The sequence below is a fragment of the Kribbella sp. NPDC048837 genome, assembly GCF_055586945.1.
The window spans coordinates 55,978-113,648 of the sequence record NZ_JBVJHF010000003.1 but is presented as its reverse complement, the minus strand read 5'-3'; the positions used below and the strand labels follow the sequence as shown (position 1 = coordinate 113,648).

Annotated in this window: 44 protein-coding genes (2 of these 44 only partly in view); 23 read left to right on the top strand and 21 right to left on the bottom strand. The window is 68.9% G+C overall.

What is annotated here, in order from left to right; all coding sequences use genetic code 11:
* Both ACZ6O0_RS16170 and ACZ6O0_RS16165 read right to left on the bottom strand, forming a co-directional pair.
* A protein-coding gene (locus tag ACZ6O0_RS16170) for a DUF4132 domain-containing protein (RefSeq protein WP_465765701.1) crosses the window boundary here: on the bottom strand, positions 1–880 show its start. 1,346 nt of this gene lie to the left of the window's left edge; only the first 880 of its 2,226 coding nucleotides appear in the window; its start codon is at positions 878–880; its stop codon lies off the left edge, out of view.
* Positions 881–1,110: 230 nt separating this feature from the next.
* Positions 1,111–1,557, bottom strand: coding sequence for a hypothetical protein (locus ACZ6O0_RS16165; RefSeq protein ID WP_465765700.1), 447 nt, complete (start codon positions 1,555–1,557; stop codon positions 1,111–1,113).
* 163 nt (positions 1,558–1,720) lie between these two features.
* Between ACZ6O0_RS16165 and ACZ6O0_RS16160 the strand changes: the two genes are divergently transcribed.
* Positions 1,721–4,246 (top strand): CehA/McbA family metallohydrolase, encoded by a 2,526-nt coding sequence (locus ACZ6O0_RS16160; RefSeq protein ID WP_465765699.1) that lies wholly within the window; start codon positions 1,721–1,723, stop codon positions 4,244–4,246.
* 168 nt (positions 4,247–4,414) lie between these two features.
* Complete coding sequence (locus ACZ6O0_RS16155; protein ID WP_465765698.1) at positions 4,415–4,912, top strand: DUF2461 family protein; 498 nt, start codon at positions 4,415–4,417, stop codon at positions 4,910–4,912.
* A gap of 9 nt (positions 4,913–4,921) precedes the next feature.
* On the opposite strand, the gene ACZ6O0_RS16150 is transcribed toward ACZ6O0_RS16155, so the two are convergent.
* The 9 genes from ACZ6O0_RS16150 to ACZ6O0_RS16110 form a co-directional block, all read right to left on the bottom strand.
* The gene (locus ACZ6O0_RS16150; protein ID WP_465765697.1) at positions 4,922–5,065 is read right to left on the bottom strand and encodes a hypothetical protein; all 144 of its coding nucleotides are present in this window, start codon (positions 5,063–5,065) and stop codon (positions 4,922–4,924) included.
* A 312-nt stretch (positions 5,066–5,377) separates the two neighbouring features.
* Positions 5,378–6,565, bottom strand: a complete 1,188-nt coding sequence (locus ACZ6O0_RS16145; RefSeq protein WP_465765696.1) for a ZIP family metal transporter — start codon at positions 6,563–6,565, stop codon at positions 5,378–5,380.
* On the bottom strand, positions 6,562–7,584 hold the full coding sequence (locus ACZ6O0_RS16140; RefSeq protein ID WP_465765695.1) for a multicopper oxidase domain-containing protein: 1,023 nt from the start codon (positions 7,582–7,584) through the stop codon (positions 6,562–6,564). The genes ACZ6O0_RS16145 and ACZ6O0_RS16140 overlap by 4 nt, the downstream gene beginning before the upstream one ends.
* Positions 7,584–8,270, bottom strand: coding sequence for a metal-dependent transcriptional regulator (locus ACZ6O0_RS16135; RefSeq protein WP_465765694.1), 687 nt, complete (start codon positions 8,268–8,270; stop codon positions 7,584–7,586). The genes ACZ6O0_RS16140 and ACZ6O0_RS16135 overlap by 1 nt, the downstream gene beginning before the upstream one ends.
* A 46-nt stretch (positions 8,271–8,316) precedes the next feature.
* A complete protein-coding gene (locus tag ACZ6O0_RS16130; protein ID WP_465765693.1) occupies positions 8,317–8,829 on the bottom strand; it encodes a DinB family protein in 513 nt (170 codons plus the stop codon).
* Between the two features lie 11 nt (positions 8,830–8,840).
* Positions 8,841–9,140, bottom strand: a complete 300-nt coding sequence (locus ACZ6O0_RS16125; protein WP_465765692.1) for a hypothetical protein — start codon at positions 9,138–9,140, stop codon at positions 8,841–8,843.
* Between the two features lie 76 nt (positions 9,141–9,216).
* Entirely contained in the window at positions 9,217–10,608 is a 1,392-nt protein-coding gene (locus ACZ6O0_RS16120) for an FAD-binding oxidoreductase (RefSeq protein ID WP_465765691.1), read from the bottom strand.
* A 96-nt stretch (positions 10,609–10,704) separates the two neighbouring features.
* Positions 10,705–12,075, bottom strand: coding sequence for an FAD-binding oxidoreductase (locus tag ACZ6O0_RS16115; RefSeq protein ID WP_465765690.1), 1,371 nt, complete (start codon positions 12,073–12,075; stop codon positions 10,705–10,707).
* Positions 12,072–15,671 carry a BTAD domain-containing putative transcriptional regulator gene (locus ACZ6O0_RS16110; protein WP_465765689.1) on the bottom strand — a complete coding sequence of 1,200 codons (3,600 nt, stop codon included), beginning with the start codon at positions 15,669–15,671 and terminating at the stop codon, positions 12,072–12,074. The genes ACZ6O0_RS16115 and ACZ6O0_RS16110 overlap by 4 nt, the downstream gene beginning before the upstream one ends.
* A 186-nt stretch (positions 15,672–15,857) precedes the next feature.
* Here ACZ6O0_RS16110 and ACZ6O0_RS16105 point away from each other — a divergent pair, with 186 nt between their 5' ends.
* Together ACZ6O0_RS16105 and ACZ6O0_RS16100 are read left to right on the top strand one after the other, a co-directional pair.
* Positions 15,858–16,133 carry a YggT family protein gene (locus ACZ6O0_RS16105; RefSeq protein ID WP_465765688.1) on the top strand — a complete coding sequence of 92 codons (276 nt, stop codon included), beginning with the start codon at positions 15,858–15,860 and terminating at the stop codon, positions 16,131–16,133.
* Positions 16,134–16,287: 154 nt separating this feature from the next.
* The gene (locus ACZ6O0_RS16100; RefSeq protein ID WP_465765687.1) at positions 16,288–16,611 is read left to right on the top strand and encodes a hypothetical protein; all 324 of its coding nucleotides are present in this window, start codon (positions 16,288–16,290) and stop codon (positions 16,609–16,611) included.
* A gap of 4 nt (positions 16,612–16,615) precedes the next feature.
* Here the strand turns inward: ACZ6O0_RS16100 and ACZ6O0_RS16095 are convergent, their stop codons facing one another.
* On the bottom strand, positions 16,616–19,177 hold the full coding sequence (locus tag ACZ6O0_RS16095) for an ATP-binding protein (protein WP_465765686.1): 2,562 nt from the start codon (positions 19,175–19,177) through the stop codon (positions 16,616–16,618).
* A gap of 130 nt (positions 19,178–19,307) precedes the next feature.
* Here ACZ6O0_RS16095 and ACZ6O0_RS16090 point away from each other — a divergent pair, with 130 nt between their 5' ends.
* Together ACZ6O0_RS16090 and ACZ6O0_RS16085 are read left to right on the top strand one after the other, a co-directional pair.
* Positions 19,308–19,862: a hypothetical protein gene (locus ACZ6O0_RS16090; protein ID WP_465765685.1), complete on the top strand. Its 555-nt coding sequence runs from the start codon at positions 19,308–19,310 to the stop codon at positions 19,860–19,862.
* Positions 19,863–20,012: 150 nt separating this feature from the next.
* Positions 20,013–21,677 (top strand): S8 family serine peptidase, encoded by a 1,665-nt coding sequence (locus ACZ6O0_RS16085; protein WP_465765684.1) that lies wholly within the window; start codon positions 20,013–20,015, stop codon positions 21,675–21,677.
* A gap of 355 nt (positions 21,678–22,032) precedes the next feature.
* Here ACZ6O0_RS16085 and ACZ6O0_RS16080 read toward each other — a convergent pair whose 3' ends face one another.
* Entirely contained in the window at positions 22,033–22,788 is a 756-nt protein-coding gene (locus ACZ6O0_RS16080; RefSeq protein ID WP_465765683.1) for an IclR family transcriptional regulator, read from the bottom strand.
* A gap of 289 nt (positions 22,789–23,077) precedes the next feature.
* Here ACZ6O0_RS16080 and ACZ6O0_RS16075 point away from each other — a divergent pair, with 289 nt between their 5' ends.
* From ACZ6O0_RS16075 to ACZ6O0_RS16035, 9 genes are all read left to right on the top strand, one after another.
* Entirely contained in the window at positions 23,078–24,484 is a 1,407-nt protein-coding gene (locus ACZ6O0_RS16075) for an extracellular solute-binding protein (protein WP_465765682.1), read from the top strand.
* Positions 24,481–25,422: a carbohydrate ABC transporter permease gene (locus ACZ6O0_RS16070; RefSeq protein WP_465765681.1), complete on the top strand. Its 942-nt coding sequence runs from the start codon at positions 24,481–24,483 to the stop codon at positions 25,420–25,422. The genes ACZ6O0_RS16075 and ACZ6O0_RS16070 overlap by 4 nt, the downstream gene beginning before the upstream one ends.
* Positions 25,419–26,330, top strand: a complete 912-nt coding sequence (locus ACZ6O0_RS16065) for a carbohydrate ABC transporter permease (RefSeq protein ID WP_465765680.1) — start codon at positions 25,419–25,421, stop codon at positions 26,328–26,330. The genes ACZ6O0_RS16070 and ACZ6O0_RS16065 overlap by 4 nt, the downstream gene beginning before the upstream one ends.
* 38 nt (positions 26,331–26,368) lie before the next feature.
* Entirely contained in the window at positions 26,369–26,815 is a 447-nt protein-coding gene (locus ACZ6O0_RS16060) for a Rieske (2Fe-2S) protein (RefSeq protein WP_465765679.1), read from the top strand.
* Positions 26,816–26,837: 22 nt separating this feature from the next.
* Entirely contained in the window at positions 26,838–27,788 is a 951-nt protein-coding gene (locus ACZ6O0_RS16055) for a PDR/VanB family oxidoreductase (protein ID WP_465765678.1), read from the top strand.
* 28 nt (positions 27,789–27,816) lie between these two features.
* Positions 27,817–28,911, top strand: coding sequence for an amidohydrolase family protein (locus ACZ6O0_RS16050; RefSeq protein WP_465765677.1), 1,095 nt, complete (start codon positions 27,817–27,819; stop codon positions 28,909–28,911).
* An 8-nt stretch (positions 28,912–28,919) separates the two neighbouring features.
* A complete protein-coding gene (locus tag ACZ6O0_RS16045) occupies positions 28,920–30,029 on the top strand; it encodes an amidohydrolase family protein (protein WP_465765676.1) in 1,110 nt (369 codons plus the stop codon).
* Positions 30,026–31,114 (top strand): mandelate racemase/muconate lactonizing enzyme family protein, encoded by a 1,089-nt coding sequence (locus ACZ6O0_RS16040; protein ID WP_465765675.1) that lies wholly within the window; start codon positions 30,026–30,028, stop codon positions 31,112–31,114. Before ACZ6O0_RS16045 ends, ACZ6O0_RS16040 begins: the two co-directional genes overlap by 4 nt.
* Positions 31,115–31,477: 363 nt before the next feature.
* The gene (locus tag ACZ6O0_RS16035) at positions 31,478–32,530 is read left to right on the top strand and encodes a Gfo/Idh/MocA family protein (RefSeq protein ID WP_465765674.1); all 1,053 of its coding nucleotides are present in this window, start codon (positions 31,478–31,480) and stop codon (positions 32,528–32,530) included.
* Between the two features lie 25 nt (positions 32,531–32,555).
* Here the strand turns inward: ACZ6O0_RS16035 and ACZ6O0_RS16030 are convergent, their stop codons facing one another.
* Both ACZ6O0_RS16030 and ACZ6O0_RS16025 read right to left on the bottom strand, forming a co-directional pair.
* Positions 32,556–34,766: a S8 family serine peptidase gene (locus ACZ6O0_RS16030; RefSeq protein WP_465765673.1), complete on the bottom strand. Its 2,211-nt coding sequence runs from the start codon at positions 34,764–34,766 to the stop codon at positions 32,556–32,558.
* A complete protein-coding gene (locus ACZ6O0_RS16025; RefSeq protein WP_465765672.1) occupies positions 34,763–36,442 on the bottom strand; it encodes a copper resistance CopC/CopD family protein in 1,680 nt (559 codons plus the stop codon). The genes ACZ6O0_RS16030 and ACZ6O0_RS16025 overlap by 4 nt, the downstream gene beginning before the upstream one ends.
* Positions 36,443–36,642: 200 nt before the next feature.
* On the opposite strand from ACZ6O0_RS16025, the gene ACZ6O0_RS16020 reads away from it, so the two are divergent.
* The 5 genes from ACZ6O0_RS16020 to ACZ6O0_RS16000 are packed head-to-tail and all read left to right on the top strand — an operon-like array spanning position 36,643 to position 46,597.
* A complete protein-coding gene (locus tag ACZ6O0_RS16020; protein ID WP_465765671.1) occupies positions 36,643–41,826 on the top strand; it encodes a hypothetical protein in 5,184 nt (1,727 codons plus the stop codon).
* Positions 41,827–41,852: 26 nt separating this feature from the next.
* Positions 41,853–43,118 (top strand): multicopper oxidase domain-containing protein, encoded by a 1,266-nt coding sequence (locus tag ACZ6O0_RS16015; RefSeq protein WP_465765670.1) that lies wholly within the window; start codon positions 41,853–41,855, stop codon positions 43,116–43,118.
* Positions 43,119–43,131: 13 nt separating this feature from the next.
* Positions 43,132–45,132 carry a multicopper oxidase domain-containing protein gene (locus ACZ6O0_RS16010; protein ID WP_465765669.1) on the top strand — a complete coding sequence of 667 codons (2,001 nt, stop codon included), beginning with the start codon at positions 43,132–43,134 and terminating at the stop codon, positions 45,130–45,132.
* A 29-nt stretch (positions 45,133–45,161) separates the two neighbouring features.
* Positions 45,162–46,124, top strand: a complete 963-nt coding sequence (locus tag ACZ6O0_RS16005) for a multicopper oxidase domain-containing protein (protein ID WP_465765668.1) — start codon at positions 45,162–45,164, stop codon at positions 46,122–46,124.
* Positions 46,121–46,597, top strand: a complete 477-nt coding sequence (locus tag ACZ6O0_RS16000; protein WP_465765667.1) for a hypothetical protein — start codon at positions 46,121–46,123, stop codon at positions 46,595–46,597. Before ACZ6O0_RS16005 ends, ACZ6O0_RS16000 begins: the two co-directional genes overlap by 4 nt.
* On the opposite strand, the gene ACZ6O0_RS15995 is transcribed toward ACZ6O0_RS16000, so the two are convergent.
* The 3 genes from ACZ6O0_RS15995 to ACZ6O0_RS15985 form a co-directional block, all read right to left on the bottom strand.
* Positions 46,594–47,697, bottom strand: a complete 1,104-nt coding sequence (locus ACZ6O0_RS15995; protein WP_465765666.1) for a sensor histidine kinase — start codon at positions 47,695–47,697, stop codon at positions 46,594–46,596. The two genes, ACZ6O0_RS16000 and ACZ6O0_RS15995, sit on opposite strands and share 4 nt — an antisense overlap.
* 13 nt (positions 47,698–47,710) lie before the next feature.
* The gene (locus ACZ6O0_RS15990; protein WP_465765665.1) at positions 47,711–48,382 is read right to left on the bottom strand and encodes a response regulator transcription factor; all 672 of its coding nucleotides are present in this window, start codon (positions 48,380–48,382) and stop codon (positions 47,711–47,713) included.
* Between the two features lie 165 nt (positions 48,383–48,547).
* On the bottom strand, positions 48,548–51,190 hold the full coding sequence (locus ACZ6O0_RS15985; protein WP_465765664.1) for an MGH1-like glycoside hydrolase domain-containing protein: 2,643 nt from the start codon (positions 51,188–51,190) through the stop codon (positions 48,548–48,550).
* Positions 51,191–51,414: 224 nt separating this feature from the next.
* Between ACZ6O0_RS15985 and ACZ6O0_RS15980 the strand changes: the two genes are divergently transcribed.
* Positions 51,415–52,173 carry a hypothetical protein gene (locus tag ACZ6O0_RS15980; RefSeq protein WP_465765663.1) on the top strand — a complete coding sequence of 253 codons (759 nt, stop codon included), beginning with the start codon at positions 51,415–51,417 and terminating at the stop codon, positions 52,171–52,173.
* Positions 52,174–52,225: 52 nt separating this feature from the next.
* On the opposite strand, the gene ACZ6O0_RS15975 is transcribed toward ACZ6O0_RS15980, so the two are convergent.
* On the bottom strand, positions 52,226–52,966 hold the full coding sequence (locus ACZ6O0_RS15975) for an orotate phosphoribosyltransferase (RefSeq protein WP_465765662.1): 741 nt from the start codon (positions 52,964–52,966) through the stop codon (positions 52,226–52,228).
* 219 nt (positions 52,967–53,185) lie between these two features.
* Here ACZ6O0_RS15975 and ACZ6O0_RS15970 point away from each other — a divergent pair, with 219 nt between their 5' ends.
* Positions 53,186–53,518, top strand: a complete 333-nt coding sequence (locus ACZ6O0_RS15970; RefSeq protein WP_465765661.1) for a hypothetical protein — start codon at positions 53,186–53,188, stop codon at positions 53,516–53,518.
* A 169-nt stretch (positions 53,519–53,687) separates the two neighbouring features.
* Here ACZ6O0_RS15970 and ACZ6O0_RS15965 read toward each other — a convergent pair whose 3' ends face one another.
* Positions 53,688–54,143, bottom strand: a complete 456-nt coding sequence (locus tag ACZ6O0_RS15965; RefSeq protein WP_465765660.1) for a hypothetical protein — start codon at positions 54,141–54,143, stop codon at positions 53,688–53,690.
* Between the two features lie 244 nt (positions 54,144–54,387).
* Between ACZ6O0_RS15965 and ACZ6O0_RS15960 the strand changes: the two genes are divergently transcribed.
* Positions 54,388–55,188: an alpha/beta fold hydrolase gene (locus ACZ6O0_RS15960; RefSeq protein ID WP_465765659.1), complete on the top strand. Its 801-nt coding sequence runs from the start codon at positions 54,388–54,390 to the stop codon at positions 55,186–55,188.
* 82 nt (positions 55,189–55,270) lie between these two features.
* On the opposite strand, the gene ACZ6O0_RS15955 is transcribed toward ACZ6O0_RS15960, so the two are convergent.
* Positions 55,271–57,671, bottom strand: partial view of an ATP-binding protein gene (locus ACZ6O0_RS15955; RefSeq protein ID WP_465765658.1) — the 3' portion only. It continues 326 nt past the right edge of the window; the window shows 2,401 of its 2,727 coding nt (coding positions 327–2,727); its start codon lies off the right edge, out of view; it ends in the stop codon at positions 55,271–55,273.

The window sequence follows — 57,671 nt, the reverse complement described above, 5'->3', positions numbered from 1 at the left end:
CGCGTTCCAGCAGTTTCTCGCGTGTCATTCCCTGCGCGGCGGCCAGCGCGTCGATGGCCTTACGGATCTGTTTCAGCAGCGTCCCGTGCCGAACGGAACGCTCGAGCGCGAGCAATTCGGTGATCGACGCCGGGGCGCCGATATCGGCCATCGCCTGCGCTGATCCGTTGGCGAGTCGGAGGCTTCGTGGATTGCCGAACTGGCCTCCGATCACGGTCACACTTTTGATGGCAAGGCGCCGCAGTTGCGGCAGGAGCGCCGGATCCCCGAGCAGTCCCGCGATCGCGACAACTCCACACAGGAAGGACTCGTTGCCTGGGCGGGCGTAGCGCGTGACGGTGTAGGGCCGATCGCCGCGGCTGTACTCCGTGCTGGTCTCGGCCGCGTCGAGGGCAGCATCGAGGAGCGCACCGACCAGAGCCGCGGGCCGGGACAACTGGCCGCGAACGTGGCCGGCCTCGGCGAGCCACTTCTTCGAAGGCCGGCCGCCGGCGGGATACGCCGCAAGGAGATCGAGCGCCGCCGCACGCGTGCCGATCGATTCGTCGGCCGCCTCGAACGCGGCGCGTAGCCGAGGGCCGATGTCATCGCCCTCGTCGATCAAGTCGACGCGGATCCCCTCACTGGGGCCGACGAGTTTGCGCAGCCTGGTCGCGGTGGCTGCGTCTCGGATTCCCTCCGCCGCACGCCCGAGCAGCGGTTTCAGCCGGTCCTTGTCCGCGCCGGGCAGCGCGGGGTAGGCGTGTTCGATGTGGCGGCTCATCAGGCGGAGGCACTCGCCGTACCACCACCACTGCGGCTGCTCGAGCTGCGCGAGAGGCAGAATCAGCAACTGCTCGATGTGCTCGGCCGACAGCTCAACGCGCTTCCGCGCGATCACCGACAACAACTCGACGCAGCGATAGCTGTCTATTCGGTCAAAGATGCTGAGAATGCACTCCCGCCGAAGCGCATCCGAGCCCTGCAGGATCGCTTGAACCTGCGGAAGCGCCCGAGATTCCCGCCCGGGCGTCCACGACTGACCGTTGAGCGCCTGGAGCGCAACCGCGACCATCGTGGCGGCCCCGGCATCGCCCCGCTCAGGCACACCATCGCTTGCCTGCGCCACGCTCAGCCGCCGACCAGCTGAACTAGGCGGACGAAACGGATGTCAGAGTCAGCACTCAACTCGAGTTCCTCGTCGAGTTCGGTCACCTGCCGGTCGTCGACCAGTACGAAGAACCCGTTGCGCTCGAATGCCTCGATCGCTCGATCGGCCTGCTGCTCCCAATCGAGCCGCCGCTGCTGCGGCAACCGGAAGCCCGCTTCGGTCGCCACTCCTCCCTCGGGCATCACCAAACCGGTGAACACCGGCTCCGGCGCAGCATTGAAACGCGCCACCTCCTCCCGAACTCGTGTCCGCACGAGATCGCGGAGCGCGATCCTGCTGGACAACCCCTCCAGCATCGTCGTCGCACCGACCCGGCCAGTGCCCGACACATCGATGATCCTCACAGTGATCGACACCGACGCAGCATAGACAGACAACCGCTCATGCGGGCTGGACGCGGCGCTCACTCGTCCCTGGACCTTGCGGTGGTGGCCCGGGCTGGGGGGTGTGTTCTTCCACTGATCAGTGCGAGTCATTGGTGATCTGTTCATTCTGTGGCGCGCAGCGACGCTTAGCTTCCTCATCAACCACTTGTTCCGCAGCGGGTTGATGAAAGGTCCAGATCGCACTATGGAGACACCAAGGGAGTCCGACGGTTCGGACTTCATCGCCGAGTCCGCCAGCCTGACCCGTCGGCGGTTCGTGATCGCAGCTGGTGCTTCGGTCGCTGTCGCCGGCCTCGGGGCAGGCGCTGTCCAGGCGGCGGCCGTGCCTGCCCTCGAGGCGACCGATGCGATGCCGGCCGCCGGGAAGGCCGACGGAGCGAAGGCTCCCAGGGGCACGTGGCTGGCGGGTGATACCCACGTCCACGACGACCACTCGTCGGATGGGAGCGGGCCTCGGCAGACCTCCAAGCAGACCCTGCCCGGCAACCTCCCTGTCGGGGACCAGATCGCGCAGGGCGAGCGGACCGGCCTCGACTTCATGCCGCTGACCGACCACCGGACGTACGACCAGGTCTGGGACCCCCAGTGGAAATCGTCCGCATTGCTGCTGCTCCCGGGCGAGGAGGCCAACGGTTCGCCACACGCCGTTGTGTTGGGCAACGTCGATGTGATCGTGGACGGCGCCAACCCGCCCGGTTCGCCGGCTTTTCGTCATGTGCAGCAGTCGGTCTGGGACGCGCATGCCCAAGGCGCGGTGTGGTCGCAGGCCCACCCTGACGACGGCGAGTACACCCGGGCCGCGGGACCGAACGACAACGCCAGCGTCCAGGGCGCGGACCTGGTCGAGGTGCTCAACGTCGCCAGTGACCCGGACGTGGAGATCGAGTACGCCGAGAACCGCTGGAACGCCGGCTTCCGCTTCGGTGTGGCCGCGGCCAGCGACTGCCACTTCCGCGAGCTGTGGGACATCGACTCACCCGGCATGCCGACCACCCACGTCTTCGCGGCCGAGCGTTCGGTCCTGGGCATCCTCGACGGGTTCCGAGGCGGACGGACCACGGTCTCGCAGAAGATCGCGGGACCGTTCCTCACGATCGAAGCGGACGTCGACGGCGACGGGGAGTTCGAGGCGATCGGCGGCGACGAGGTCGTCGTACCCGGCCGCAGGCTGTCCGAGCACGCAACGCTGCGCGTGAAGGTCAAGGGTGGCCAGGGCACCAGCATTCTCGTCTACGCGAGTCCTGGCCGTTCGGCGGGTCCGATCGCGACGTTCCGGCCGGTGCAGGCCAACGAGACATTCGAGCTGCCGCTCCGGCTCCACGGCCTGGTGCACAACTGGTACCGGGTCGAGGCGCGTTCGCCCGGCAGCGCCTCCGGTAGCGGCGCCGACCCGAACCTGCCGGACCAGCTCCGTGGCGCCACCTCGCCGATCTTCGTGTCGGTCGGTGCTCCGGCCGGCCCCCAGCCGGCGATCGCGCTCCCGGCCGCCGACACCACGGACGACAAGGCGATGCTGGTCACCGGCGATGTGGGCACCTTCACCGGCTTCTCCGATGTGGCTGTCGTAGGCGACGTCGTACACGTCGTTGCCGAGGTGCACGAGGACCACGCCAGCAAGGTGGTCTACCGCCGAATCAACCACAAGGGCAAAGTCACCAAGTCCATCACGTTGTCCAGTTCGGGGACCGCGCGGTTCCCGCGCGTGGCCGCGACCGCCGACGATGTGTGGGTGGTGTGGGAGGACGAACAAGGTCACGAGCAGCCGCACCAGCCGGCGATCCTGCTGGCGCACAGCACCAACAGCGGTAGCTCGTTCAAGCCCGCGGACAAGATCAGCAAGGGCGACGGTCGTGCTATCCATCCTGCGCTGGCGCTGATCGACAGCAAGCACCCGCTGGTGGCCTGGTCCGACAACAGTGACGGCGCGTTCGATGTCTACGCGCAGGTCATCGGTATCGACGCAGCCGCCGTGAACGTCTCCGCGGTAGGCAAGGCAACCAGCCCTGGCGTGCCCACGGACGCGCGCTCTCCGCGCTATCCCGCCTCGCTGTTCCCGGTCATCGCCGTCGCGGACGGCGGCGAAGCAGTGATCAGCTGGCAGGACGACCGCTACGACCCCGACCCGCTGTGGACCGGCCACACTCCGCCGGCGGGTCAGCCGGCCGGCGGTGGCACGGATCCGGACAACTGGCAGATTCTGGCTTCGGCTCGCACGACTCCGCGCGGCAGCTGGAGCAGCCCGGTCCAGATCAGCAAGGCCACCGATCGGTCCGACCGGCACCCGGGCCTGACCGTGGACGACAACGGCGACTTCGTCGCGATCTGGGAGAGCGGCGAACTGCGGAGCTCCGGAACCAACCTCGCGCTCCGAGCCAGCCGTTCCACCGACGGCGGCGCCACCTGGACCACGTTCGAGCAGGTCGCCCTCGCCCCGAGCGCGATGAGTCAGCGGGCCAGGCTGGGCGTGGATCCCGACGGCACGGTACGCGCGGTGTGGTACGACTCTCGTTCGGCGGACTGGCGTTGGAAGATCTTCACCGCCACCCTCGACGCCACGACCGGCTGGTCCCCGGCCACGCAGGTGAGCCACCGTGGCAACAACACGTGGCCGGCTGTGCATCGGGGCACCGTGGTCTTCACCAGTGACCGTGGCGCGACGCGTACCCAGCGGGACCATACGCAGCAGATCTTCCTGACCAAGCTGGTCTGACAGTCGGTTGTGCTCGCTAAGCTGCCTGGCGTGACCGGGGGTTTCGAGGGGTGGCCGAGGGCTGCTTTTGACGTGTTGTTGCAGCTTGACGGAGATCCTTCGGCGGAGGTCAGGCGGCGGTGTCGGCGGGAGCGGGAGGATCTGGTTCGCCGGCCGATGATCGAGTTGATGAATGTGGTGGCTGACGCGGATCCGGAGTACGAGGACTTCGCGGTCTGGGGGTACGGCGACGTGCTGGTGCAGGCGTGGCAGCGGCAGCACGCGATTGTCCGGTTGGCTCGGAACATCGAGCTGGGAGTCCGCTTCGATCTTGATGGCCTGGAGGTTGGCGTGGCGTGGTGGTACGCGCCGTCGGCACAGATCGAGCGGTACCGGGCCGCGGTGGCGGATCCAGGTTCCGGGCGGCGGCTGGTCGCTGTCGTTCGGAACCTGGAGCGGGAGGGGTTCGTGATGTCGGGCGATCTGCTGAAGCGGCCGCTGCGAGGGTATGCCGCCGGCCATCCGCGGGCGAAGCTGCTGCGGCACAGGTCGGTCATCGCGGCCCGGTCGCTCGGCTGTGACGAATGGATTCACACGCCCGCCGCGGCCGATCGGGTGCTCGCTGCCTTCACGCAGTTGCGCCCGCTCGCGTCGTGGCTCGTCAAGAATGTGTCACGGCCGATGTGAGAGGTGGGTTCAGCTCCGGGCACTCTTGCCGATGTCCTCGGCGGCGATGCAGGGGAGCTTCCCGCTGGCCAGCGGCAGGTTGAAGCTGAGGACACCGGCGTTGTTGCGCTCGGGCTCCATGCCGAAGTTGATGAAGTTGTCGTAGTAGAACACGGTGCGCAGGAAGGTCGTCGGTACGCCGAGGTCGCGGAAGAAACTCGTCCGCTTCTGCCTTGCCGTCGAAGTGCGGGACCTTGAAGCGGCCGATGCTCAGTATCCGGTCGTCGTCGAGGTGACGCAGAACGCGCCGTACGCACCCTTGAAGGCGGTGGTGACGGAGGCGTTTCCTGAGTTGTGTCCGAGCAGGTCGAACGCGAGCGCTGTTGCCTTCCAAGCTGTCGGTACCGCATATACGTTCGATCGCAAGGCCCGGCCGACGAGCTTGAGCGCGTCAACAGTGCGCACCCGGAACAACAGGATCCGTCGTCAGGCGGTGATGAAGAGGCCGGTGAGGTACATGATCGCCAGGCCGGCTGTGAGGCCGCTGATGGTCGCGGGGGTGAGGGTTCGGCCGGTCGGCGTTCGTAGGGCGGGGGTGATCTGGATGATCACCTGGATGATGGCGCCGACGCCGAGGCCGAGGAGGAAGGCCGAGAGGGCGGCGTTGGCGACGGTGGCGCCGGCCATCGCGCCGATGATCGCGGGGCCCCCGGCGAGGAGGCCGAGTCCGATCAGACGGATCAGGCCGGGGCGTTGGTGGGTCAGGGGCGCGACGACCGCCAGGCCTTCGGTGGTGTTGTGCAGGGCGAAACCGACGACGAGCGCGGCACCCAGGGCGAGTTCGCCGATGGCGTAGGCCGAACCGATCGCGAGGCCCTCGCCGAGGTTGTGCAGTCCGATCCCGATCGCGATCATCAGCGCGAGCCGGTTGCCGTCCGGTTCCTGGTCGGTTCGATCAGAAGTCCGGCGGTGCATGAAGCGGTCGACCGCGGTGAGTGCGAGGAAGGCGAGAGCGGCGCCGAGGAAGACCAGCAGCGATCCGCCGAAGGCGTCACCCGAATCACCGGCCAGTTCGAGTCCTTCGAGGGTGGCGTCGACGGCGAGGAAGGCGAGGAGGCCGACGGTCAGTGCCAGCAGCACCCGGACCGCGGCCCGGCCCGTCCGGCGCAGCAGGGGCAGGAATGCCATGCCCAGTACGACCGGGATGATGCCGACGTACGTCCCGAGCAGCGCCATCAAGGCCAGCAGGTCGGGTCCGTTCGTTGGAGTCGTGACCGCGGCCGGGATCTCGTGCTCGATGACGGCGCCGGTGGAGGTCAGCAGCGAGACCCGGTAAGGCTGCCCGTCTTGCCAGGGAAAAGCCATCGTCAAGGTGTCGGTCGCGAGTCGGCCCAGTGGCTGCGTGGCACCAACGAACGAGACGTAGACGTCGTTGACGAAGATCTGGGCGACCTGCACCGGATCCGGGCCGGTGTTGCGCACGGTGAGTTCGATGGTGCCGGGCGACAGGACGGTCCGTTCGACGGTCACCTGCTCGACCGGAGGCCCGGTCCGTTCGGGCAGGCTCCGGCCGCTGAGCAGCAGGAGCGCGCCCAGGCCGGCCACGACGGCTGCGACCGCCACGGTGGCGAGCACCCAGACCGGTGCGCGCGTACGCGGCCTCGGCCCGGTCACTCCGTCACCTCGAAGAACCCCATCCAGCCGAGATCGGCGAACTCGCTCTTGTGGGCGTGGAACATGTACTTCCCCGGATACGGGAAGCGCAGTTCGCAGATGCCCCGCTGGCCTTGCGCCTGTACGACGGTGTCGGTGTACTCACTGGGCTCGAGCCGCGTGCCCGTCGGGTAGTAGTCGAAGAAGTTCCCGTGCACGTGGAAGCTGTTGATCGGGTCGTACTCCAAGATGTTGACCAGATAGATCCGGACCAGCTCACCGCGCTTCACCCGGACCGGTTCCCGCATGTAGTGGAACGGGATCCCGTTGACGGCGTACAGCTGGTTGCCCTCGGCATCGAACGTGGTGTTGTAGCCGTGCATCACCATCACCAGCTCGTCGGCCCGCGGGCGTGGCTGGGGCGGGTCGATGACGAAGGTGCCGTACATGCCGCGGGCGATGTGCTCGGCCAACGGCCCGACATGGCAGTGATACAGGTGCAGGCCGAACGGCTCGGCGTCGAACTCGTAGACGAAGTCGCCGCCCGGCTCGATCACACCTCTGCCGATGCCGGGTACGCCGTCCATCTCGGCGGGATGGATGCCGTGGAAGTGCATGGTGTGCGGATGGGCGGAGCCGTTGACGAACCGCACCCGCAGCCGGTCACCGGCCTGGCAGCGCAGCGTCGGACCCGGCACGCGCCCGTTGAACGTCCAGGCCGGGAACCGCACCCCGGGCGCGACCTCGATCTCGCGATCGTTCGCGAAGATCTCCCACTCGCGCAGTGTCCGACCGTCCGGGAGCTTCGAGACCTTGCCGTAGTCGAAGTCCCGGAGGATCTCGCTCGGGTTGAACCCGTTGGCGACGTGGTCGACGGGGCCGCCCCGGAAAGCCGGCCCGCTGACTCCGCCGCCGTGTACGTGACCTTCCGGATGAGCCGGCGCGGGGTCGGCTTCGTCGGTCAGCAGCCGCGCGGGAATGGCACCGAGGGCGACACCCGCCCCGCCCAGGAGGACCCGGCGCCGGGATGCCGCGGGCATCAGACACGCTCCCCATGGACGGTCTGGGCAAGCGCCGGTCCGAGCGCGTGCGTGGTGGGACCGATCCGCACCCAGAGTGGTCCGCCGAACGGTTCTTGGGTCAGCACTTCCAGCTCCGCTCCCGGCACGATTCCCCGGTCGGCGAGGTACCGCAGCGCGTCGCTGTCGTCATCGGCGACCCGATCCACCCGGAAACGGCTGCCGGTGGCGGCTGCTGCCAGCGGGGTGGCCCAGGTCTCGACGTGCTCGCCCACCCGGGAAGGGATGGGGTCGCCGTGTGGGTCGTGGGTGGGGTGCCCGAGTACGGCGTCGATCCGGCTCTCCAGCCGCTCGCTCAGACTGTGCTCGAGTACGTCAGCCTCCGCGTGCACCTCGTCCCAGGACAGTCCTAGGACCTGTACCAGGAATGTCTCCACCAGCCGATGCCGGCGGGTCACCTCGGTCGCGTGCCGTTCACCGTGTGGGGTGAGCCGCACATGACGGCCGGCGGACCGGGTGATCAGGCCGCCTGCTTCCAGCCGCTTGAGCATGGCCGAGACCGTCGGCGCCGTGACCCCCAGTCGCTCGGCCAGCGCGGACGTGGTCACCGGGGTGTCGCGGCCGGCCAGCTTGAAGATGGTCCGGAGGTAGTCCTCGACGGCTTCGGTCTGGTCGATCTCGCAACATCGGAGAGTTTGCTGGATCACACCATGAGATTAGATCAGTCTAATCCCGCCGTACACAGCTCGAACGTCAGGTCAGGGTGAGCTGCCGGCGGTGGAAGTCGAAGTGCTGTGTCGGGAAGCGGTACACGTCGGCGAGGGTCATGTAGTCCTTGAAGAAGGGGTCCCAGCGCGTCGGGTAGTGCATTCCGCGCGCCAGGTCCACGTCGGTCTCCGCGTCCAGTCGCCGGTGGAGCTTGTCGATGACGTGGTCGAACATGATCACCATGCGCGCCGGGCTCAGGGTGTTGCCGCCGGCGAACGAGCCGAGGAAGTTCACCTCGTCGAACGGCTTGGTCCCTGCGTTCAGGAGCCGCGCGAACCACCGGCTGGCTGGGCTCGGCAGGCGACCGAACAGCTTCACCAGGCGCAGCAGAGCCCGCAGGATCAGGTACCCGAGCAGCATGTGGAACAGCAGTTGCCGGTTGCTCCAGCGCGTCCCGTTCGAGCGTCGACGCAGACCATTGTCGTCGGCGTTCTCGACGAGTTGCCGGAACTCGCGCCGAGCACGCTCCCAGCCCTCGTGAACCGCGTCCCGATCCATGTCTCATCCGCTTACGGGAGGTGGCGGTTGATCCGGCGGAGGAGGGGTCCGAGGAGCGGCTTGTTGTGCCAGTCGTGGGCGATGACCCAGGCGCGGGTACGGCGTACGCCGGTTCTCAGATTCGTGGTCGCCGTCGGGCGGAGTTCGTCCTCGCGTTCGCGGGCGCGCTGCTTCACGTCGACGGCGCACTCCAGGCAGATGCCGACCTCCGGGTGAGCGCCCAAGTGGACGAGCTCGCGCTCGTCGTACTCCCGGCCGCAACACCAGCACTTCGCCGGCGACGGCCGTGCTGTCCGGTCGCTGGTGGTCACACAACCATCATGACCCCGAACCGCAGCCCGCGCGGTGGTGGTTGGGGCCGCCGCGCGGGCTTTGGTTTGCGGGGTGTCAGGTGGTGATCGTGCGGGCGTACTCGCCGATCTGGAGGACTCCGTCGGGGTCGTACTTCCGGCTGACCTCGGCGATGCGGCGAAGGGTCTTCTCGTCGTACGCTCGGCGGGCCGTGCGGGCGTCGTGGGGCGGGCCGAAGTTCGGCCAGACACCGCCGGTGTCCCATTCGGACAGGGCCGCGTAGAGGCGGTCCCAGTGCGGTAGGACGCGGGGGTCTTCCGCGATGCCGACGGCGAGGACGCTGAAGCCGGCGGCACGGTGCGAGAAGGCGTTCGGGTGCTCGGCCTCCCGGGCATAGGCGCCGCCCAGCTGGCGGACCTCGACCATGATCTGCGGGGACCCCGAGTCGTAGCCGGCCACGTCGAGCAGCCGCTTCGCGGTCACGTCGGTGAACTCGGTGAGCAGCATGGCCGGGTCGACGACGGGCATCGGGTCGACCGGGTCGGCGTGCACCGAGTCGACGGCCAGGTACGGCTTCAGGTCGGCGTCGTCGAGGATCACCGGAGCGACGGAGCGGATCTGGTCCAGCAGCTCGCGGCCCTCGTCCGCGGCCCCGGTCCAGAGGAACCGGATCCCGAGGGTCATCCGGCCCGCCAGGGCCGGCGGAACACCGGGCATCTCGGGGAGCTGGAAGAGCACGAACGACGTCGTCGCCTGCTCGGGCAGCGACACCGACCAATGACGCCAATGGTCGATGACACGCTCCGCGTCTGCACCGTCGAAGTACACGGCGCCGCCGTAGAACGTCGGCAGGTGCACCAGGTCGAACTCCACCGCGGTCACGATCGCGGTGGCGCCCTTGCCGCCCCGGAGGGCGAAGAACAGATCCGGATGCTCGGTCGGCGTGACACGACGGAACTCGCCGTCTCCCGTGACGACCTCGAACGCGCGCACCTTGTCCGCAGCGAGACCGTACGTGCGGGCCATCGGCCCGACGCCGCCACCGGTCGTGTACCCGACCACGCCGACGTCGCTGGTGGACCCGTTGAGCGGAGCCAGCCCGTACCGCGCGGCCGCTCGGATCACCGGGAGCCACTTGACGCCGGCTCCGACGCGAGCCCAGCCCTCAGGATGAACGGTGACTTCGTCGAGGCCCTTGGTCACCACGAGCAGGTGTCCGGCGTACGAGCTGTCGGCTCCGTGGCCGGTGGCCTGGACGCCGACGGTGTAGCCGTGCTGGCGGGCGAAGCGCACGGTGGCGACCACGTCCTCGGCAGTGCGTACGGCGACAACCGCGGCCGGCCGCATCGGGACGGCGAGCAGCCACGGCGTGGACAGCGCGGCGTACTGTTCGTCGTCGGGCAGGTGGACCTCGCCGGTGAGGCGACTGCGAAGCTCCTCGAAGGAGTCGGGCTGCCGCTGGGTGGCGCGGTCGAGAGCGATCGTCATCGAACTTCTCCTGTTCGGTCTGTCGTTGCTGTGATGACAGACCGACGGTGTCGCGAAGCACTTGACGGCGACTTGTGACCGGCTTGAGGCGCCGGCTCAAGTCTGATGTGGGGCCATGAAGAGCCCGTCCGGATCGACCGTGCGACGGATCGCGGTCAGCCGGGCGTGGACGTCCGGCGGGAAGGCTTTGCGCGTGTCGCTGCTGTCGTCGAGCATCGGAAGATAGGTGCCTCCGGTCGACCAAGGGGCCACCGCGGCCAGGAACCGCTCCGCGTCGGCGCGCTGCCGCGGCCAGTCGTCGGGTTCGAACCCCAGCCCGACGCCCAGCGCCAGGAAGGCCCCGTCGAGGGCCGACAGGATGCCGCCGTCCGGGTCCGGCCGGGACAGCGCGCCGCCGAGCTGGCGCAACTCGGCCACCGTGAGGCTGCTGCCGGATCGCGGACCCACGGTCTCGATGACCGCGGCGATCGCCGCGTCGGGAAGCTCCGACACCAATGTGCTGCTCGCGTACGCCGGGGTCGGCTCCTCAGGCTCGAGGTGCAGCCTGACCAGGTCGGCGGCCGGAACCCGGCCGACCGTGTCGAGTTCCGGAGCGAGTGCGCGCAAGGGCGCCAGTACGTCGTCGGCGAATGCGTCGTCGCCCAGCACGGCACCGTCGATGATCGCCAACCGGCGGCCCCGGACCTCGGCCGGCATCGAGTCCCGGTCGGGTACGTCGACCAAGCGGAACGACGACGTCACGTGCTCGGGGGCGTCCGCGCACCACTCCACCCACCCGGGCAGCACGTGGTCGGCAGCCGTCCCGTCCCACGCGAGGAACCCGGCGACGACGGTCCGGATCGGCTGGAGCTCGAACTCGAGCGCACAGACGACGCCGAGCGGCGTACCGCCACCCCGGAGGGCCCAGAACAGATCAGCGTCGTTGCCGGCAGTCGCCCGTACGAAGGTGCCGTCGGCAAGGACGACTTCGACTGCCGTGACGGAGTTGCACTGCAGCCCGAGTCGCCGGGCGTACCACCCGATTCCGCCGCCGAGCGAGTACCCCACCACGCCGACGTCGGGGGAGGAGGGATGCAGCGCGGCCAGCCCGTACCTCCCGGCCGCCGCCGCCACATCACCCCACAACACGCCGGCGCCGACGCGGGCGATGCGGTTCTCGGCGTCGATGCTCAGCTCCGTCATCGCGGAGGTGCGCAGGAGTACGGCGTCGGCCAGCCTGCCGCCCAGCGCCGGAGCGCCGTGGCCGGTGCCCTGCGGCGCGACCGACAGCCCGGCGGCCTCGGCGGCGCGGACGACCTCGGCGACCTCCTCGGGGAACGCGGGATAGGCGACGGCCGCCGGATAGTCGGAGACCACCAGGTTCCACGGCGCGCGCGCCATGTCGTACGCCGGATCGCCGGGGAGCTGCACGGCGCCGCCGCAGAGCCCTCGGAGGCTCGCGGCCCGGAGACTCTGCTGCACCGTCACTGGAGCCTCCCGTTCTGGTCGTGCGTCATGGTCGCTTGTCCGACTTGAGAGATTCTTGAGCCGCTGGGCTCCGCCGCGACGCCCGCCCCGTCCAGCACGTCCCGAACCGTCCCCGGTGTGACGAACAGCCGTTGCGCGACTTCGTGAACGTCCAGGCCGGCGGCGCTCAGGTCGAGGATCTGCCGGTCGGTCCGCGACAACCGAGGCACTTCGCCGGTCCCGCGCTCGATCCGGCGACCGCGCCGCTCGAGCTCAGCCAGGGCCCGCTCGCGAACCTGGCGGGCGCCTCGCTGCTCCGCCGTTCGGCTTGCCACCTCCAGCAGCGTGATCGCATCCTCGCCAGCCACGTCCGGGTGGCTGCCGAGCGCACATTGTGCTCGGGCGAGGTCGACCGCTGCGGTCGTCGACGAGAGCAGATCCACTGCCTCGACGAGGTTGTCGAGGCCGGCGCGACCACGGAACTCGCCCAGCATGCACAGTGTCCTGCCGAGGAAGCTCGGTGCGCCCCAGATCCGGAGCAGAGCCAGCTCCTCTTCGGCTGTGTCGACGGCCTCCGACGTACGTCCGAGTCCGTACAAGGCGGCGGCTTTGATGGACCGCCACGGGTTCCAGGCCGGATTGACGATCGCGATCCCGCCGTCGGCCGACTGAGGATTGCCGAGCACCACAAGGGCCTCGTCGTACTGGCCCTCGGCGACGAGCAGGCGCGCCACGGCCTGCTGATACACGCGACCGCCCTCGCCGAACGCGGCACCATCGGCGAAGGCGTCGGCCGCCCTGCGTGCGGCGTCGACATCACCACGATCGAGATGGCAGCCGATCTGGAAGGCGCGGGCGAAGGGCTCGCCGACCCGCGTACCTCCCCAGAGGCGATCCTGGTCGAGGGCGGCCCTCAGGCAAGCCAGGGCTTCGTGGAGCTCACCGCGCCGCCACTGCCAGAAGCCCTCCCACAGGCTGGTGGACAGGGCCGCGAACAGCGACCCGCGCGCGTGGCTGGCGGTGCGAGCCCGGCTCCAGAAGTCGCCGATGTCGTCGTCGGAGAGGATCCGGACCGCGGCGGCGTTGACCCAGAACAGCCCGTCGTCAACGGCGATCAGGTGGTCGCCGTCGAGCGCGAATCTGGCCATCGCGATGGCGCGTTCCCGGTCCCTGCCGGCCAGAACCGCTTCCAGCGCGACCGTGGCGGCCAGCATCCGCGCTCCCGGTCCCTGCCCTTCGGGCTCCTGAGCGGGTGTCTGCCAGCCGTCGCCGATGCTGTGCATGAACCCACTGATGCGCTGGATGGCGACGAGCGCCTGGCGCTGGTCGGCCAGTCCGTCAGGGAGCGCCGCGGCAGCCTCGCGGGCGAAGGTCGTCGCGACTCCGGGCGGACTCGCGAACACCTGGGTCGAGGCGGCCGCGATGGCGATCTCGCCGCGGACCCGCGGGTCGTCCTGCAGCCGGTACGCCTGCACCAGGTGCTCAACCGCTGCGGCGCCGTCCACCGGCGCTTCCCGCATTCCGAGTTCGAGCACGACGTCGCCTCGTCCCGAGCCCATCGGCGACTCGGCGAGTGCCCTGCGCAGGTAGGTCACCGCGCTCTCCGACGCCCCTCGCTCCGCCGCCTCGCGCGCCGCCGTACGGAGGAGTGTCACGACGTTCTCGTCACCCCGGGGCGGCGCCAGCAGCAGGTGTGCCGCAACCAGTTCGTCACTCGTCCGCGCGTACCGGAGGACCGACGCGGCCCGCTCGTGGCAAAGCTCCCGCTCGGCGGCCGGCTGCGCTTGGTACACCGCGTCCCGGACGAGCGGGTGGGCGAATGCCACTGGCTGCTCGTCCCTGACGATCTCGGCACGCGCCAGTACGGCCAGCGCTTCCGCGGTCCGGGCCTCCGTGACTCCGGACAGTGCCGCGATCGCGGGCAGGGCGGCACCGTCGCCGAGGACGGAAGCAGCCCTGGCGACGACCACGACGTCGGGTGGCAGCCTGCGCAGCTGCAGCAGCACCCGGCTCGAGACCGCTCGCGATCCGACCGCCACGACCCGATCGGCATGCGAGGCATCCGGCCGGACGCCGTCGGCGGCCAGAGCCTGGAGCAGCTGACAGAGCAGGAACGGGTTCCCGGCGGTCGTCCGCTCGCAGGCGGTGACGAACAGAGGTGCGGGTCGTACGCCGAGCCGCCGCTCCACCAGCTCCGCCGTAGCTTCCGTGGACAGCGGCGCCGGCCGTACAACGAGCGCCTCGGGTTCGAGCGCCAGCTCTGCGAGGAGGTCCTCGTGATCGTGTTGCTCGCCGGTGCGCAGGGTCGCCAGTACCAGTACGGGCACCGCGGCGAGCCGTCGTACGAGATAGGCCAGGAAGCGGAGGGAGGCGCCGTCGCACCACTGTGCATCGTCGACGGCGAGCACCAGTGGTCCCTCGGTCGTGAGGTTGACCGCCAGCCAGTACAAGCCGTGCAGTACGGCGAAGCCCTCGGCCCGGCCGCCGTCCGCGATGTCGAACACGGCCCCGGCTCCGGCCGCCGCACCACGCAGCAGCTCATCACGGCGCGCGGGGTCGCCGACTTCCGCCTCGAACAGCTGGCGTACGACGCCGAACGCGAACGCACTCTCCAGGGCACTCCCGCGCGCCGACAGCACCCGCACGGATCGCTCGGCCGCCAGCTTGCGCGCCTCGGCCAGCAGCCGCGTCTTCCCGATCCCGGCCGGACCCTCGAACAACAGCAGACCAGGCTGCCCACCCGCGAGGCCGTCCAGCATCGACCGGAGCGCGGCGAGCTCGCGATCCCGGTCGACGAGGCCGTTCTGGTCCGGGGCCGTTGCCCGCACCGGCTCCTCCCGCGGTTGCTTGGCAGGAACCAGTTCGGGCGACTGCGCGAGTACCTGCGCCTCCAGTTCGCGGAGAGCCGGACCGGGGTCGACGCCGAGTTCGTCGGCCAGGGTCTCGCGGGCCCGCCGCAGCGCGGCCAACGCGTCGGCCTGGCGATGGGCGCGGTACAACCCGAGCACAAGCAGCCGCCACCGCTCCTCCCGCAAGGGCTCGTCGGCGACCATCCCCTCCAGCTCGCCCACGACGAGCGCCGCCTCACCGAGATCGAGACGAGCGGCGAGCAGGCGTTCGCGCCCAACGGCTCGCAGCTCGGTCAGGCGCGCGATCTCGGCCGCGGCCCACGGCTCGTCGGCGTACTCGACCAGCGCCGGACCGTGCCACAGCGCGAGCGCCTCGTGCAGCGCGGCCGCCGTCTCCGCGGGGGAGGTCGTGGCCTCGTTCAGCAGGGTCTCGAACCGCCAGGCGTCGACCGCGTCGGAGGGGAGCCGGACGGCATACCCGGGACCCTCGCGGACGACGACCGCGGACCGGGCGCGGGCCGGTGATCCCGGCTGCAGGCTGCGGCGCAGGTGCGAGACATAGGACTGCAGAGCGCCGGCGGTGTTGCCCGGCGCATGCTCACCCCAGACCGCGTCGGCGAGCCGCTCGGCCGGGACGACCTCGCCGCGTGCAAGCACGAGCACAGCGAGTACGGCGCGCTGCCGCCGCCCACCCAGATCGAGTACGGCGCCGTCGTACGACGCCGTGAACTCGCCGAGCAGACTGATCCGCAGCTGGCCCGCCCCCACGCCACCACCCCCACCGCCACGGTAAACGAAGAACCCTCATTTCGGCATCGCCGCCTGAGTTGCGGTGCACTCCGGCTCGCGACCTGATAGTCGGCTAAGAAGTCGGCGACGGGGACATTCCTCGGTGACCGGGAACGTTGATACTGGCACAGACGGCCGGTGTCGGCCGTCACGGAGGAGTTGATCATGAGCCTCATCGGAGCCCTGGTCGGGTATGCCCTGTCGGCGTTCATCTTGGTGTTGCTCGCACGGATGGTGCTGGACTGGTCGGGTGTGCTGGCGAACGGACCTCAGTGGGCGAGCCGGGCCCGCGAGTTGACCCATGCCTGGACGGAGCCGGTGATCAAGCCGGTACGCCGGGTGCTGCGTCCGGTGCGCGCCGGGGGGCTGTCGCTCGACCTGGCCTTCACGGCGGTGTTCGTCGCCGCACTGATCCTGCGCTCGATCGCCTTCAGCCTGTAGCGGCAGCATTTCCTGTCCCCGCGACCGCCGCGAAGTCTGGGGGTCGCGCTGCTGATGTGAGGGGAAACCCCCGATGTGGTTGCCCGGTCGGTGGACCGACCGTTGAGGCAGGGGGGAAGACCCCGCAACAGCGGCCTCAGATGGGGGAGAAGTCATGAAAAGCAGGCATTCGGCCGTCGCTGTCCTTGTTCTCGCGTTGGGCGCGGGCGCGTTCGCCTCGAGCGAGGCGTGGGCGAGGGATCCGGTCAAGGAGGAGCAGCCGGCCATGGTCGTCCCGCGCGATCCGAATCCAGCGCACTATCCGGAGTCCGACCCGCATCATGGGGTCAGCCCGGTGGAGTCCACGGGAACTGCCGCGGCGTCGTCGGGCGATGCTGGGCTGGAGGTTGTTCAGGCCGGGGCGTCCGCGCTCGGCGGAGCGGGCGTCGCGTGTGGCGTCATCTGGCTGTACCGCCGTCGCAACCGGCTGGCCGGCTGAATCGCTAGGTGGTGGGGAGATCCAGCTGTTGAGCCGTCTTCGCGGCTTCGCGACGGTTGGGGACGCCGAGCTTGCCCAGTATCCGGGAGACGTGGTGCTCGACGGTCTTGTCGGAGACGAAGAGCCGAGCGCCGATCTCCGCGTTCGTCAGGCCGTCGGCGACGAGTTGGAGGACCTCGACCTCGCGGGAGGTGAGGCCGGCCGGGTTGCCGCGTGTGCTTGGTCGCAGCCCGCGTGGCACTCGTTCGCCCAGGCTCCGCAATCGTTCGGCGGCGAGTGTCGCGGCGGGCCGGGCACCGAGACGGTCGAGGATGTCGAACGCTTGGGTCAGCGCGGTTGGTGTGCCGGCCTCGATCAGTGCCAAGGCTTGCTCGTAGGGCCGGTCGAGTGCGTGCCAGGCATCAGCGGCCTGCTGCCAGTCGCCGGTGATCTCGAGGGCAAGCTGGGGCGGTGTGCCGGCGGGGACGTCGTACGGGTCGCCGAGTCGTGTCGCCCAGGACGTCAGGTGACCTCGATGGTGAACGGTGAGCGGCTTGTCGTTCCGGGTGAGCACGTTTCTGATCGAGCTGCGGGCACTGTGCGGGTCGCGGCCCAGCCACGCTTCCTCGGCAAGTGCCAAGGCGACCGGGACGATCCGCTGCATGTCCTCGGTGGACTCGGCGCGCTGCATTGCGTCCAGCAGCGTGGAATGGGCGTCCGGCTCGCCGCGGCGCATGGTGATCGTGCCGATGGTGGTCAGTGCCGGAATGTGCCCGACCGCCATCGTTCCGGCGCGTTGCAGGACGCCCCAGGCGTCGGCGAGCGCGTCGTCCCACCGGCCGCGTTTCAGCTCCAGGTCGGCCAGCACCGAGGTGATGCATACCCATCGCAGGGTCAGGTCGTGGTCCTCCGCATGCCGCAGCCCGTCGGCGATGACGGTGCCGGCGCGGTCGAACCGGTCGACGTCGACGAGGACGGTTGCGAGGTTCGCATAAGCCCGTCCGGTCAGGTGGCCGAAGCCGTACTTCAAGGCATCCTGGAGGGACCGCTCGAGGTGGGCGACCCCGCTGTCGACGTCGCCGTAGTAGGCCAGCGCCCAGCCGATGGAGTTGAGGGTGTTCGACTCGCCGTAGGTATCGCCGGCCGAGGTGGCGATCTCCAGGGCGCGCCGAAGCGTCGCGAGGCCGTGCTGTGGGTCTTCGGTGTCCACCTCGAACGTGCCCGCACCCGTCAGGGCCCGACCCAGCTCGACGGTCGGCCCGTGCGGTTCGAGTACGGCGATGGCGTCGGAGGCGTGCTCGAGTGCCACGTCGCCGCGCCCGAGGTACCACGCGATGTACTCGAGGGCGATGTGAGCCGCGCCGACCTTGATCGGATCACCGATCTCGTTCCACAGGTGCAGGGATTCCTCGGCTGCTGTCAGGGCCTCGTCCATCTGATCGGTGACCATGCATTCGGCGGCCAGCGCGTCGAGGAGCGCCGCGCGCTCGCTCGCGGGCTGAGGCGAGGCGAACCGCAGCGCGGTTCGGTAGTGGTGAACGGCTTCGCGAGGTGACCCGAGATCGGCTGCGCGCCGAGCCGCCTGCAGACCGTAGGCGAAGGCGCGGTCCGTCTCGTACGCGGCAGCGGCATGGCCGGCCAGCCGAGCGACGTCGACGCCGCGCCGCCGCTCGAGCGCTCGCAGGATCGCCCGGTTCACCGTGGCCCGCCGGATCGGCGGGATCTCGTCGGCGACGGTCGCGCGCGACAACTCGTGCCGGAATCCGAGCTCTGTCCCGAAGGTCATCACCATGCCCTGCGCGACACAGTCGTCGACACCGCCGGCGTCGGCGCCGGCGGCCTCGATCAGCAGATCCGCCTCGAACCGCAGGCCGAGCTGCGACGCGACCTCCAGAACGCGACGGCCGCGGACCGGCAGCCGGGCCGCCCGGGCGAGTACGGCCTCGCGGATCGTGCCGGGCGTACTCGATCCGGCCGCGAGGCACTCGGTGACGAAGAAGGGATTGCCCGACGTCTGCCGGAACACCTCAGCCGGATCGAGGCCGGATCCGGCGACCAGGGCAGCCACCCCCGACTCGGACAGGGAGCCCACCGAAACCCGCCGTACGACGCCCAGCCGGGCGAACTCGCCGATCGATCGGGTCAGCGTCGGGTTCGATCTGATCTCGTCGTCGCGATACGTCACGACGAGCATCGCGGGCAGGTCGTCCAGCCGGCGCCCGGCGTACAGCAGGAAGTCGGCGGTCGCGTCGTCGGCCCAGTGCAGGTCCTCGACGAGCGCGATGGTCGACTGCCGCGTGAGCGCGTCGAGAATCGCCGCGAACAGCTGATCGCGAGGGAGCGTGGCGTCGACCTCGAGCTGCGCCGCGACGTCGATCAGCGGGCCGAGCGGCCGCGGCGTCGACAAGCCGTCGCACGAGCCCGCGACGACACGAACCGCCACGTCCGCAAGGAAATCCGAGACGAGTGCCGACTTGCCGCTACCGGCCTCGCCGGCCACCAGAACCAGAACGCCCGATCCGTCCCGGGTGTCCTCGAGATACTGCGACAGCGCGGCCAGCTGGGGACCGCGCTCGATCAGCGCCATGCTGTCACGCTAGGAACCGGCCGAGCCCCGGGTCAACGAACGACCGCCAAGATGGGGGCCGGCCGCCCCAAACTAGGGGATTCACACCGACGCCCTGCACGGTCCGCCCCCGCATCCTCGTGGCATCCGCATGCTCAGGGAGGGGCTCGATATGAAGATCAGACTGGCCATCGGATCGGCTCTGGCCACGATTGCGTTCACGCTCACCGCTTCATCCGCTGCCGTAGCTCATCCGCAGCACGGTCTGGCGTCGCTGCGGCAGGCCACGGCGAAATACCACAGCATCGCCGTCGCGGAGCAGCACAAGTACGCCTTGCTCACCGACACCCAGGGAATCGCCTGCATCGACATGCCCGGCATGGGAGGCATGGGCATTCACTGGGCCAACTCCACACTGGTCGGCGATCCCGCCATCGTCCCCAACCAGCCGGAAGCGCTTGTCTACGCGCCCACCCACGACGGCACGCTGCGGCTCGCAGCCGTCGAGTACGTCGTGATCAAGTCAGCGTGGGACGCCACACACTCAGCGCCGCCCAAGCTGTTCGGGCAGGCGTTCAATCTGACCGACGAGCCGAACAGGTTCGGGTTGCCGGCGTTCTATTCGCTGCACGTCTGGGTCTGGAAACACAACCCGGCCGGCACCTTCGAGATGTGGAATCCGCGCGTCACCTGTCCACCGGCGTGAGCGCCACCGCTGACGGTCAGTCGTTTGCTTCGGAAACCTGACAACGTCGTCGCCTTCTCGGTCTCCGCGGCCCGCCCTAGCGTGATCCCGTCACACTCACGCTCCAGGGAGGGGATCCTTGTGAGAGACGTCCGGAGAAGTTTGTTTGCGGTGGCCGGGGCGATCGCCCTGGTCACCGCCACGCTCGCGGTCCCGGTCACAGCCGGTGCCGGAGCCACAGGAGTCACTGGTGGAGACACCGAGTACCTGGTCCTGCTCGAGTCGGGGGCGGACCGCAACCAGGCCATCGCGGCGGTCAAGGCCGCCGGCGGTGAAGTGGTCAAGGAGAACGCGCACCTGGGCACGCTGACCGTGCGCGCGGCCGCGTCGGGCTTCGTCGCCCGCGTGTCCGCCTCGAGCGCCGTCGAGGGCGCGGCCCGCAGCCGGCCGATCGGCACGGTGCCGCAGCAGAAGCCGCGGACTGTCGAGCGCGAGAACGGCGGGACCGGCAAGGCCAAGGCCGCGGGCAAGAAGACCGTCGGGATGGACCCGCTCGACGCGCAACTGTGGGGTCTGCGGATGGTCCGCTCCGACCTGGCGCGCACGGTCCAGCCCGGCAAGAAGTCGGTCAAGGTCGGGGTGCTCGACTCCGGTATCGATGCCCGCAACCCGGACATCGCGCCGAACTTCGACTGGAAGCTGTCCCGCAACTTCGCACCGGACATCCCGGAGATCGACGGCGTGTGCGAGTTCCGCGGCTGTGTCGACCCGGTCGGCTGGGACGACAGCGGTCACGGCACCCACGTGGCCGGCACGATCGGTGCCGCGGTCAACGGTGTCGGCGTCTCCGGCGTCGCGCCGAATGTGACGCTGGTGGAGATTCGCGGCGGCCAGGACAGCGGCTTCCTGTTCCTCGGGCCGGTCACGGACGCACTCACGTACGCCGGTGACGTCGGACTCGACGTCGTCAACATGTCGTTCTACGTCGACCCGTGGCTCTACAACTGCACGGCCAACCCGGCCGACAGCCCGGAGGCGCAGGCCGAGCAGCGCACCGTCATCCGCGCGATGAACCGGGCGCTGAACTACGCGCACAACCACGGCGTCACCCTGGTCGGCTCGCTCGGCAACAACCACGAGGACCTCGGCAAGCCGCGCACGGATACCAGCAGCCCGGACTTCCCGCTGAACACGGCGTACCCGCGGCCGATCGACAACGCGACCTGTGTCGACCTGCCGGTCGAGGGCCCGCACGTGATCGGTGTGTCGGCACTCGGCCCGTCGACGAAGAAGTCCGACTACTCCAACTACGGCCTGGAGCAGATCGAGGTGTCCGCCCCCGGTGGGTGGTTCCGCGACTTCTTCGGTACGCCGCAGTTCCGGACCAACGAGAACCTGATCCTGTCGACGTACCCGGTGAACGCGCTGCAGGTCGCCGGGCTGGTCGACGCGGCCGGCAACATCACGCCGGCCGGGGTCGCGGCCGGGGCGCAGAAGCAGTGCCCGGCCGGCGTCACGGAGTACACCAAGTGTGGGTACTACTTCGTGCTGCAGGGCACGTCGATGGCGTCACCGCACGCCACCGGTGTGGCCGCGCTGATCGTCAGCCAGTACGGCAAGAAGAGCCACGGTGACTTCGGGATGAACCCCGACAAGGTCGGCCGGATCCTGATGGACACCGCGCAGGCCCGGGCGTGCCCGACCCCGCCGCTGCAGACCTACACCAACGAAGGGCGCCCGGCCGAGTTCGACGCGCTCTGCGAAGGCACGCGCAACTTCAACGGCTTCTACGGCCACGGCATCGTCGACGCCTACGCCGCGGTGACCCGCCACTAGCCCCGCGTCTCCACCACGGAGTTGCCCCCTCGATATCCGAGGGGGCAACTCCACCTTGGATTCTGGGCCCGGCGCGACAACTCGACCGGACTCCCGGCACCGAAGACGAACCACGGGACCGCTTGCCCAACCCGCGGCGCTGTCACCCCGCGGCGGTCACGGCGCGCGGCAGCGCGCAGTAGGCGGGCAGTAGCCCGCAAGGCGACGGCGGTAGCCCGCAAGGCGACGGCGGTAGCCGGCAGGGATGCACCGGCGATGAGCCGGGGGGCGGGTGGGAGCACGCGTAGCGGGCGCGTCGAGGAGCGGAGCGACGAGGGAAGCGCCTGCGTAGCGTGCGTGGGACGTACTACCGAGGTCAGTCGAGGGTGAGTAGTTCTGCTGAGATTGCCTGGGCTTCGGCGATGAGGAGGGGGATGGCGGTCTTGCCGAGTTCCTGGGTCATGCGGAAGGCGGGGCCGGAGACCGAGATGGCCATCGGGATCGGGACGTCGGGGATGCGGGCGGCGTAGCAGACGACGCCGATCTCCTGTTCGCCGTTGTCCCGTGCGTAGCCCGTGCGGCGGATGCGGTTCAGTTCGGTGCGGAGCTTGGCCGGGTCGGTGATGGTGTGTTTCGTCGCGGCCGGCATGCCGGCCCTGCCGATGATGCGGGCGACCTGGTCGTCGGGCAGTCCGGCGAGGATCGCCTTGCCGACCCCGGTCGAATGGGCGTGCGCGCGGTGCCCGACCTCGGTGAACATGCGCATCGCGTGCGCGGAGGGGGACTGGGCGATGTAGACGACCATGTCGCCTTCCAGCACCGCGAGGTTCGCCGATTCGCCGATCTCCCGGGCGAGCGTGTCCAGGTGCGGTTTCACGATCGGGCCGAACTGCGCGTCGACCCGGCTCGCCAGTCTGGCCAGCCTGAGCCCGAGCCCGTAGTGGCGGTTCGGCAGCTGGCGTACGTACCCGAGTGAGACCAGCGTCTTCAGGAACCGGTGCGTGGTCGGAGCCGGGACGTCGATCGCGGCCGAGAGGTCGGTCAGCGACGAGTCGCCGCTGTCGGCCAGCAGCTCGAGAAGGTGGAAGGCCCGTTCGACGGACTGGACACTCCCCGACGTCCTGTTCTCCACCGGCCCGCTCTCTGTCGTTGCCTCCACTGCCCCCGGTCGGGGACTCCAGCATAAGTGGTCCGCCCGATCCCTCCGGGCCGGACACGGCGCCTCTGAGGCTTCCGAATATTGGAATTCGTATTCCGCATAGTGTTGACACCCTCGGCTCGGTAGGCGAACACTTGGGACACACCCAAGATCAACAGCCCGCAGCTATCAGCCGTTTAGTACATCGGTGTAGAGAGCTGTCGTTGCGCAGACTTCGGGGGCCTGTGCCGGGCGAAACCGCCTGTCAAGGGAGACCATCACCATGACCTCCGGCTCGTTGCTCACCCGCCGCCGATTACTCCAAGGGGGCCTTGGGCTGGCCGCCGCCGGCGTCACCGGGACCTCGCTGGCCGCGTGCGGCGGCTCGCAGTCATCCGGGACACCGTCAGGCTGGACCGAGGTGACCTTCAGTTCCGTCGGCGATCCGACCACCCAGAAGATGTTCAAGGACATGATCGCGGCGGCTCAGAAGGAGAGCCTCGACGAACACAAGATCAGGATCGTCTGGAAGCCGGCACCGGGCGACGACTGGGCCAGCGTGATGCTGCAGTTCGCCTCCGGTACGGCGGCCGACCTGCAGCGCATCGACGACGACCGGGTGTACGACCTGGCGACGAACGGCAAGATCCTGCAGCTGGACAAGATGATGCAGGACGCCGGCACCGGGTTCGACCTGACCAAGTACAGCCCGACCTTCACGACCAAGGTCGCCGTCGAGGGGTACCAGTTCTCCATCACGCCCGGCATGAGCGCCAATGCCCTGTACTACAACAAGAAACTGTTCGCCGACGCCGGCCTCACGGCACCGACCTCGTGGGCCGAGCCGTGGAGCTGGGACGAGTTCGACGCGGCCGTCAAGCAGCTGACGAAGAAGAACGGCAGCCGGACCGATACCTACGGTCTGCAGTACGCCGTCAACACGGTCCAGGCCACGGCGTACGGTGCTGGTGACACCGCGCTCTACAACAACCAGACCGAATGCGGGTACGGCAAGCCGGAGACGGCGGACGCGATCGACAAGCAGGTCTCCTACATCCGCGACGGGTACGCCCCCACTGTCGACGTGGAGTACCTGCCGTTGTTCAACGCCGGAAAGCTCGCGATGACGTGGCAGGCCATGGACATCAGCGCGCAGATCAGCAAGAGCGTCGACTGGGACGTGATGCCCTGGCCCAAGACGCCGCTGTTCGCCATGACGAAGAACTACGCCCGCACATGGGTGATCCCGAAGACCGCGAAGGATCCGCAGGCCGCCTTCCTGGCGATGAAGGCGCTGTGCGGCAAGGCGGCCTCGGAGGTCATGGCCAAGGCGCAGTTCGCCGTACCGGCGCTGACCGAGGTCGCGAAGAGTCCCGCGTTCACCGACCATGAGCGGCCGAAGACCGCCAACGTCTGGGCCGAAGCGCTGGGTACCGCCGGCGGCCACCCGGTCGACGTGCCGTTCCCGCGTGGGCCGATCGGGACGGCGCTCGCCGACTCCTTCGTCGAGGGCACCAACGCCAACAACCTGATGAGCGGCAAGCTCGCGACGGCCGACTACATCAGTCGTGGCCGGGCCGCGGTCAACGCCGAGATCAAGAAGCGCGGCTGGAGCGCCGACAAGGGCAAGGAGTTGCTCGAGAAGGGAGGAGCGCTCACCGATCCCGATCTGAAGGTCGCGGCGAAGTGACGGCCGCACAGACCATCCAGGTCCCGGACGTCGAGGCAGCCGACCAGCAGGTACGACGCCGCGGGGCGAGACGCCGCAACCTCCGCGGCTGGATGTTCATCGGTCCGGTCGTCCTCGGAACGCTGCTCTTCAACGTCATCCCGGTCCTGCCGACGCTGGTGACGAGCTTCACGGACTGGGACGGCCTGGCCGCGCCGAAGTTCACCGGTGTGGCCAACTACCGGGAGATGTTCTCCGGACAGGATCCGCTGTTCGGCAAGAGCCTGATCAACACGGCCATCTATACGGTCGGGTACGTTCCGGTCGGGATCATCATCGGGATCGCCCTGGCCCTGCTGGTGAACAACCGGCTTCGGGGCATGGCCGTCATCCGGGCGCTGATCTTCCTGCCGTATGTCACGTCGCTGGTCGCCGTCGGAGTCGTCAGCCGGTGGGTGTTCAGCGATCAGTACGGCGTCATCAACGCGGTGCTGGCGTCGTTCGGCATCACCGGCCCGCACTGGCTGGGTGAACCCGGATCCGCCATGGCCGCGGTGATCGCGACCGCCATCTGGGCGAACATGGGCTTCAACATGATCATCGTCCTGGCCGGCCTGCAGGGCGTCCCGGAGACGCTGATCGAAGCGGCCACCCTGGACGGGGCCGGCCGGTTCTCACGCTTCGTCCACGTGACGCTGCCGTTCCTCACGCCGACGATCTTCCTGTTGCTGATCCTGCAGACGATCGGCTCGTTCCAGGTCTTCGCCCTCATCCTGGTGATGACGGGCGGCGGACCGGGCGACGGCACGTACGTCTACATCTACCACCTCTGGTACGAGGCGTTCACGCTGCGGCGGATGGGCTATGCCTCGGCCCTGGCGATCGTGCTCTTCGCCGTCCTTCTCGCGGTCACCTGGATCCAGAACCGCCTGTCGAAGAGGTGGGTGTTCTACCAATGACCCTCGAAGACACTCGTGCTCCTCAGAAGCTCGCACCGCCGGTACCGCAGGACGATCCCGGCGGACAAAGGCAACGCCGGCCCCGCCGGATCGTGGGTCCGACGGCGACGTACGTCGTCTGCGTCATCGTGGCGCTGGTTGCCATCGGCCCGTTCCTGTGGATGCTGTCGAGCTCGTTCAAGGAGCCGGGCGACGTGATCAGCCTGACCCCGCGGCTGTTCCCGCATCCGTTCACCGGCGAGAACTACGCGTACCTGGTCAACAACGGCGTCCTGCCCTTCATCCGGTTCCTCGGGAACAGCGCCTACATCACGGTGCTGGTGATCATCGGCCGGCTGTTCGTCTGTGCCCTGGGCGCCTACGGCTTCGCGAGACTGCAGTTCCGCGGGCGGGACGCCGCCTTCGGGCTGTTGCTCGCCTCGCTGATGATCCCGGACATGCTGATGGTGCTGCCGCTGTACTCGGCGTACGTCAAGGCCGGTCTGATCGACACCCATTTCCCGCTGATCATCCCGCCGATCGTCGCCAACACGTTCGGCACCTTCCTGCTCCGGCAGTTCTTCCTGAGCATCCCCAAGGAGTACGACGAAGCCGCCCTCGTCGACGGTGCGAGCCATTTCCGGATCTTCGTGAGCATCATCCTGCCGCTGTCGAAGCCGGCCCTGGCCACCCTGGCGGTGCTGACCTTCGTGAACGTCTGGAACGACTTCTTCGGCCCGCTGGTCTACCTCAGTGATGTCAACAAGTTCACCGTCCCGGTCGGGCTGGCGTTCTTCCAGACCCAGGACAGCACCCAGTACGGCCCGCTGATGGCCGGAGCGACGCTGGCCATCGTCCCGACCGTCCTGGTCTTCGTCTTCGCGCAGAAGTACTTCACCCGCGGGATCTCGATGACCGGAATCAAATGATGCCTTCTGGACAATGCCTTCTGCACAAGGGAGACAACGTGACGAAGTACGTGGTGGCGACGGTCGACGAGATTCCACCCGGCCACCGGAAGGTGGTCGAGATTGCCAAACGGTCGATCGGCGTCTTCAACGTCAAGGGCAACTATTACGCGATCCGCAACCAGTGCCCGCACGGCGGCGGGCCGATGTGTGAGGGCGTGACCTCGGGGCTGGTCCGTTCGGACAAGCCCGGGAACTACGAGTACATCATGCGCGGGGAGATCATCCGCTGTCCCTGGCACGGCTGGGAGTTCGAGATCGCCACCGGGCAGTCCTGGTTCGACCCCGCGAAGACCAAGGTCAAGGCGTATCCCACCGACGTGGAGTCCGGTGAGTCCCTGGCCAGGAATCCGGAGCTGTCCGCGGCCGGGTTCCAGCCCGGCCCGTACTCCGGCGAGACGTACCAGGTCGAGGTCGACCGCGACTATGTCATTGTCAATATCTGACGCGCCCGGGGGAGCGGAGGTGGTGCGCGAGACAACCACGCGGTTGCGGGTCAAGTCCCACCAGCAAGTCTCCTCCGGCGTGACCGAACTGGTGCTTGTCGCTGACGACGCCTCGGAGCTGCCGTCGTGGACCCCGGGCAGTCATATCGACGTGCAGATTCGCCCCGGTCTCGTTCGGCAGTACTCGCTGTGTGGCGATCCCGAGGATCGCGACCAGTGGCGCATCGCCGTACTGCGTGAGCCCGAGAGCCGAGGGGGTTCCATCGCGTTGTGCGAGCACGTCCGATCCGGCGACGTACTGACGGCGACCGGTCCGCGCAACCACTTCCCGCTCCACCAGTCCGCGCGGTACCTCTTCATCGCCGGCGGGATCGGCATCACCCCGGTCATCCCGATGATCGCCGCCGCCCACGCGGCGGGCGCCGACTGGCGTCTGGTGTACGGCGGTCGCAGCGAGGCGTCGATGGCCTACCGGGACGAGGTCGCGAGCTTCGATCCGGCTCGTGTGCTCGAGTGGCCGCAGGACCGTCGAGGCCTGATCGAACTGGATCAACTCCTGGGCGAACCACAGCCCGGGACGTTGATCTACTGCTGCGGTCCCGAACCGCTGATCGCGGCCGTCGAGGCGAAGAGCGCGCACTGGCCGCACAAGACGCTGCAGGTGGAGCGCTTCGCGCCGAGACCGCTCACCGAGGTCGCTCCCGACACGGCGTTCGAGATCGAACTGGTCGACAGTGACGAAGTACTCGTCGTACCGCCCGGCAAGTCCATCCTCGAAGTCGTCGACGAGGCCGGCATCTACGTCCTGTCCAACTGCGAAGAGGGCACCTGCGGGACCTGCCAGACGACCGTACTGGAAGGCGTTCCGGACCATCGTGACTCCGTCCTCGACGAGGACGAACGCGCCGCCAACGACACGATGATGATCTGCGTCTCGCGTGCGCTGTCCTCCCGCTTGGTCCTCGACCTGTGAATTCCCAACCCCGAAGGTGAGATCACCAGTGGCCACCCAAGAACTCGAGCAGTACGCACGCCCCCGGCAGTGGGCCGGGCTCGACCTGGTCGACACCGACGTACACATCAATCTCGGCAGCCTGAAGGACCTTTTCCCTTACCTGGAAGCGCGGTGGCGCGACTACATCACCGAGTCCGGGATGGGCGGGCTGGCCTCGGACCTCTATCCGTCCAACGCGCCGAATCTCTTCCTCGAGGGCTCGCGGCCGGAGCAGGGACCGCCCGGATCCAGTCTCGAGCTCCTCCAGCGGCAATTGCTCGACCCTTGGCAGGTGCAGTACGCGATCCTCAACTGCACCTACGCCATCGACTCCGTCCACAACGACGACCTGGCGGCCGCGCTCGCCCGGGCGCTGAATCGCTGGCAGTTGCACGAGTGGCTGGAGCAGGATCCCCGGCTCCGCGGATCGGCCGTGCTTCCGCTGCAGAACCCGGCGTTCGCGGCCAAGGAGGTCGAATGGGCCGCGCAGCACAGTCAGTTCGTCCAGGTGACCGTCCCGTCGCGCAGCCGCGAGCCGCTGGGCCGGCGTGGATTCTGGCCGATCTATGCGGCGGCGCAGCGGGCCGGGCTCGTTGTCGGCGTCCAGGCCGGCGGGCTGAGCGGCAACCCGGTGACGCCCGTCGGCTGGCCGACGTACTTCGTCGAGGACTACGTGAATGTGCCGCTGGCGTTCCAGGCGCAGCTGATGAGCTTCGTCACCGAAGGCGTCTTCGTCGAGTTTCCTGAGCTGACCGTCGCGACGATCGAGGGCGGCTTCAGCTGGCTGCCGCCGATGATGTGGCGGTTCGACAAGGACTGGAAGGGTCTGCGCCGCGAGGTGCCGTGGGTCGAACGTCCGCCGTCGGAGGTGATCCGGGATCACGTCCGGATGACCATCGCGCCGCTCGACCGGCCGGACACCCCGGAGTTCCTGGTCGAGGTCATCGACCAGCTTCTCTGCGACGACATGCTGATGTTCTCCACCGACTACCCGCAGGCGCACTTCACGAACGCCGCGGACGCGCTGCCCGAGGGGATCTCCGGGGATCTGCAGACCAAGATCATGTCCGGCAACGCGCACGCGACGTACCGGCTGGGATGAGGAGCGACATGACACAGACACAGACAGAGCCGCGGACCGCACGCCGTACCGCGGCGAAACAGATGATCATCGACTGCGACATCCACAACGTGATGGCACCCGGAGCCCTGGAGCCCTACCTCTCGAATCGCTGGCTCCGCCATCTGAAGACCTTCGGCTCGCGCCAGCACTCCGGGAACGTGTATCCCAAGGGATCGCCGGCGAGGTACGACGCCTTTCCGCCGTCCGGACTGCCCGCGGGCGCCGACCTGGGGTTCATGCAGAAGCAGCATCTGGACGGGCTGAACGTCGAGTTCGGGATCCTCGGCCCGCTCAGTTCCTCCGGCAGCCAGCTCGATCCCGAGTTCTCCGCGGCGTTGTCGGCGGCAACCAACGACTGGCAGATCAAGGAGTGGCTGGAGCCGGAGCCGCGGCTGCGTGCGGGCATGATCGTCCCGGCGGAGCACAGCGAGCAGGCGGTCGCCGAGATCGAGCGGCTGGCCGGCCATCCGGGTTTCGTGCAGGTGCTCCTGGTGGCCCGGAGTTCCGCGCCGCTGGGCGATCGCCGCTACTGGAAGATGTACGAGGCTGCCGCCCGGCACGACCTGCCCGTGGGCATTCACTACGGCGGCGGCGTTCGCGGCGTACCCATCAGCAGTGCGGGGTGGCCGTCGTTCTACCTGGAGGATCACGCGGGGATGTCCGCTGCGTTCCAGGCGCACGTGGCGAGCCTGATCTTCGGCGGGATCTTCGACCGGCTGCCGAACCTGCGCATCGCGCTGATCGAGGGCGGGTTCGCCTGGCTGCCGTCCCTGGGCTGGCGGATGGACACCCATTGGGAGCGCTTCCGCGCGGAGATTCCGGAGGTACGTCGTAGGCCGTCGGAGTACGTGCGTGAGCACTTCTGGATGACGACGCAGCCGATCGAGGAACCGCACCGGCCCGCCGATCTGCACAAGGTGTTCGAGCACCTCGGCGGGACCGACAAGGTGATGTTCTCCACGGACTATCCGCACTGGGACTTCGACCATCCAGCGCACGCCTTCCAGGTCCGGTTGCCCGCGGCGCAGCGGGACAGCATCTACACGGAGAACGCCCGGGCCTTCTACAAGCTGCCGGCGCGGGTGGAGTCGCTTTGACCAAGATCAGCTCGATCGAGACGTTCGACGGTCATGGTTGCATCGTCCGCGTCCGTACCGACGACGGCCTCGTCGGCTACGGGCAGACGGCGCACTCCGAGGCCCGGATCACGGGGGAGGTGCTGCACACTCTGGTCGCGCGGAACTATCTGGGCCGGGATCCGTTCGATGTCGTGACCCTGGCGGAGGAGTGCGCGCGTGCGGAGTACAAGTACTTCGGCAGCTTCCTCTTTCGGGCCTTGGCCGGCGTGGACACCGCTTTGTGGGATCTGGTGGGCAAGGCGAAGTCGCAGCCGGTGTACCAGCTGCTCGGTGGGAAGTTCCGGCCGTCGGTGCCCGTCTACGGTTCGGCCATGCGTCGCGACACGACGCCCGAGGAGGAGGTCGATCGGATCGTCGCCGCCGTCGCCGCGCACGGGTTCCGCGCGGTGAAGGTCAAGATCGGCGAGCGCAACGGCCGGGATGCGGAGTCGCGGTCCGGGCGGACCTGGCGGCTGGTTCCCTTGCTGCGCAAGGAACTCGGCGACGACATCGAGATCAGCGCGGATGCCAACGGCGCCTACTCCCCGGGCCAGGCGGTCCGGGTCGGGCGACTGCTCGAGGAGTACGACTACCTGCACTTCGAGGAGCCGGTGCCGTTCTGGGAGTACGAGAACGCTCGAAGCGTCGCGGCGGCGCTCGACATCCCCGTCGGGCTGGGGGAACAGGAGTTCTCGGTCGACACCCTGCGACGGATCATCCAAGGCGGCATGGCCGACGTCATCCAGCCCGACGTGTGCTACATCGGCGGCATCACCCGAGCCCGGCAGGTCGCGGACCTGGCCAACCTGGCCGGGCTCCCGTGCGTACCGCATTCGTCGGGCAGATCCCTGACGGCGATCTTCACCGCCCACCTGGTGACGGCGATGCCGGCGTGCAACCTCTTCCACGAGTGGACCATCGAGGACTCCTCAGCCATGCACGTCTACGAGCCCTTCCCGATCGCCCACAACGGCGAGGTCACCCTGCCCGACACCCCCGGCTGGGGAGTCGAGATCTCCGACTCCACCCTCCAGCGCATCAACCGACGTACGTCGACCCTCTGAGGAGTTTCTTCCCACGCGCGCTACGCAGACGCTCCGTCGCTCCGCTCCTCCCGCGCCTGCTACGCGTGCTCCCACCCACCCCCGGCTCGTCGCCGGTGCTCCCTTGCCGGCTACCGCCGGCGAGCTCCGGCTGCCGGCCGCCAGTTGCGCGCTACCGCGCGGGCGACCGCCTCGTGGTGATGGCCGGGTGGAATGGGTGCGCGGACTCGTGGTCTGCGGGTCGATACTGCCCGCGATCCCAGACCGCCCGCTTGCGGGCCGACCCCAACCCATCTCATGACGGCTCGCCGGTGGTGGCAAGCGTTTGCCGGGTTGGCATAGGGTGAGTTCAGTCGAAGTGTTTCCTAGTCGGGAGGAATACGGGTGACTTCCACGCACGCCGTCAGGTTCGCCGCGGTCGGGCTTGACCACGCGCACATCTTCGGGCAGATCGCGGGTCTCGTCGAGGCCGGCGCCGAGTTCGCCGGGATGGCGACCGACGATCCGTCGGCAGCGATCGCGACCCGGGTCCGGGAGCTGTACCCGGAGGTTCCGGTGGCGGACAGTCCGGACGACCTGATCGCCCGGGACGGGATCGACCTGATCGTGACCGCCGCCGTACCGGATCGACGGGGGCCGATCGCCGTCGCGGCGTTGCTGGCCGGCAAGGACGTCGTGACCGACAAGCCGGGCTGTGTGAGTCTCGATCAGCTGGAGGAGATCGAGAAGGCGGTTGGTCAGAGCGGGCGGTTCTGGTCGGTGACGTTCTCGGAGCGGTTCGAGGTGCCCAGTGTTATCAAGGCCGGTGAGCTGGTCCGCGAGGGCCGGATCGGGACGGTGGTGCAGACGCTCGGGATCGGGCCGCACCGCGTCGGGGACCGCGCCCACCTCGGCGGTGGGGACGGCCGCCCGGACTGGTTCTACGACAAGAACCGGTACGGCGGCATCCTGACCGACATCGCCTCCCACCAGATCGACCAGTTCCTCTGGTTCACCGGCGCCCGGACCGCCGAGGTCGTGGCCAGCACGGTGGGGAACTTCGCCAACCCCGATGAGCCGGGCCTGCAGGACTTCGGTGAGATCCTGCTGCGCAGCGACCACGCCCAGGGGTACATCCGGGTCGACTGGTACACGCCGGCCGGGCTGCCGACCTGGGGCGACGGTCGCCTGATGATCCTCGGCACCGACGGCTACATCGAGCTGCGCAAGTACGTCGACATCGCCGGCCGGGACGGCGGCGACCACCTCTTCCTGGTCAACCAGGAAGGCACCCAGTACATCGACTGCTCGCAGGTCAAGACCACCTACTACTCGGACCTGATCCGCGACGTACGCGAACGAACCACCTCGGCCGCCCCACAGGAGCACACCTTCGAAACCATGCGCCTCGCCCTGAAAGCCCAGCAGCAGGCGACTGTCCGCGGAGCAGCACGATGATCTAGCCCGCCGGGGCAAGTAGCGCCTAGTGGACGGTCAGGGTGATCGGGATCTGGTGGGTGAGGGTGCCGCTGGTGCCGGTGAGTTTGAGGGTGAAGGTGGAGCGTGGTGTGGCGCTGGTGGTGCGGACCTTGAGGGTTGCGGTGCCGGGAACGGTGATGGGGTTGCCGATCCAGGTGGTGGACGTGCCGGTCGGTTGGCCCGTGAGTTTGAGGGTGACCTGGCCGGTGAAGCCGTTCAGGGCAGCTGCGCTGATGGTGTAGGTGGCGGTTTGGGTGCGGATGACCGTCACCGCGGTCGGGCTGGCGCTGAGCGCGAAGTCGCGGGTGAACACCGTGAGGGTCAGCGGGACGGTGTGGGTGATCGTGCCGCTGGTGGCCGTGACGGTGAGCTGGTAGGCGCCGGCCGGTGCGGTGGTTGCCGTGGACAACGACAAGGTCGACGCGCCGGAGCCGTGGATGGTGGCCGGGTTGAAGGCCGCCGTACCGACGTTCGCCGGCAGCCCGGTGAGGCTGAGGGAGACGTCACCGGCGAAGCCGGACAGCGCACCGACGGTCAAGGAGTACGACGTCCCGGTGCCGGATGCGATCGATCGGGTCGAGGGTGATGCGGCCAGCGTGAAGTCCGGCGGCGCGAGGATCGTGAGCGTGGCCGGGGCGGAGCGGACCAGGTCGCCACTGGTGGCGACGACCGTCAGCGGAATGCTGCCCGGTGACGCGGTGGACGACGTCGCGACGGTCAGCTGGGCTGTGCCCGACCCGGTCAGCGCTGGCGGCGTGAACGTCGCCGTACCACTGGACAAGCCGTCGACCCGAAGCTGGACGTCGCCGGTGAAGCCGCCGGTTCCGGCGACCGTGACCGTGTAGTTCACGGATCCACCGGCCGTCGTACTCGCGGACGACGGTGCGACGGCGACGGTGAAGTCGGGCGTACTCCGGACCCAGTCGTAGGCAGCGCGGACATCGAGCCGACCGGTGCCGTACGTGTTGTCCGGGCCGGGAGTGCCGAGGTCGCGCGCCCCGGCCTGCAGCGCGGCGGCCTGGCGGTCGGCGCTGAGGCCGGGAAGCGCTTGGAGCAGCAGCGCGACCGCGCCGGCGACGTGGGGAGCCGCCAGCGAGGTCCCGCTGCTGTCGATGTAGCCGCCGTACAGGTCCGTCGTGCGGATCCCGACGCCGGGTGCGGTGAGGTGTGGGTACGGCGCCTGCCCACACGCGGACGGACCGCGGCTACTGGACGGATCGATCGTGTCGCCGTCGTCGGTCGCGCCGACCGCGAGGGCCTCCGGATTGTTCGCCGGACTGGCCGACGTCCCGTCGCCGGGGCCGTAGTTGCCGGCGGCGAAGACCGGGAGGATGCCGGCCGCGCGGAGGTTGCGCAGGTCGGTCTGGAAGTCGAGGCTGCAGGAGCCGGCGGTCATGGTCCAGGAGTTGTTCACCACGGACGGCGCGTCGGGGGTGGCCGGATCGCCGTCCGGGTCGAGCAGCCACTGGAACCCCTGGTGGATCCCGGTGGCCGAGGCCTGGCCGCGGTCGTTGAAGATCTTCACCGCGATCCACCGCGCCTCCGGTGCGACACCGATCGCGGAGCCACCCGCGTCGCGGCCGACCATCACACCCATCGTCTGCGTGCCGTGGCCGTTCACGTCCGTCGGCGTTGTCGGATGCTGGCCGTTCGGGTCGTACCAGCCGCCTGTCCCGCCGCGCCAGCTGGCCGCGAGCTCTGGGTGGCTGACGTCGACGCCGGTGTCCATGCTCGCCACGACCATCCCCTGACCGCGGTACCCCAGGTCCCACAGCGCCGGTGCGTTGACCAGCGCGACATTGGGCTCGATCGCACCGCTCGCCGCGGCGGCCGCGGCGGTCGGTGCCGGAGCCTGCAGAGTGAAGTTCGGCCGGATCTCGCGGACCTCGGGCCGGGCCGCGAGCTGACGGATCACGTCCGCCCGCGCGCGGACGGCAAGCGCATTGATGCCCCACAGCGAGGTCACCGAGGTGACAGCGGATCGGCGGGTGGCAATCAGGTTCAGGGCTCCCCGCTGTGTTGCGGCGGCGTGATCGCGCAGGGCCTTCTCCACCAGCCGGAGGCGTTCCGGCCTGGTGGACGCGGCGATCCGGCTGAGGTCGGCGTGCGAGTTCAGGACGACGATCACGTCCATGGTCGGCTCGGCCTGCGAACCACTGACCGCGTTCGGGACCATCGCCAGCGCGGCCGCCACCATCACCACGAAACGCCTCATCGGGACCTCTCCTCGAGTTGCAGCGGAGGCCGCCGGCGGGAGCGCAGCAACCACCACGCGCCCGCCACCACGGTTGCTTCGAGCACCATCAGCGCGGCCAGGTCGGCGTACGGCGCCAACCGGCGCCCACGGTCAGTGGGGGGCAGCTGGGCCGCAGGCGCCATCGGCCAGCCGAGGTCGACGGCGTACCGCCGGCCGTCGCGCCGGACCAGGACCGCCAATCGCAGCGGACCCGCGGAGTCCACGCGGTAGGTGGTGAAGTATCTGCCGGCGGTCAACGGCTGCAGCGCGAGCTGCTGCGAACCGTCCGCCGTCGTGATGCGGACGCTGACTGCGTCGATCGGGCCCGGCGCGGGCCTGCGAGTGCTCTCGGCGAGCACGGTGAACCAGTTGACGCCCGGCCGGTTCGGGGTCGCGGACGCGGTGACCACGAGGTCCTCGACGGTTCCGGTCCGCACCTGCTCGGACTGGCCGTCGTCGGCCGAGGTCAAGGGCGGTGATTGTGCGGTCAGCGCACCGGCAACGGCAAGGAGTACCAACCCGACACCGGCCTCGACCGCGATCAGACCGACGACTCGCCGCAGCCCCGCCCGGAGCCGGGTCGCGTTGAGCAGTCCCAGTCCGCCGATCGACAGCAGCAGCGCGGTCTTCAGCAGCAGCAAACGCCCGTACGTCGTCGTCACCAGGCTCGTCACCGACGCCACCTCGACGCCCGCGCTGTAGAGGCCGGTGGCCACGACCACCACGACGCTCCCGGCCATCAGCAGGCTGAACGGTGTTCGGCACCACCTGATCAGCTCGGAACGGTCACGCGACGGCCAGAGTACGACGACCAGCGCCGGGACCGCGCCGATCCACAGCAGCCCGGTCAAGGCGTGAGCGGCCTGCGCGAGCAGTGCGGCGGGACGGCCGTCGGTCAGCGCCCGGGCGTGACTGCCGAGCGCCTCGACCCAGACCAGGCAGGCGATCAGAGCTGTGAATGCCCAGGGCAACCATCTCCAGGCCGTCCGCCGAAGCGCCTCCGCGATCACGACTGTCAGCACGAGCAAGACCTCGGTGGCGATCCATGCCCGGGAGGTCTGCAGATCGATGATCCGCACGAGAACGCCGACGACCGCGGCCGCCTCGACGATCCTGAACAACCGTCGCCGGGCGACGCCCACGGCACCGGTACGCCGTCGCAGTACGACGAGGCCGACGGCAGCCGGTCCGATCACGCCGGCCAACGTGATCAGACCGGCCCAGCGAAGCAACAGCCCCGACGGACCGGCGTTCGTCGTGCCTGCGAAGGCCGTTGAGCCGGCGGTGCCGATCGCGAAGACGAGAGTGCCGCTCGTCTGATGGCCGTCGCGGCCTGCGACCTGCCAGACCAGTCCGTAGGTGCCGGTGTGCAGTCGAGGAAGCTGGACGGCCAACGTCCGCGCGTCGCCGCCGTCGGGGACCACACCTGTGCCAGTCACCACCGTTCCGGAGCCATCGACCAGTCGGGCGGAGCTCCGGGCGGCGACGATGTCCTGGCTGAACCACAGCTCGGCCAACCCGGGAGACTCGTCCAGCCTGGCACCGCTGACCGGATCCGACCGGACCAGCACACTGTGCGCGTCGGCAGGCAGCGCCGGCAGCAGGACCGCGGCCAGCGCACAGAGCACAAGCAGGCAGCGGTACCGCGGCTTCATGCGTCGCACCAGCCCATCTCTGCCCCCACCGTCAGCCCCCAGCGGTTTCAGCGTAGGTACGCCGCCACCGCCCGCGGATGACTGAACGATGAGCTGTCGATGACAAAGCTGTCATCCGGCCGCTCTGGCGGGGGAGCGCGGCCATGATCGCCCTCAGGTGCCACGGTGCGCGAAGCCTGTGGCGGGGAGGGTGATGTCAGATGCTTGCCAGCACCAGCAGCCGTCCGAGATTCCAGCTGACTGTGCGGGGACGGGTGACCGCGGTCGCGGCGATCCTCGCGGTCGTCGCCGCGCTGCTGGCACTGAGCCCGGTCGCCACCCCGAAGGCGGCGGCCGCCGCGGCCTGCCCGTCCGGCGGGTGCTCGGTGACCATCGACGCGCGCGACTTCCCGACCGGCGACCCGCTGGCGAAGTTCAGCTACATCATCAATCTCGACAACACCAAGCTGCCGAACGACCCGAAGGCGCTCAACACCGAGAGCAACAGCCCGATCGTCCGGGAGGGCGACGAGACCCGGGCGACCGTCACGCTGCCCGCCGGCCGGTACCTGATCTCGGTCCGTGCCCTCGACCACAAGATGTGGGGCAAGCACATCACCCTGCCCGCCGACGCGGCCGCCGACGGCAGTCTGACCGCGCGGATCGACCTGACCGTGCAGAGCGCTGACCACCCGCTGCCGCTGGGCAAGATCAGGGTGTTCGTGTTCGAGGACAACGCGTGGACCAACGGCGCACCCGACACCGAGGAAGCCGGCCTGAGCGGATTCCAGGTCGGGCTCGAGGAGCAGACGCACAACGCTGTCACGGTCGACTACAACAACCAGCCGCTGTGCGGTGGTCTGTGCCTGACGAACGGCGACGGGTTCAACCAGATCGACGATCTGGGCCCCGCGACGTACTTCATCGACGTCCATCCACCGGACCGTCCGTGCAACAGCGATCCGAGTAGCCGCTGGTACCAGACCACCACCATCGACGGCGGGCTGCAGCTGATGGCGCCGACCGAGGAAGGTGCGGACGGAACGGGTGCGCCGGGTGAGCAACTGTGGGAGCCGCCGAACGCCAGGACCGCGTACTGGTTCGGGTTCGTCTGTGCGCCGACGCCGTTCGCGACCGACGGCAGTGGCGAGATCACCGGTACGGCGCGCAACTGGCAAGGCTGGCCGCCGTTCGACCAGTTGACGCTGGGCGAGCCGGTGGAGAACCCGTTCGTCGCGCTGAGCGACGCCAGCACCGACCGGACCGTGTTCATCGGCCAGGGCGATGCCTCGGGCAACTTCGACATCCAGAACGTGCCGGCCGGCAGCTACAACCTGGCCGTCTGGGACGAGCAGCTGAGTTACATCATGCGGATCGTCCCGGTGACCGTCGGGGCCGGCGAGAGCGTGGTCGTCGGTGATCCCGATCCGGTCCGTCCGGAGGAGCAGGGGCTGGGGGTGTCGCGGTGGTTCGGCTGGCTGGACGGCCATGTCTACAAGGACCTGAACGGCAACCAGGTCAGGGATCCGGGGGAGCCCGGCATCGCCAACACCGACATGGATCAGCGCTGGCGTGACGGTTCGATCAAGGAGGCCACCTTCACCGATTCGACCGGGTACTACCAGTACCCGACCGCCGAGGGTGGCGCGCTCGGCCGCTGGATCGTCAACGAGCAGGGCTTCGCCCGGTTCGGTGTCAGCGGTGCGGCGCAGCACGACGAGTACGACCCGAGCATCGTGACGCCGATCCCGACCGAGCTCGGTGGCGCGCTGCTCACCAACCAGCTGCTGACCGAGGGACATCGCGCGACCGTGGACTGGGGCAAGACCGATTACCCGGCCGGCACGCCGGGCCAGATCGTCGGCATCACGTACTTCTCCACCACGCGCAACGAGTTCGACGCGCGCTTCCAGGCGCACGAGGACTACGAGCCCGCGATCCCGGACGTCACCGTCTACCTGGAGACGCTCGGCACCGACGGCCTGCCGAACACGGCCGACGACGTGATCGTCAACAAGTACGTCACCGACCACTGGGTCCAGCCGAGCGGAACCCCGCCGACGGACCCGGCCGTCTACGGACCGGGCTGCGCGGTGCGGAACGCCGCCGGCGCGGACATCAGCGGTGAGCTGAACGCGACCATCGGACCGAACTGCCTCGAGGTCCCGATCACCGGTGAGCAGACCAAGGACGGCGCCTTCGACGGTGGCTACGCGTTCGCCGACTACTGCCCCAACGGCTACGACCTGACCGCGGACGACGGCACCTGCACCGGCGGAACGCAGCCGGCCGCGCTGGTCGCCGGCACGTACATCACGCACGTCGTGATGCCGACCGACAGCACGGACAGCCGGGCCTGCAACCCGGCCGGCGCCTCCCAGCGCGTCTCGCACGCCAAGGGCTCGCTGCCCGGTGACGGCGAGGGCTGCCTGTACCGTCCGGTCCGCGAGGAGGACGTGAACGTTGATCTAGGCAACAACTTCATCCCGGCCATCCCGCCGCCGCCGTGCACCGGTGACGACCACGTGATCGACCAGGCGACCCTGGTGACCCGGAGCAACTACTTCGGTGTCCCCGGCGCGCATGCACCACTGTGCGACAAGCGCCTCGTGGTGCTGCAGAACAGCCAGAACGCCAACGCCGACTTCAACCTGATGACCAACTTCCGGACCGACCCCAACGGCTCGGACGCGGCCGACGACCGGATCGGTGACGTCGCCGAGCCGGGCCGGCTGGTCGGCCAGGTGTTCAACGACATCTACTTCGAGCGCAACCCGCAGTCGCCGTGGTACGGCGAACCGCGGCCGATCGGCAACATCCCGGTCGGGATCTACGCCCGGGTCGACACCGCCGGCCCCGGTGGCAACGTGAACGCGCCGTACGACGCGAACAACTGGCGGCTGCTCACCACCGTCACCACCAGCCCGGACGGATCGTTCGAGGCGCTGGTGCCGTCGACCGAGACGCTCAACTGCCCGATCCCGCAGGGACCGTGCCCGGGGATGTACCTGGTCAAGGTGGACGACCCCGGCTCGAAGACCGCCCCGAACCCGGGCTACAACCCGAACCTGCTGACAGCGACCACTCCGGCGGAGGCGTGGCCGGGGTTGTCCACCCAGCTCGACCTGCCGCTGGACCCGATCTCCGGCACGGGCTGTGAGGATCCCGCCGTACCGGCGCGGCCCGAGCTGCTCCAGGTCGACACGCCGGTGCGGACCGCCGGCCAGGTGATGACGATCCAGGCCGACTTCATCGGCGCGCAGGGCACCGCAACCGGCGCCACCGGCGTCCGCGCGACCCTGACCGACGAGCGGACCGGAGTTGCCACGACCCTGACCCGGGCCAACGGCGGCATCGTCAGCTGGACCCCGGGCACCACCGGGACGACCGGCGTACCCGATCAGGTCCAGATCCGGATCCCGAGCTTCGGCCTGCTGTTCACACCCGGGCCGAAACAGCTCACGCTGACCACGGCGAACAGCGCCGGCGGTGTGTCGACCGTCAACGGCATCACCGTGCACGTCACCGGGACGTCCGGTGGGATTGCCTACAACCCGAATGTCGTCAATGTCGCCGCCCCGACGCTGACCGGTCATCAGTTGCAGGCCGCCATCGACGCGGCGCCGGCGCGCAGTCTGCTGGTGCTGAGGCCCGGCACCTACAACGAGAACGTGCTGGTGTGGAAGCCGCTGAAGATCCAGGGCGTCGGCCCGGGCGGCATCATCGGCGCGCACGAGTTCCAGGCCCGTGACCCGGAGGACCCGCGGTTCCACGTCCTCGGCTCGGTCGTCGACGGCCGCTACTTCCAGCAGAACGCCACGCTGTACGACGCCACGGTCGCGGCCCATGGCCCGTACGCCGACGCCGCCCACCCGGTCCTGCGGGGCGCCGACATGACCGTGGTCGCGCAGAGCACGACGGCGTACGACCTCACCGGGACGACGACGCAGGTCAACCAGACCGTGTTCAACCGGTCCCGGATCGACGGTGTCGCACTGATGACCGGATCCGGTGAAGGGGCCGGCGGCATCCAGTTGCAGGCCTCGATCAACAACGAGCGGCTGACCAACAATGTGCTCGAGAACAACTCCGGCGTCGTTGCCGGAGGCATCGGGATCGGGCAGCCGTACGACCACGCCAGCCACAACTACACGGTGAAGGTCGCCAACAACCGGGTGCTCGGCAACGGCGGCCTGACCCAGGCCGGTGGCGTCGGCATCTTCTACGGCAGCAACGACTACGAGGTCACGGGCAACATCGTCTGCTCGAACTTCAGCGTCAACTACGGTGCCGGCGTCTCCCACATCGGGCTGAGCCCGGGCGGGAACATCCACGACAACCAGATCTACTACAACGAGTCGGTCGACTCCGGCGCGGGCGTCGCGATCGAGTCCGAGATCCCGGTCGGCGGCGGCGTCCTGGGCGACGGCACAGGAACGGTGTCCCTGGACAAGAACCTGATCCAGAGCAACTACTCGGCCGACGACGGCGGAGCGCTGTTCGTGCTGGACGCGCTGAACGCGGCGGTCAACGTGCGGGACAACATGATCGTCGACAACGGGGCGGCCGACATCGGTGGCGCGATCATGCTCGACGACTCGTCGAACGTCCGGCTGATCAACAACACCGTCGCCAACAACGTGTCGACCGCGTCGTCGGAGAACTCGGCGATCGGCGTACCGCACTCGGCCGGACTCGCTGCCGAGGGCAACGACCCGCTGTGGCAGAACGACGCCCGGTACGTGGCGCAGTACCCGAACGCCGCGACCCGGCCGGACTTCTCCCGGCCGACCGCCCAGTTCAACGACATCTTCTGGAACAACAACGCGTTCACGCTGGACAGCTTCGGCCCCGGCGCGACGCTGGTGGACCAGGGGTTCATCGACTTCGAGGTGCACGGGACGACGAACAACGCCGACACGTTCGTCCCGCGGTACTCCGACCTGACCAACGGGCAGATCCTCGGGCCGGACGGCGTACAGCGCCCGGTCCCGGCGGGGCAGGGCAACATCATCGGTACCGACCCCGGGTTCGTCACCCCGTTCATCCTCGAGTTGACGGTGTCCGGCTCCCGCGCCGATCCGCAGACCGCGGCGGTCACGATCACCGGTGCCGACCCGCCGGTCGGACTGACCGGGGACTACCACCTGCTGGCGGCGAGTCCGCTGGTGGACCGCGGGGTGCGCTGTTCCAACACGGCCTCGCCGGCACCGGCCACCGCGCTCAACCCGTGCTCCGCGGGTGCGGTGCAGGCACCGAGCGGACTGCCGAGCCTGATCGCGGCACTGAACGGGCTGGGCGACTACGACAGCCAGTACCGGCCGCAGCTGCGCACGTTGCGGGTCCGCACGCCGTGGGACCTGGGTGCGGACGAACTGCCCGGCGTCCCGGTGCCGTTGCCATGAGCAAGCACCGGGTGAAGGAGGAGGCAATGGAAGCCAGCCGGTCCGGCGTCGGACGCCGCGACTTCCTGAAGGCGACGGGCCTGGGTGCCCTCGGCACCCTGGCCCTGGGGGAGCTGCTGCGCGGGAGCAGTCCCGCGCTGGCGGCCACGACCACGCTGGGGCTGGCCGCCACGGACGGATACATCACCGTGCCCGGGCGCCGTCCGCTGTACATCTTCGGGTTCATCCCGGTCAGCCCGACGGCGACGGTCGACGCACTGGTCACGCAGTACAAGGGCCACGCGCTGCACACCGCGCCGACGCTGGACTTCAAGCAGAACGACGACGTCCAGCTGATCCTGACCAACCTCGGACTGGTGCAGCGGCCGGACCTGACCGACTCGCACACGGTCCACTGGCACGGGTTCGACGTACCGTCGCCGCTGAACGACGGTGTGCCCGAGGTGTCGGTCGCCGTACCGATCAGCAAGCAGGTGACGTACTTCTACCGCCCGCACCGCGAAGGCACGTACATGTACCACTGCCACTTCGAGGACGTCGAGCACGTGCAGATGGGGATGACCGGCATCGTCTTCGTCCGGCCGATCCAGGACGATACGCCGTACGCCGGGTTCACCAGGTTCGCCTACAACGACGGGGACGGGTCGACCGGGTACCACCGGCACTTCGCGATCCTGCTGAACGAGGTGTGGAGCAACTTCCACGACGGCGACCACGACATCCAGGAGTCGATCGCGACCGACTACGACCCGCAGTGGTTCACGCTGAACGGCCGCTGCTACCCGCAGACCGTGCTGCCGAACGACTCGCCGTCGCTGCCGGCCACCCTGCGGATCGCGACGCCGAACGAGAACTACGACGACGCCGTCGACTACAGCCAGCCGAACTCGGCGCTGGTCCAGGTGAACGGCGGCGAGCGGGTGCTGCTGCGGCTGGCGAACCTCGGCTACCAGCAGCACGCCATGCAACTGCCGGGCATCCCGATGCACGTGATCGGTCAGGACGCGTCGTTGCTGCGGAACGGGACGGTCGACACGTCGTACTGGACCAACACGCTCTACATCGGTCCGGGCGAGGCGCGGGACGTGCTGTTCGACGCGCCGCCGTACAGCGCGCTCAACCCCTCGGGCTCGGACGGTCGCGGCAACTACAACGTCTACTACTTCAAGAACCGGGACTGGCGCCGGCTGTCCAGTCTCGGCGCTCCGGGACCGAGCGGAATGATGACCGAGGTGCGGGTGTACCAGGCCCCGCTGCCCGCTCAGACCGTCGTGAGCCAGACCTATGTCTGAGCAGGAGGGCACGATGAGGACGAACACAGGCAGGCTCCGCGCGGCGGGCGCGGCCGTGCTGCTGGCGGCCGCGGCCCTCCTGCCGGCCGGCACCCACGCCGAGGCGCTGCCGCCGGGCGCGCCGGCGGTCGGCATGGTCTGTACGCCGGGCACGACGGCCGGCAGCATCCATACCTTCAATCTGATCGCCAAGGCCGGGCACATCGACACCCCGGACGGCAACAGCGTGTTCATGTGGAGCTACGCGAACGCCGATGCCCCGGACAGCGGTCACTTCCAGACACCCGGACCCGTGCTGTGCGTCACGCAGGGGCAGACCGTGGTGGTCAACCTGACCAACAACTTGCCTCAGCCAACCTCCATCGTGTTCCCGGGGCAGGACGCCCAGGTGACCGCGACCGGAGGTTCTCCGGGTCTGCTCACCACCGAAGCGGCCGCCACCAACGGCACGGTCTCGTACAGCTTCGTCGCCGGCAGCCCTGGCACCTACCTGTACGAGAGCGGCTCCAACGTCGCGCTGCAACTCGAGATGGGCCTGGCCGGTGCGGTCGTCGTCCGGCCGTCGATCGGTGCCGGCTACGCGTACGACGCCTCGACCCAGTTCGACCCCGGCCGCGAGTACCTGCTGCTGCTCAGCGACATCGACCCCGACCTGCACCACGCGGTCGAGGTCGGCGGCACCTACGACATCAACGCGCTGCGGAACCGGTACTTCGCGATCAACGGCCGCGAGTTCCCCGACACCATCCAGGACAACGGTTCCGGGCTCCTGCCCAACCAGCCGTACGGCGCTCTGGTCCGGCTGCAGCCGAACACCGCGACGAACACGCTGCCGGCACTGATCCGGATGATCAACGTCGGCGCGGTCAACCACCCGTTCCACCCGCACGGCAACCACACCCGGCAGATCGCCCAGGACGGCCGGCTGGTCGCGTCGACCGAGCACTTCGGCGAGACGATCGGTTCGGGCCAGACCGAGGACTACCTGCTCCGCTGGGACGACAGCGACAACTTCGACCCGGTGACCAAGCCGTTCCCGGTCGCGCCACCGAACTACCGCAACGTGTTCTTCAAGGACGGCAACACCTGGTACAGCGGCAGTCCGTACCTCGGCTACAAGGGCACGTTGCCGACCGGAACGGTCTCGCAGAACGTCTGCGGCGAGTGGTACTTCCCGCTGCACAGTCACGCGCTGAACGAGTTCACCAACTTCGACCAGGGCTTCGGCGGCATGGGCACGCTGCTGCGGGTCGACCCGCCGGGCGGCTGCTTCGCCGCACCGACGACGGCCGGCCTGATCGGCGGCACGCTCAAGTCCGGATCGGTCACCGCGCTCGGCGTTGCCGACGGCAACTACTACGCCGTCAACCCGAAGACGACCACGCGGCCGACGGCCACCACGGCCGGCGCGACGACGATCACGGTCGCATCCGCGGCCGGGTTCCCCACGACCGGCAGCTACTACGTCAGGATCGACAGCGAGGTCCTTCAGGTGACCGGCGGCCAGGGTACGACGACCTGGACTGTGTCCCGCGGACAGTTGGGTACCGCGGCGGCGACCCACGCGGCCGGTGCCCCTGTCACGGCCTTGATGACTGACTGGTACGCCGGCTTCGGTGGGGTGCCGGCCGGCAGCCAGAACCTGAAGGTCGCCTACAAGGGCAAGAACTGCGGCGTGATCGCCACGGCGACCTGCCCCGCCGTCACCACCAACCTGCCGGCGCAGACCGTCAAGATCTGCAACTGGACTGTGTCCGGTGCGGCCGGCTGCAGCACGGCGACGTCGGCCGGCTGGGTCACGCTGCCGCCACCACCGGCGCAACCACAGGCAGTCGGCTCGACCGACGTGACCTCGATGTGGACACTGCCCGGCCCGGCGGCCGCCTACATCGGCACCGGCAGCTACAACGGCCAGGTGCGGGTGCTCGTCCACACCCAGCGGTTCACCCCGACGGCACCCACACCGGTGTCGACCTGGGGTGACCTGATGAAGATCGTGTACGACGCGCCATGAGCGGGCACGAGCGAGTGAGGAGATCCGCGATGCGCACATCCTTCCGGGCCCTGCTGGTCCTGGTACTCGCGGCGGCGGGCCTGACCGGTCTCACTGGTTCGGCCGGCGCGGCCATCGTGTCCATCGAGCTGTGCGCCGTCACCGGCACGACCACGCTGCCCGGCGCGGGCGCCGTACCGATCTGGGGGTTCGGTACGCCGACCACGCCCGGCGACTGCAGCACGGCCACAGCATCGTTGCCCGGACCGAAGTTCGAGGTGGCCCAAGGCGATGTGGTGACGTTCGCGGTCAGGAACGCGCTGCCGGCGGGGCACACGCTGTCGTTCGAGATCCCGGGGATCGCGTTCGCCGCCGGACCGACCGACGCCGCGTCCGGGGCCACGGTCAGCCGGACGTTCACCGCGACCATGCCAGGCACCTACCTCTACCAAAGTGGCGGCGGGTCCGGTCGGCAGGAGGCCATGGGGCTGTCCGGTGCGTTGGTGGTCAACTCGGCCACGGCCGGCCAGGCGTACAACGCTCCGACGACGGCGTACGACGTCCAAGCGCTGCTCGTGCTGACGGCGATCGATCCGGCGTTCAACGCAGCCCCGGACACGTTCGACCTCACCACCTATCGGCCGACGTACTGGCTGATCAACGGCACGGTCTATCCCGGCACACCGGCGATCCATGCCACGGCTGGTCAGCGGTTGCTGCTGCGGTACCTGAACGCGGGCTTCGACAACACGTCGATGTCGCTGCTCGGCGTACATCAGCAGGTGGTCGCGCGGGACGCACGACTGCTGAACAACCCCTTCCAGGCAGCGACCGAGACGATCCCGGCGGGCGCGACCGAGGACACGATCGTGACCGTCCCCGGCACCACACCGCCGAGCAGTCTCGGGTTCCCGCTGTACAACCGGCAGTTGCACCTGACCAACGGCGCGCAGACCGGCTTGGGACCGTTGCCTGCGACCGGCGGCGGCATGCTGACCTTCATCCAGCCATGAGGTTGTCCCGCATCCTCGGAATCCTGACCGGCGTCGGCCTGATCGTCGGGCTGACGCTGGCGGTCTGGATCGTCCGGGGAGCGAGCTCGGAGGACCCGAAGCAGAGCGCACCGGCGGAGGTCGCCTGGGGACGTGCGGTGGTGGACGCGACCGGACTGGCGCAGCGCAGCGGCGTTCGGATCACGCAGGTCGCTGTGACCGGTGGCGGGGGCCTGGTGGACCTGCGCTTCCAGGTGCTGGATCCGAACCTGGCCAACGCGCTGCATGACGCGAATACGCCGCCCGCGCTCATCGACGAGCCGAGTGGCCTGGTGGTCCACGACCTGCTGATGAACCACGCCCACAGCGCCGCGTTCAAGGCCGGCGTCACCTATTACCTCGTGTTCGAGAACCCGAACAACTGGATCCACCGTGGTTCCCAGGTCACCGTTCTCCTGGGTACCACGGAGGTCCATCACGTGGTGGTGCGCTAGCTCGACGTCAGCGGAACGGGTTGTCCTTCCGGGCGGCCGTGCTGCGGGAAGCTGAGCGAGAAGCAGGCACCGCCGTCGATCCCCGGCCCGGCCTCGATCGAACCACCTTGGGCGTCGATGGCGGCCCGGGCCATCGGCAGGCCGAGGCCGCTGCCCATCGCCCCGCCCGGTGAGCGCCGGTGCCAGAACCGTTCGAAGACGTGCGGCAGATCCTCGGCGCTGATCCCGGGCCCGGAGTCCGCGACCTCGATCACGCACCGGCTGCCGGTGCGGCGGCAGGACAGCCGGATCACGCCATCGGTGGCGGTGAAGTGCACCGCGTTCTCGATCAGGGCGTCCAGGACCAGTTCGAGCCATTCGGGGTCGGCCAGCACGGTTCCGGTCGGCGGGCAGTCGATGATCCAGCCGCGATCGGCACTGCTGCTCCAGTTCCGGCCGACCCGGTCGAGGAACGCCGACAGGTTCAGCGGCCGGCAACGGACCGCGTCGCCCGCGTCGAGGCGGGCCAGCGCGAGCAGCCGGTTCGACAGCGCCGACATCCGGTCCAGCTGCCGTACGGCGATCCCGAGGTCCTCGCGCTGCTCCGGATCGGAGAAGGCGCCCTCGAGCAGCTCGAGATGGCCGCGGGCGATGGTGACCGGCGTACGGATCGCGTGCGAGGCGTCTCGGAAGAACTCTCGCTCCCGGTCCAGGACGGCTCGCCGCTGGTCGGCCATCCGCTCGACCTCGCGCTGCGCGGCGACCCGTCGGCGGGCGTGCCAGACCATCGCGACGAACAGCAGCGGCATCAACGGAACCTCGGCCAGTTCGGCGCCCTCGATGTCACCGCTGAGGTGGTGGCGGACCATCACCCAGCCGGTGGCGACGGTGACGGCCAGCGCGACCAGCAGGGTGTTGGGGAGCGGCCACACCCGGAAGCCGTAGACCAGCGTCAACGCGAGGAACAGGAAGTGGTACGGGATCGTCTCCTTGCCGGCCGACAACTCCATCGCGATCAGCATCACGACACAGAAGACGGCGAGCGCGATGTCGGCCAGCGCGCGCGGTCCGGTGATCCCACGACCGGCTCGCAGCCACTGGTCGATCCGGGGCCACCGCACCGCGACGGCGTGGCTACGCGTCCTGAAGCTGATAACCGACATTGCGCACCGTCTGGATCACGTCCTTGCGCAGCTTCGCGCGCAACCGGCGGACGTAGACGTCGACGACGTTCGTCTCCGGGTCGAAGTTGTAGCCCCAGACCGCGGACAGCAGCTCGGCCCGGGTGCAGACCGCGTCCGCGTTGTTCATCAGATGCATCAGGAGCAGGAACTCCCGCTGCGACAGCATCTCGCTCTGCCCGCCGTCGACGCTGAGGCGGCGGGTCCGCAGGTCGAGCGTGATCCCGCCCGCCCGGAGCAGGTGATCGGGCGTCGGCGTGGGCCGCGCCGATCTCAGCCGGGACCGGACCCGTGCGGTCAGCTCCCGGATCGCGAACGGCTTGGCGAGGAAGTCGACAGCACCCCGTTCGAGGCAGTCGACCCGCGCCTCGACATCGGCCGCGGCCGACAGCACCAGGATCCGCATGTCCGGACGCTGCCCGAGCACGCCGGACAGCACCGCCTGGCCGTCCACACCCGGCATCCGCAGATCCAGCACCATCAGATCCGGCTCTTCGGTCAGACCCATCCGCAGGCCTTCGGCGCCGTCGGAAGCGGTGATGACCTGGTAACCCTCCGCCTCCAGCGCCCTCCGGACGAACCGGACCAGATCCGGCTCGTCGTCAACCACCAGAATCCTGGCCATCGAACCCCCTCAGGCACAGTCCCCATGCCTGTACGGACACACCCTGTTCCCCCGAGCGTGCCGCTCACCCCGCATTCTCGTCCTCGCTCAACCCCCAGGAAAGCCCTCGGCAAGAGTTTCTGCACCCCTGCCTGCGATCGTCACAGCGGCCGGGCAGCGCCCTACTCACGGTTGCTGCTCGACGAGCGATCGGAGGACCTCGCCGAGAGGGCGGACCATGCCGTGGCGGCGCCGGATGATGTCCGCCACGATCCCGGTCCAACCGGTCTGGTGGCTCGCGCCCAGACCGGCGGCGTTGTCGCCGTGGAAGTACTCGTGGAACATCAGGTTGCTCCTCCAGTTCGGGTCGCGTTGCAGCCTGTCGACGCCGCCGAAGCAGGGACGCCGGCCGTCGAGACCGGTGAGGAAGATCGACACCAGCCGGGCTCGCAGGTCGTCGGCGATGGTGTCGAGGCTCTGGCGGACGCCGGAGCCGGTGGGGTACTCGATCCGCAGGTCGTCGCCGAAGAAGCGGTGGTAGCGGTCCAGCGCCTCGATCACGAGGAAATTCAGCGGGAACCAGACCGGCCCCCGCCAGTTCGAGTTCCCGCCGAACATGTCCGTGGTCGACTCGGCGGGTTCGTAGTCGACGCCGGCGCGGACGCCTTCGACCTCGATCGTGTAGGGGTGGTCGCGGTGGTACGCCGACAGGGACCGCAGGCCGTACGGAGACAGGAACTCGCCGGGGTCGAAGAGCCTTTCGAACAGCCGCAACGACTGCCGGACGCCGACAGCGCCGAGCAGCAGCCGGCGTTGCCCGGGGTCGCCGCGCAGGACACCCGCCTTCACCAGTTCCTCGGCGTCGCGCAGTCCCTCACGATCCAGGAAGTCGGCAAACTGCTTGCGTGGGGCAACGGATTGCTCGAGCTGCTGCTCGTCGATCGTCGCGGCGGCGAGCAGCGGGATGATGCCGACCATGGAGTGCACCCGGACCGGCACGACACCGCCGCCCGGTACGGCGATCCGGTCGTAGAACAGCCCGTCGGACTCGTCCCACAGTCCCTGCGTGGACATCGCCGTACGGATCTCGGCGAAGTGCTCGAGGAACTTGTGCACCAGATCGCGGGCCGGCCGGTACCCGGTCCGGTCCAGGATCGCCGCGATCGTCGTCATCGCCAGCGAATACCCTGCCATCCAGCCGGTGGCGTCGGACTGCTCCAGGACGCCGCCGACCGGCAGATGCGAGCGATCGAGCGGGCCGATGTTGTCGAGGCCGAGGAAACCACCCTCGAACAGGTTCGACCCGTCGGCATCCTCGCGGTTCACCCACCAGGTGAAGTTGACCAGCAGCTTGTCGAAGATGCGGCTGAGGAAGTCGAGATCGCGACCGCCGTCGATGGCGAAGACCTCGAGCGCCGCGAAGGCCTGGACCGGCGGATTGACGTCGCCGAAGTCCCATTCGTACGCCGGAAGCGCGCCGTTCGGGTGCTGGAACCATTCCCGGCAGATCAGCAGGAGCTGGTCCTTCGCGAAGTCCGGGTCCACATGAGCGAGGGCGATGCAGTGGAAGGCGAGATCCCAGGAGGCGAACCACGGGTACTCCCACTTGTCCGGCATCGACATGATGTCGAACGAGTTGAACGTCCGCCAGCGGGAGTTCCGGCCGGTCTTCCGTGACGCCGGTGGTGTCAGTTGGCCGGGATCACCGTCGAGCCATCGCGCCACGTCGTAGTAGTACAACTGCTTGCTCCAGAGCATGCCGGCGAAGGCCTGCCGCATCACCATCGCCTCGTCCGGCGAGGCGGCCGGGGGAGTGAGGCCGGCGTAGAACTCGTCGGCCTCGGCCCGGCGGGTGCGAACGACGTCGTCGAAGTCCTCGGCCAGTGCGGTCGCCGGATCCGGCCCGGTGCCGCTGGGGCGCAGGCGCAATCGCAGCTCGATGGTTGCCTTCGGTGCGACATCGGCGTGGTACCAGGCCGCGGCCTTCGTCCCTCGGCGATCGGGGTTGACGGTGGCGGCGCCGGTCACGACGTGGTCGTTGATTCCGTCTTTGGGGTACGCCGTACGCCCGGGTACGCCGTACAGGAGCTGGGTGTTGGTCTCGTTGTCGCAGAACAAGAACGTGGGCGTGCCTCCGGCCAGCAGTTCGAGCTCACCGAGCGACGGGTGTGATACTCGCACGGACGAGTCGCCCGCAGCTGAGAGCTCGGGTCGTGACGCACCGATGTCCCATGACCAGGTGTTGCGGAACCAGGCGGTCGGCAGGACGTGGAGCGTCGCTGTGTCGGGGCCGGCGTTGGTGACCTGCACGGACATCAGCAGGTCGGTCGGGCTCGCCTTGGCGTAGTGCACCTCGACGATCCAGTACCGGTCGTCGTCGAACACGCCGGTGTCGAGGAGCTCGTACTCGGGGTCGTGCTTGCCGCGTCTCCCGTTCTCCGCCCGCAGATCGTCGTACGGGAAAGCTGCCTGCGGGTAGTGGTAGCGCCAGCGGTTCCAGGCGTGGTTCGGGGTGGCGTCGAGGTACCACCAGTAGTCCTTGACGTCCTCGCCGTGGTTGGCCTCCGCGCCGGTCAGGCCGAACGGCCGTTCCTTGAGGATGGGATCGCGTCCGTTCCACAACGCGAGGCCGAGGCACAGGCGCTGCTCGCGGTCGCTGAACCCGGCCAGCCCGTCCTCGCCCCAGCGGTAGGCCTGGGAGCGGGCGTGGTCGTGCGGAAGGTAGCCCCAGGCCTCGCCGTCGGCGCTGTAGTCCTCGCGAACCGTGCCCCATTGGCGCTCGCTCAGGTACGGACCCCAGAGGTACCAGTCGTCGGACAGCTCCAGCATGATCTCCCCCTCGCATCGACTCCGCGCAGCCTGGGAGGCCGCCGGCATCGGGTTCTACGATCGTTCCACGAGTGACTGTCCGGGGGGATGGCTCGCTGCGATCATCGGCTGCGTCGTGCTGGCCAGGAGAGATGCCCCCGGAGACTCCTCGCGGCAAGGTCGACCTGATTGCTTTCCGGGGGGCACGGTGCGTTCATGGTTGTGCTGTTGCGTTAGGGGGCGTGATGGACGGACCTGCGGGGAGCGCGGACGCGTCGAAGCGGCAGGCGTCGGGGGCGGAGAAGACCGTGCTGCGGATTGCCGAGAGTGTGGCGGTGAACGTCATCTCGGCGGCCGTGTTGTGGCTGATCGCCGTCGGGGGTGGGCTGATCGCCGGGAATGCGGCACTGACGAGAGTGGCGATCGGTGTTGTCGCTGGAGCGGTCGGCATCGCCGCTGCGGCGCTGTTGGTCCGGCACGGGCCCTCGCGGTGGACCCTGCGGGCGGCGGTGAACTGGATCAACCTTTCCACCCTTCTCGGTCTGGCGGTCGCTGTCGTGGGTCGTACGCACATCGTCTCCGCACCGGACCGCCTCTTGATCGCCTACGGCTATCGGAGAGTTTGGCCCGCAGCGGGCACATTCACCGTTGGCAACGTGGTGATCACGAGGCGGACGGGGTCGGACGCCGTTGAGTTGACTCGGCCGGATTCCCTCGAACGTCGCCACGAGGGGCGGTATGCAACGCAGTACGCCTGGCTCGGCGGAGTGTTCGCGATCCCGCTGTACGCCCTGGCAGCGTTCATAGCGTGGCTCCGGACCGGCGATGCGAGCAGGAACATCTTCGAATTGGCGGCCGGCGGCAGAGACCAAGGAGGTTATGTCGAGCATCCTCCGCGGCGTGCATTGCTCACACTCGGCCGGCAGCGGCTGAAGTTCTGGATCATCAGTGGCGTGGCGGTCTCAGCTCTGGTGGGACTGCTGGCCTGGCTCATCTTTCGTTGAACATCAACTCTGGTCGTTCAGCACTCAACGCGGCGATGACGTTCTTGGTCGGTCAGTCGGCTTGGTCGAGGAGGGGCCAGCGGGGGTCGTTGTTGGGCCAGTGGTTGAGGAGGGCGTCTACGGCTAGTTGGTGGGTTGTCGGGTCGAGGATGCCTTGGGTGGTGGCTGCGGCGAGGACCTCTAGGTAGGTGGCGATGGATTCGATCGGGAGCGTCTTGGCGATCGGGGCCACTGAGGTGGCTACGTCGCGCATGTCAATGAGGGTGAAGACGCCGACGACGATCGCGCCTTCTGCTTGGAGCTCATCGGCGAAGGCTTCGAGTGCCTTGCCTGAGGAGACGGCGTCGTCGACGAGGAGGACTCGGCGGCCGGCGACGGATGCTCCGCGGACGCGTGGTTCGTGGTCCTCGTGGCCGACGTAGCCGGGCTTGCGGACGAACGCGAAGGGGAGGTTGCCGGCCAGCGCGACGGCGGTGGCGAGGGGGATGCCGCCGGTTTCGGCGCCGACGATGACGTCCACGTTGAGTCGGTGGGCGAAGGCTGCACCGGGTACGGCGATGTCGTGCAGGAGTCGCGGGTCGCCGTACGCGTTCTCGTTGGACAGCGGGTGCAGAGGGAGCCGGGTCTTCATGTCCCAGTGCGCGATGCCGGGGCGGACCAGGCCGGGCACGGCGGCGAGGCGGTCGACGAGGTGGGTGCGCGGAGCTGGTACGGCGGTGAGCCGAGCAACGTCGGCGTGGTCGGCGAGCTGTGTCCGTTGGGGGTTTGCCAAGGTGAGCTGGTTCGTGTTCATACCCCGACGGTCGCGCCGCATTGTGTTCGTCGCGTCCGTTGTGATCCCTGGTGGTGACCCGGGAGGAGGCACGGGCGTCGGAGCCGCGGCTGGGCAGGGCGGCATAGTCACAATTCGTGCACGTGACAGGTCAATCGCTTGCCAGTTCCGGCGGGGGTCTGGTGACGTTGCTGCCTCGAATCTCAGCACGGCGGTCAGCGCCGACGAGAGGAGGCGGCCGTGTCGGAGAGTGCGGAAGACGCCCTGCAGGAAGCGGGTGCGGCGTTGCGACATGCGGTCGAGGTGTTGCGTCGTCGTCCCGTCGACGACGTGGCGGCCAAGGTTCTGGTCGCGGAGTTTCACGAGCTGCGGACGGTGATGTCGACCGCGGCGCTGCTGATGGAGTCGTTCGGGTTGTCGCGCTTCGCGGATCTGCTGCACGCCGAGGCAGAGGAAGGTTCTGTCAGCGTGCTGGAAGCAGCCGACTCCGATCTGCATACGGCCTTCGATCACCTCAACCAGGCAGCGGCCGGCCTGACGGCCGCCAGGCAGAAGCTCGACACCCTGCGCTGACCACCGCACTCCGAGGCCCGGGAGCCAGCGCTCAGTGGTGATCATCCTTCAGCTCGGTGTACTCGCGGGCCGGAGGAACGGGATCTCCTGGGTGACCGCGCCGTCGAGCGGGATCAGCTCGTGGTGAGTGGCGATCGGGTCGACGGGCAGCGGGTCCCAGGTGCCGGGGTCAGGCCTTGATGGTGGTGTCGCGGGTTTCGATGGCCTTGACGGTGTTGGCGAAGGCGTTGGTCAGGTGGCTCTTGCCGATGGTGCCGAGGACGAGGCCGAGGAAGTGGCCCTTGAGGTTCTTGCCCTGGCGGACGACGACGGCGTCGACGGCGGTCGTGCCATCGGGCTGCGGGGTGAAGGTGTAGGTATGGCCTGAGTTGCCGCCCCACACGTTCGAGTCGGTGGTCGCCATGACGACGCAGTTGGGGTCGGACCAGTCGTAGCGCAGCCGTTCCCAGACGCCGCCGGAGCCCTCGGTGACGTCGGCGTACTGCGGGCCTTGGTCGTGGACCTGGAGGTAGTCGTCGGCGCTGTTGCCGAAGATCTTCGAGCGACCGGGGCCGAAGTCGATAAGCGCGGCCAGGAACTGCTCTGGTGTCGCGGTGGTGATCGCGTGCAGGTGGATGGTGGACATTTTCGTGCTCCTTGGTGGTGGTTGGTGCGTGTTGAGACCCACAGTCGCGTCGCACTCGCGGCGTCGCACCAGTGGCCACCACGGGTGCCACTGCGGGTGCCTCGGGGGCGATGAGGCCCATCGGCGGCGATCGGCCGGCCAGTGTCGGCACCAGGAGGTGGACCAGTGATTTCCCCAGGGGTGACGCGTCAACCACGGACGCACGGTGGTGGTAACCGAAACACCTCCAAGGAATGGAAGAACGATGTTCACCGTAAAGAACCTGATGGCCGCCGCGGCCGGTGCCGCGATCCTGCTGACCGGCGCGACGACCGCGCACGCCGCGGAGTCCGGGCAGACCGCCCAGTCCGAGCAGGTGAAACCGACGATCGTGCTGCTCCACGGCGCATATGCCGATGGTTCGAGTTGGTCCGGAGTGACCAGTCGCCTCCAGCACGACGGCTACAACGTCGTGGCTCCCGCCGTACCCCTGCGGGGGATCGCGTCCGACACGTCGTACCTGAGTGGTGTGCTGGCGACGATCCCGGGGCCGAAGGTGCTCGTCGGGCACTCGTACGGCGGCGCCCTGGTCAGCGAGCTCGCCGACACCTCGGGGGTGAAGTCGCTCGTCTACGTGGCGGCGTTCATCCCGCAGGCCGGCGAGACGCTGGGATCCCTCAACTCGCAGTTCCCCGGCAGTGAGCTGGGGCCGGACGTCACCAACGTGATCAGCTACCCCGGTGGGGTGGACCTGGCGCTGAAGCCGGACAAGGCCGGCCCGATCCTGGCCGCGGACATCCCGGCGAGGGAGGGTGCTGTGTTCCTGGCGGCGCAGCGGCCGGTCGCGGCGGCGGCGTTCAGCGAGCCGGTGGAGAAGACCGCTCCGGCGGCGCTGCCGAAGTACGCCGTGATCCCGACCGGTGACCACGCCATCGCCCCGGCCGCCGAGCGGTTCATGGCCACCCGGGCGGGCGCCACGAAGGTCGAGATCGCCGGTGCGTCGCACCTGGTCGCGGTGTCCCAGCCGTCGGCCGTCACCCAGGTGATCGAGCGAGCCGCCCGTTGATCGCATCCATCACCAGAGCCGGCCGGAGCCCCACGCTCCGGCCGGCTTCCGTCCGTCAGGTCAGGTGGAAACCTCTGGGCTGTCAGGCCGAACGGGTCAGCGCGGCGCGGAGCTGCCGGCGGGACGTGATGCCGAGCTTGGAGAACGTCTTGCGCAGATGCCACTCCACCGTCCGGGGACTGATGTACAGCTGAGCCGCGATCTCGGAGTTGGTCTGGCCGTCGCGGGCCATCCCGGCGATCTGCGCCTCTTGTGCCGTGAGGTCGTTGAGCGTTTCCGGCCGGCGCTTCCGGACCGTCTCCCCGGTGGCGAGCAGTTCGTGACGGGCGCGTTCAGTGAAGGCCGCGAGCCCCATGTCCTCAAACTCGTCGTGGGCCGTCCGAAGGTGTTCGCGGGCATCGACACGACGTCCCTCGCGTCGCAGCCATTCGCCGTACAACAGGTGTGCGCGCGCCTGTTCGACGCGCAGGCTGGTCCGGGCGAGATGCTCGATGGACCGGAGGTAGGCGTCTTCGTCGTCGCCGAGCAACGCCCGGACTCGAGCTTCGATGCCGCGTCCCCATTCCGTCGGGGTGGCTTTGGTGCGTTCGGTGAGCCAGGCGAGTGTGCTCTCGACGAGTTTGGTGTCGCCGGTCCGCGAGGCCGCCTCGGCCAGTTCGCCGACGACGAGTGCGCCGTACCCGAGGACGTCCTGGTCAAAGACCTGCGATGCCGCGTCGCGGGCGGCCTCGTAGCGTCCGAGTCCGTTCTGCAGTACGGCGTTCGCGTACGTCGCGAAGACGGCCATCCGGCCCTGCTCGTGCTCGGTCGCCTCGGCGGTGGCGGCGCGGATCAGTTCGGTCGCGGTTGTCTCGTCGCCACGGAGCGCTTCGAGGAGCAGACCGCCGTACCTGACCCGCGGGTTGCCCGTCGCCGCCGCGATCTGGCGGTCCTCCTCGACCAGCCCGGTCACCGCGTCCAGCTCTCCGGTGAGGCATTGGAGGTTGGCCCGGAAGTTCAGTGCGAACTGCAGTTGCACCAGCGCTCCGGTCGCGCGAGCCATCCGCTCCTGGCGTACGGCGAGTTCGAGAGCGGTCTCGAGATCCCAGAGCTCGATGGCGATGATGCCGCCGGCCCGGTTCCCGGCGAGCCAGAGCCAGCTGCCGACGTCATCGGCTCCGATCTCGGTGTCACGGGCTTGGGCGAGCGCTGTGGCCAACTGCGGTGCGGCAGCGGCGTACCCGCGGGTGAAGCGGAGGGCGAGTGCCTGGAGCAGTACGTCGGCCGGTGGGACCGAGGCAGCCGGGGGAGGGGCTTCGGACGCTGCGTAGGCGAGAATGCCGGGAGCATCGGGACCGCTGGCCCAGATGGCGGCCGACATGGCCTCCAGATAGGTCACCCGTGCCTTGGCCTGGTCGTGCGGATCGAGCAGCTTGGCGGCCTTGAGCAGGGTGCGAGCTGCGTAGCGCGTGCGTCCTTGGTCGAACGCGATCTGACCGCGCAGTTGCTCGACCTTTGCGGCCCGCAGTGCGTCCGGCGGACCGGCGGTCACTCCGCTGAGCAGGTTCAGCGCTGCGTCGAGGGCACCGGATCCACGCTTGGCCACGGCTGCGGCGAGTGTGCGCTCGGCCCGGACGTCCGGGTCGGGGGTCAGCTCGGCCGAGCGCTCGAGGAAGTCGGCCGCCGCGACCAGCCCGCCGCAGCCTTGGGCGCGTCGGGCTGAGGTTTCGAGCTCTGCGGCGACCTCCTCGTCCGGCAACGTGGTCGCCTGGGCGCGGTGCCAGGCGCGGCGGTCCGGCGAGGTGGCCGGATCGGTCACGTCTGCCAAGGCCCGGTGGACTGCTTGCCGGTCCTTGGGCGAGGCCATCCGATAGGTGGCCGACCGCACCAGGGGATGCCGGAACCGGATGTGCTGGCCGAACGTGATCAGCCCTGACTCGATCGCACTGGCGGCCGGATCCGCGCCGAGTCCCAGCTGCTCCGCGGCACGCCAGAGCAGCGTCGCGTCACCCAATGGTTCCGCCGCGGCGGTCAGGAGCAGCAGACGTGTGTCGGACGGGAGTCCTTCGAGACGTCGTACGAATTCCGCCTCGATGCGGCTGGACAGCGTCTCTTCGGCGTCACCATCGGCGAGCTCGGTCACGCTCCACGCCCGTGGCAGTTCGAGGAGCGCCAGCGGGTTGCCGCGGGTCTCGGCCACGATGCGGTCCCGGACGCGCGGGTCGATCGGTCCGGGCAGCACCGAGTCCAGCAGCACTCGGGCATCGGTGTCGTCGAGACCACGGACCTCGAGCTCGCGCAGTCCCTCGAACTCGTGGTCCTCGCCGTGCCGTACGGCGAAGATCATGACCACCGACTCGGCCGCCAGGCGCCGGGCGACGAAGGCAAGCACCTGAGCGGACACCCGGTCGAGCCACTGGGCGTCGTCGACGATGCACAGGACCGGATGGTGCCCGGCGCCCTCGGACAGCAGGTTGAGGACGGCCAGTCCGACCAGGAACCGG

Bases quoted from the DNA above. Each gene is read 5' to 3' on its own strand.
- ACZ6O0_RS15985 (WP_465765664.1), bottom strand. From the start codon at position 51,190: ATGCTGGAGCTGTCCGACGACTGGTACCTCTGGGGTCCGTACCTGAGC.
- ACZ6O0_RS16130 (WP_465765693.1), bottom strand. From the start codon at position 8,829: ATGGATCGGGACGCGGTTCACGAGGGCTGGGAGCGTGCTCGGCGCGAG.
- ACZ6O0_RS16140 (WP_465765695.1), bottom strand. From the start codon at position 7,584: ATGCCCGCGGCATCCCGGCGCCGGGTCCTCCTGGGCGGGGCGGGTGTC.
- ACZ6O0_RS16010 (WP_465765669.1), top strand. From the start codon at position 43,132: ATGAGGACGAACACAGGCAGGCTCCGCGCGGCGGGCGCGGCCGTGCTG.
- ACZ6O0_RS16025 (WP_465765672.1), bottom strand. From the start codon at position 36,442: ATGAAGCCGCGGTACCGCTGCCTGCTTGTGCTCTGTGCGCTGGCCGCG.
- ACZ6O0_RS16075 (WP_465765682.1), top strand. From the start codon at position 23,078: ATGACCTCCGGCTCGTTGCTCACCCGCCGCCGATTACTCCAAGGGGGC.
- ACZ6O0_RS16005 (WP_465765668.1), top strand. From the start codon at position 45,162: ATGCGCACATCCTTCCGGGCCCTGCTGGTCCTGGTACTCGCGGCGGCG.
- ACZ6O0_RS15975 (WP_465765662.1), bottom strand. From the start codon at position 52,966: ATGAACACGAACCAGCTCACCTTGGCAAACCCCCAACGGACACAGCTC.
- ACZ6O0_RS16160 (WP_465765699.1), top strand. From the start codon at position 1,721: ATGGAGACACCAAGGGAGTCCGACGGTTCGGACTTCATCGCCGAGTCC.
- ACZ6O0_RS16015 (WP_465765670.1), top strand. From the start codon at position 41,853: ATGGAAGCCAGCCGGTCCGGCGTCGGACGCCGCGACTTCCTGAAGGCG.
- ACZ6O0_RS16100 (WP_465765687.1), top strand. From the start codon at position 16,288: ATGAAAAGCAGGCATTCGGCCGTCGCTGTCCTTGTTCTCGCGTTGGGC.
- ACZ6O0_RS16045 (WP_465765676.1), top strand. From the start codon at position 28,920: ATGACACAGACACAGACAGAGCCGCGGACCGCACGCCGTACCGCGGCG.
- ACZ6O0_RS15965 (WP_465765660.1), bottom strand. From the start codon at position 54,143: ATGTCCACCATCCACCTGCACGCGATCACCACCGCGACACCAGAGCAG.
- ACZ6O0_RS15990 (WP_465765665.1), bottom strand. From the start codon at position 48,382: ATGGCCAGGATTCTGGTGGTTGACGACGAGCCGGATCTGGTCCGGTTC.
- ACZ6O0_RS16030 (WP_465765673.1), bottom strand. From the start codon at position 34,766: ATGAGGCGTTTCGTGGTGATGGTGGCGGCCGCGCTGGCGATGGTCCCG.
- ACZ6O0_RS16120 (WP_465765691.1), bottom strand. From the start codon at position 10,608: ATGACGATCGCTCTCGACCGCGCCACCCAGCGGCAGCCCGACTCCTTC.
- ACZ6O0_RS16020 (WP_465765671.1), top strand. From the start codon at position 36,643: ATGCTTGCCAGCACCAGCAGCCGTCCGAGATTCCAGCTGACTGTGCGG.
- ACZ6O0_RS15980 (WP_465765663.1), top strand. From the start codon at position 51,415: ATGGACGGACCTGCGGGGAGCGCGGACGCGTCGAAGCGGCAGGCGTCG.
- ACZ6O0_RS16105 (WP_465765688.1), top strand. From the start codon at position 15,858: ATGAGCCTCATCGGAGCCCTGGTCGGGTATGCCCTGTCGGCGTTCATC.
- ACZ6O0_RS16090 (WP_465765685.1), top strand. From the start codon at position 19,308: ATGCTCAGGGAGGGGCTCGATATGAAGATCAGACTGGCCATCGGATCG.
- ACZ6O0_RS15960 (WP_465765659.1), top strand. From the start codon at position 54,388: ATGTTCACCGTAAAGAACCTGATGGCCGCCGCGGCCGGTGCCGCGATC.
- ACZ6O0_RS16065 (WP_465765680.1), top strand. From the start codon at position 25,419: ATGACCCTCGAAGACACTCGTGCTCCTCAGAAGCTCGCACCGCCGGTA.
- ACZ6O0_RS16000 (WP_465765667.1), top strand. From the start codon at position 46,121: ATGAGGTTGTCCCGCATCCTCGGAATCCTGACCGGCGTCGGCCTGATC.
- ACZ6O0_RS16155 (WP_465765698.1), top strand. From the start codon at position 4,415: ATGAATGTGGTGGCTGACGCGGATCCGGAGTACGAGGACTTCGCGGTC.
- ACZ6O0_RS16095 (WP_465765686.1), bottom strand. From the start codon at position 19,177: ATGGCGCTGATCGAGCGCGGTCCCCAGCTGGCCGCGCTGTCGCAGTAT.